The sequence below is a fragment of the Micromonospora sp. NPDC005215 genome (assembly GCF_040607915.1).
GTDB lineage: Bacteria > Actinomycetota > Actinomycetes > Mycobacteriales > Micromonosporaceae > Micromonospora.
The window spans coordinates 1-57671 of the sequence record NZ_JBEXHQ010000044.1; the positions used below are offsets into that span (position 1 = coordinate 1).

Genomic DNA, 57671 nt, shown 5'->3' on the forward strand with positions numbered 1-57671 from the left:
TGGTTCTTTTCTCTCTGGGGGGGGCCGCGGGGGCCCCCCCCCGCCGGCTGTCCGTGTCGCGCGGTGCCGGTCGGCGGCGTCGCGCGGGATTGATCGACTCCGATTCCGTGAAGTCGGCCTGTCGCCGTGCCTCCGACCCCACGATTTCCGGGAACGGGAAGACCAAACGTCGAATGTTATCGATAACACCGGCCCGGCGCGGGGCCACGAGATGAGCCTGTCACCCTCGGGGGCGCTCGCCCATGAGCCATCGCGACGGCCGGCAGCCGTGCCATAGGTCCGACCAAGGGAGCGTGGCACCCCGGTGATGTTATCGCCAACATCATTCTGGGCCGGCCCGCAGCCGCCGTCTGGCGGGCCTCTCGTGGTGGGGGAGGTGCGGTGCCTGTCGCCCTGCCCGTCAAGGGGCGTCCGGGCGGCGCCCGGTCCGGGCGAAAACCCTCGTCCCGAGTGCCCGATCGGCGGCTGACACCGGATTCGCGTGCTTTGTGGGGGTCCGCCAGCGACGCGCCCGAGTCGGCCCGGCTTCCGCGTTCCGTTACGGAGCTGTTGCGCCTAGATGTCTTGACGAGGCTGGATGTGAGCGTTAACACTATCCCCGTTAACGGTGGAGGTGAACATGAACCGTGTGGACGGAGCTGACGACCGCTACGTCGTCGGTGTCGACTTCGGCACCCTGTCCGGGCGAGCTCTGGTGGTCCGTGTCGGCGATGGTGCCGAATTGGGGACCGCGGTGCACGAGTACGGCGACGGCGTCATCAGCACGGCGCTTCCGGGAGGCCGAGCGCTGCCCCCGGACTGGGCTCTGCAGAACCCGGACGACTACCGCGACGTGCTGCGGTACGCCGTCCCGGCGGCGGTGTCCGCCGCGGGCGTGGACCCCGCCGCGGTGGTCGGCATCGGCATCGACTTCACCGCCTGCACGGTGCTGCCGACGCTCGCCGACGGCACCCCACTGTGTGAGACGCCCGAGTACCGCGACCGGCCGCACGCCTGGGTCAAGCTGTGGAAGCACCACGCCGCGCAGCCGCACGCCGACCGGATCAACGCGCTGGCCCACGAGCGGGCGGAGCCGTGGATCGGCCGGTACGGCGGGAAGATCTCCGCCGAGTGGCAGTACGCCAAGGGCCTGCAGATCCTGGAAGAGGATCCCGAGGTCTACGACCGGGCCGAGCGCTTCGTCGAGGCAGCCGACTGGATCGTCTGGCAGCTCTGCGGCACCGAGACCCGCAACGTCTGCACCGCCGGATACAAGGGCATCCTCCAGGACGGCCACTATCCGTCCGAGGGGTTCCTGACCGCGCTCAACCCCGACTTCGGCGACTTCGTGACCAAGTTGGACGGTCCGTTGCTGCCGCTGGGCGCCCGGGCCGGCGCGCTCACCGCCCAGGCCGCCGCGTGGACCGGCCTGCCGGAGGGGATCGCGGTGGCCGTCGGCAACGTCGACGCGCACGTCACCGCGGCATCCGCGCAGGCCGTGGAGCCCGGCCGACTCGTCGCGATCATGGGCACCTCGACCTGCCACGTCGTCAACGGCGCGCAGCTCGCCGAGGTGGCCGGGATGTGTGGTGTCGTGGACGGCGGCATCAGCCCCGGCGCGTGGGGTTACGAGGCCGGGCAGAGCGGTGTCGGCGACATCTTCGGCTGGTTCGTCAAGCACGCCGCCCCGGCTGGCATCGACTCGCACGAACAGCTCACCGAGTTGGCCGCGAGCCAACCGGTCGGCGCGCACGGGCTGATCGCGCTGGACTGGTGGAACGGCAACCGCTCGCTGCTTGTCAACCACGACCTCAGCGGGATGATCGTCGGAATGACCCTGGCCACCCGGCCACAGGACATCTACCGGGCGCTGCTGGAGTCCACCGCCTTCGGCACGCGGATGATCATCGAGGCGTTCGTCGAGGCCGGTGTGGCAGTGAACGACCTGGTGATCGCCGGCGGCCTCACCAACAACGCGCTGCTGATGCAGATCTACGCCGATGTGACCCGGCGACCGCTGAACATCATCGCGTCCGCGCAGGGGCCGGCGCTCGGGTCGGCGATCCATGCCGCCGTCGCCGCCGGTGAGTTCCCGTCGATCCACGAGGCGTCGCAGGCGTTGGGTCGGGTGCACGAGGCCGTCTACCGACCGGATCCGGACCGGGCGCGCGCCTACGACGCCCTGTACGCCGAGTACCGGACCCTGCACGACCACTTCGGTCGCGGCGGCAACGACGTCATGCTCCGCCTGCGGACGATCCGTAACGCGGCGGCCGAGACCGCGGCTGCCACGCAGGAGGACGCGCTGGAGGTGGTCGCATGACCGCTGTCCGCGAGCTGCGCGAGACGGTCGCCCGCCTGCACACCGAACTCACCCGGTACCGCCTGGTCGCCTGGACGGCCGGCAACGTCTCCGCGCGGGTGCCCGGCCGGAACCTCATGGTGATCAAGCCGAGCGGGGTGGGCTACGACGAGCTGTCGGCGGACACGATGGTGGTGTGTGACCTCGACGGTGTCCTCGTCGAGGGAGAGTTCGCCCCGTCCAGCGACACCGCCGCCCACGCGTACGTCTACCGGTCCATGCCCGAGGTCGGTGGGGTCGTGCACACGCACAGCTCGTACGCCACCGCCTGGGCCGCGCGGGGGGAGGCGATCCCCTGCCACCTCACCGCGCAGGCCGACGAGTTCGGTGGGGAGATTCCGGTGGGTCCGTTCGCCCTGATCGGCGGCGACGACATCGGCAAGGGCATCGTCGGCACGCTCGCCGGGCACCGCTCACCCGCGGTGCTGATGCGTAACCACGGCGTCTTCACCATCGGCCGTGACGCTCGTGCGGCGGTCAAGGCCGCCGTCATGTGCGAGGACGTGGCTCGGACGGCGCACCTGGCCCGCGCACTCGGGCAGCCGGTGCCGATCGCGCAGGCCGACATCGACGCCCTTCATGACCGCTACCAGAACGTCTACGGTCAACAACCAGTCCCACCGGCAGGTTCCTGACCCTCCACGGCCCAGCCCGACCCGCCGGTCTGCACCACCCCGAAGTAGCAGCACGCAACACCCGCGTACGCCGCTCCTTGCACATCGGCGGTTGGCGCGGTTCCCCACCACACCGAGCCAAGGAGATTCGATGCGAAAGATGCGAATGCACTCCGCTCAGTGGCGCGCTGCCACGGTCCTCGCCAGTGTGCTGCTCGTCGGCAGCATGGCGGCCTGCGGCAACAGCGACACCGGCGGCGACGGCGGCACCAAGGACGACGGCAAGATCACGATGGGCTTCTCGCAGGTCGGCGCGGAGAGCGGCTGGCGTACCGCGAACACCATCTCGATCAAGGAGTCCGCCACCGCGGCGGGCGTCGAGCTGAAGTTCGACGACGCGCAGCAGAAGCAGGAAAACCAGATCAAGGCGATCCGCAACTACATCCAGCAGAAGGTTGACGTGATCGCCTTCTCGCCGGTGGTGGAGTCCGGTTGGGACACCGTGCTCAAGGAGGCCAAGGACGCCGGCATCCCGGTCATCCTGACCGACCGCTCGGTCGACTCGGCCGACAAGTCGCTGTACAAGACGTTCCTTGGCTCGGACTTCGTCAAGGAGGGCAAGCTCGCCGGTGACTGGCTGGTCGAGCAGAAGAAGACCGCCACCGGTCCGGTGAACATCGTCGAGCTGCAGGGCAACACCGGTGCGGCGCCGGCGAACGACCGTAAGAAGGGCTTCGGCGAGGCGATCGCCGCCAACCCGAACCTGAAGATCATCGCCTCCCAGCCGGGTGACTTCACCCGCGCCGGTGGCAAGCAGGTCATGGAGCAGTTCCTCAAGGCCAACAAGCAGATCGACGTGCTGTTCGCGCACAACGACGACATGGGCCTGGGTGCGCTCGAGGCGATCACCGCCGCCGGCAAGGTGCCGGGCAAGGACATCACCATCATCACTGTCGACGCCGTGAAGGATGGTATGCAGGCCCTCGCCGACGGGAAGTTCAACTTCATCGCGGAGTGCAGCCCGCTGCTCGGCCCGCAGCTGATGGACCTGGCCAAGAAGGTCCACGCGGGTGAGACGGTGCCGGCTCGGATCGAGACCCAGGAGACCACCTTCACCCAGGCGCAGGCCAAGGAGGCTCTGCCCACCCGCAAGTACTGATCGACGTCGGGGGGCCGCCGCGCTCGCGTGGCGGCCCCGCCTCGTCGCCCCATAAACCCGAACGGACCGGGCATGACCCGCGATGACCCGCACCACGCCCGCCCGAGCCTCCCGCAGGGATGGCCGGGCGGGCGCGGTGGGAGCGCAGCGGCCCTTCCGCGTCGACAACCCCCAGAAGAGGTCTGATGGGATGACGGATAGCCGTCCGGTCCTGACGATGACCGGGATCAGCAAGTCCTTTCCCGGGGTGCGCGCACTCCACGACGTCAACTTCCGGCTTTTTCCCGGCGAGGTGCACGCCCTGATGGGCGAGAACGGCGCCGGCAAGTCGACCCTCATCAAGGTGCTGACCGGCGTCTACGACACCGACGAGGGCGCCATCACCCTGGACGGCGACCCGGTGTCCTTCACCGGGCCCATGCAGGCCACCGCGGCCGGCGTGAGCACCGTGTTCCAGGAGGTCAACCTCTGCACCAACCTTTCGGTGGCGGAGAACATCTTCATCGGTCGTGAGCCCCGGCTGCTGGGGGCCGTCCGCTGGGGTGAGGTTCGCCGTCGCGCCCGAGCCCTGCTCGACCGCCTCGACCTCGACCTCGACGTCAGCGCGCCGCTCGGCTCGTACTCGTTGGCGATCCAGCAGATGGTCGCCATCGCCCGCGCGATCGACATCCAGGCCCGGGTGCTGATCCTGGACGAGCCGACGTCCAGCCTCGACGCCGGCGAGGTCGCGCAGTTGTTCCGCATCATGCGGCAACTGCGCGACGAGGGCATCGCGATCCTGTTCGTGACCCACTTCCTCGACCAGGTCTACGAGATCGCGGACCGCATCACAGTGCTGCGCAACGGTGGGCTCGTCGGCGAGTACCTGACCGCCGAGCTGCCCCAGCTCTCCCTTGTCGAGAAGATGATCGGCAAGGAACTCGACGTCCTCGAGGGCATCGAGGAGCACTCTCGACGGGACCTGGCCGCGGTGGAGGAGGGCACCCCCCTGGTGGCGGTGTCGAACTTCGGCCGGGCGGGTGCGGTCGAGCCGTTCAGCCTCACCATCCACGCCGGCGAGGTGGTGGGCCTGGCGGGCCTGCTGGGCTCCGGGCGTACCGAGGTCGCTCGGTTGTTGTTCGGCGCCGACCGGACCGACGGCGGTCAGGTCGCTGTCGACGGCACGGCCAGCAGTCTGCGGACCCCCGCGCAGGCCATCGACCACGGCGTCGGCTTCTGTTCGGAGAACCGCCGCGCGGAGGGCATCGTCGCCGACCTGTCCGTCCGCGAGAACATCATTCTCGCCATGCAGGCGGCCCGCGGCTGGCTCCGGCCCATTCCGCGTCGTCGCCAGGACGAGTTGGTCGACAAGTACGTCAAGGCACTCAACATCCGGCCCGCGGACCCGGAGGTCCCGGTCCGCAACCTCTCCGGTGGCAACCAGCAGAAGGTGCTCCTGGCCCGGTGGCTGATCACCGAGCCACGGCTGTTGATCCTCGACGAGCCGACCCGGGGCATCGACATCGGCGCGAAGACCGAGATCCAGAAGCTCGTGACGCAGCTGTCCGACGGTGGCATGGCGGTGCTGTTCATCTCCGCCGAGTTGGAGGAGGTGCTGCGCCTCAGCCACAAGGTGGCCGTGATGCGGGACCGGCAGATGGTCGCGCAGCTCGCCAACGACGAGAGCCTCACCTCCGACCGCATCATGCAGACCATCGCGAGTGGATCCCACCGGGAGGAGGAGGCAGACCGATGAACGACACAATGAGCCGCTACCGGACGATGATCGGTCACCGGCTGTTCTGGCCCGCCGCCGTGCTGGTCGTCATGCTCGCCGCGAACACGATCTACCGGCCCGGGTTCCTGTCCGTCGAGCTCAAGGACGGGCACCTGTACGGAACGCCGATCGACATCCTGCGGCTGAGCGCACCGTTGATCCTCGTGGCGCTGGGGATGACCCTGGTCATCTCGACCGGCGGCATCGACCTGTCGGTCGGCTCGCTCTGCGCGATCAGCGGCGCGATCGCCTGCATGTACATCAGCAAGCAGCCCGACCAGAACAGCCTCGGTGTGGTGCTGACCGCCCTCGCGTTGGCGTTGGGCGTCTCGCTCGTGCTCGGCGCCTGGAACGGGGTGCTGGTGGCCGTGATCGGCATCCAGCCGATCATCGCCACGCTGATCCTGATGGTGGCCGGCCGGGGCCTCGCCCAGCTGATCACCGAGGGTCAGATCATCACCATCAACTCCGAGCCGTACCGGGCGATCGGCCTCGGCCACGCGCTGACCCTGCCGTTGGCCATCTTCATCGCTCTCGCCGCGGCCCTGCTCGTCGCCGCGTTCACCCGCCGCACCGCACTCGGCATGATCATCGAGTCGGTGGGCGGTAACGCCGTGGCGAGTCGACTCGCCGGCATCCGATCCGGCCGGGTCATCTTCCTCGCGTACGTGATCAGCGCCGCGTGCGCCGCGATCGCCGGGTTCATGATGACGGCCAACGTCTCCAGCGCCGACGGTAACGCCGCCGGCCTCTGGGTGGAGTTGGACGCCATTCTCGCTGTCGTCATCGGCGGCACGTCCCTCGCGGGCGGCCGGTTCTTCCTCAGCGGCACGATCATCGGCGCGCTGATCATCCAGACCCTGACCACCACGGTGTACGCCATGGACATCTCGCCGCAGACCGCACTGCTGTTCAAGGCGGTCGTCGTCATCGCTGTCTGCCTCATCCAGGCACCGGCCTTCCGGGCCCGGTTCGCCCGCCGCAGGCGCAGCGCGTCGCCGCCCGCCGCCATCGCCGACAAGCCGAAGGAGCAGGTGCCGGCATGACCACTGGAACGCTTACCGCCGGTCGTACCCGGTTCCGGCTGCCGAGGAAGCAGATACCGGTCCTGGCGACGCTCGCCCTGCTGCTTGTCATGTACGGCATCGGGGTGTCGCAGTACACGGCGTTCTCCAACGTGCAGGTCATCTTCAACGTCTTCATCGACAACGGCTTCCTGCTCGTGGTCGCGATCGGGATGACCTTCGTGATCCTCACCGGCGGCATCGACCTGTCGGTCGGGTCCGTCGTGGCCATGACGGCGATGGTGTCGGCCTGGCTTCTACAGGAGGGCCTGCCCGCGGCGCTGGTGCTCGTGATCGCCCTGCTCATCGGTCCGACGCTCGGCCTGCTGATGGGCTGCGCCATCCACTTCTTCGAGATCCAGCCGTTCATCGTCACGCTCGCCGGGATGTTCTTCGCCCGGGGCATGTGCACGTTCATCTCCGGCTCGTCCATCCCGATCACCGACGGGTTCTGGACCAGGATGTCGCAGGAGCGGATCGGCGACCCCCGGGGCAACTTCGTCTCGATCAGCGTGCTGATCGCGTTCGTCGTGCTCGCCGTCGCCGCGTACACGCTGGCCTACACCCGGTTGGGTCGCAACGTGTACGCCATCGGCGGCAACCCCCAGTCGGCCCTGCTGATGGGCCTGCCGGTGGGGCGGACCCGGATCGCCGTCTACACGATCAGCGGCCTGTGCTCCGCGATCGGTGGCATCCTGCTGTCCTTCTACACCCTCTCCGGCGCGCCCCTGATCGCCGTCGGCATGGAGCTGGACGTCATCGCCGCCGTCGTCATCGGGGGCACCGTGCTCACCGGGGGCGCGGGTTACGTCTTCGGAACGGTGCTGGGCGTGCTGGTCCTGGGCGTGATCCAGACCCTCATCACCTTCGATGGGAGCCTCAACTCCTGGTGGACCAAGATCGTGATCGGCGGCCTGCTCTTCGCGTTCATCCTCCTCCAGCGACTCATCGGCATTCGTTACAAGTGACAGTTCCTCTCGCGGAAGGCAACCCCATGGCACCACACAACGCACCCGAGATCTGGTTCCTCACCGGCAGCCAGGGCATGTACGGCGAGGAGACGCTCCGGCAGGTCGCCGAGCAGTCCCGTCAGATCGCGGCCGCGCTCGACGACGCGCCGCAGATTCCCGCCCGGGTGGTCTGGAAGCCCGTCCTGACCAACAGCGGTGAGATCCTGCAGGTCTGCCGGGACGCCGCCGCCCAGGGTGCCGTCGGGGTCATCGCCTGGATGCACACCTTCTCTCCGGCGAAGATGTGGATCGCCGGTCTGGACGCGTTGCAGACGCCGCTGTTGCACCTGCACACCCAGGCCAATGTCGTGCTGCCGTGGAACGACATCGACATGGACTTCATGAACCTGAACCAGGCCGCCCACGGCGACCGTGAGTTCGGGTACATCCAGACCCGTCTCGGTGTGGCCCGCAAGACGGTGGCCGGGCACGTCAGCGACCCGCGGGTGTCGGCCCGGGTCGGGGCGTGGGCGCGCGCCGCGCTCGGTTGGTCGGCGATGCGGTCGCTGCGGCTGGCCCGCTTCGGCGACAACATGCGCGACGTCGCGGTGACCGAGGGCGACAAGGTCGAGGCGGAGCTGCGGTTCGGGGTGTCGGTCAACACCTACGGCGTCAACGACCTGGTCGAGGTGGTCGGCGAGGTGACCGACGCGCAGGTGGACGAGCTGGTCAAGGAGTACGACGACACCTACCGGATCGTCGGCGACCTGCTGCCCGGGGGCGATCGGCACGACTCGTTGCGGTACGCGGCCCGCCTGGAGTTGGGCATGCGCGCGTTCCTGGACGCGGGTGGGTTCCGCGCCTTCACCACGAACTTCGAGGACCTCGGCGGCCTGCGTCAGCTGCCGGGCATCGCCGTGCAGCGGCTGATGGCCGACGGCTACGGCTTCGGTGGTGAGGGCGACTGGAAGACCTCCATCCTGGTGCACACGCTCAAGGCGATGTCGGTGGGCGTGGACGGCGGCACGTCGTTCATGGAGGACTACACCTACGACCTCACCCCCGGCGAGGAGTTGGTGCTCGGCGCCCACATGCTGGAGGTCTGTCCGACCATCGCCTCCGGCGTACCCAACGTGGAGATCCACCCCCTGAGCATCGGCGGGCGGGAGGATCCGGTCCGGCTGGTGTTCGACGCCGCGCCCGGCCCGGCGGTGGTGCTGGGGCTGGCCGACATGGGGGAGCGTTTCCGGCTGGTGGCCAACGAGATCGACGTGGTGGCGCCGCCGCACCCGTTGCGCCGGCTGCCGGTGGCCCGTGCCGTCTGGCGTCCGCGGCCCGACCTGCCCGGTTCGGCCGAGGCGTGGATCACCGCGGGGGCGCCGCACCACACGGTGCTGTCGCAGGCGGTGGGTGTGGAGGAGTTGCACGACCTCGCCGAGATGAGCCGTACCGAACTCGTCGTCATCGACGCCGACACCGAGCCCCGCCGCTTCGCCGACGAGATCCGCTGGAACCAGGCCTACTACCGGCTGGCCCGCGGCTTCTGACCCGCGCGGCCCGAAGCGTACTGAAACGGGTGGTCCATCCCTGCCTGCGGGCGGGGGTGGGCCACCCGTTCGCGTGTGCCGCAGCAGGGCCACGAGGCGGTTGTGTTACGCCTTGACTAACAGCATGTTATCGCTCACAGTCTATAGCCAAGATGGTCGATGTCGTGGCTGGCCCGGCCGCGCGCCCGTCCCACCCCGCGGTTTCGGCACCTCGGCACCGCGACGGTCGGGCGATCGGTGTTAGCGATCACATGGCCGGGCATGGTCAGCTCGGTGCCCCGCCCGGTGCCGCGGACGCCGGCCCAGACCGCACGGTTCGCGTCAGCAGAGGAGGATCATGCTTTCCATCGGTCGGGTTCCCCGGGGTGCGCCACGACGGCGCGGGTGGCTGTCGAGACTCGCCGTCGCCGCGATGACGCTGGTGGTCGGTGGCGCTGCCGCGGCGGTGGCCGCGGCGCCCGCGTCAGCGGCAACTGTCGACACCAGCGCCTGGTACGTGTTGGTGAACCGCAACAGTGGCAAGGCATTGGACGTGTACAACCAGGCGACGAACGACGGCGCCCGCATCACCCAGTGGACCCGCAACAACGGCAACCAGCAGCAGTGGCAGTTCGTCGACTCCGGAGGCGGCTACTACCGGCTCAAGTCGAGGTTGTCGGGCAAGGTGCTTGACGTCTCCGGCTTCTCGACCGCCAACGGCGCCAGCATCGTGCAGTGGGCCGACAACAACAGCACCAACCAGCAGTTCCGGTTGGCCGACTCCGACGGCGGCTACGTCCGGCCGATCAACCGCAACAGCAACAAGGTGATGGAGGTGCAGGGCGCCTCGACCGCAGACGGTGGCAACATCGTGCAGTACGACGACTGGAACGGCACCAACCAGCAGTGGCAACTCGTCCGCGTCGACGGCGGAAGCAACCCCACCACGCCGCCGCCCACCACGCCACCGCCCACCACGCCACCCCCGTCGAACGGCACGTACTCGAACCCGGTGGTCTGGCAGGACTTCGCCGACGTCGACATCATCCGGGTCGACAACGCCTACTACATGTCGGCATCCACCATGCACTACTCGCCGGGCGCGCCGGTGCTGCGCTCGTACGACCTGGTGAACTGGGAGTACGCCGGGCACTCCGTACCCCGGCTCGACTTCGGCTCGAAGTACGACATGAGCGGCGGCAACGCGTACGTCGACGGGATCTGGGCGTCGACGTTGAACTACCGGCCGAGCAACAAGACGTACTACTGGGCCGGGTGCATCGACTTCGCGCAGACCCACATCTACACCGCGTCCGCCGTCGACGGCACCTGGAGCAAGCACACCACCATCCCCAACTGCTACTACGACGCCGGGATGCTGATCGACGACAACGACACCATGTACGTGGCGTACGGCAACAGCACCATCAGCGTCGCGCAGCTGTCCGCGGACGGGAAGTCACAGGTCCGCGCCCAGCAGGTGTACACCACGCCGTCGAGCATCGGCACGCTGGAGGGCGCCCGCTTCTACAAGCGCAACGGCGCCTACTACATCTGGCTCACCCGCCCGGCCAACGGCCAGTACGTGCTGAAGTCGACGAACGGCCCGTTCGGCCCGTACGAGCAGCGCCAGGTGCTGCTCAACCTGCCCGGCCCGATCTCCGGCGGCGGCGTGCCGCACCAGGGTGGGCTCGTGCAGACCCAGAACGGCGACTGGTACTACATGTCCTTCGTCGACGCGTACCCCGGTGGTCGGATGCCGGCGATGGCCCCGATCACCTGGACCGGCGACGGCTGGCCGGTGCTGCAGACGGTAAACGGCACGTGGGGCACCTCGTACCCGAAGCCGAACCTGCCCGCGCCGCCGCGTGCGGTCAAGCCGCTCACCGGCACCGACACGTTCGCCGGCACCACCCTCGGCCCGCAGTGGGAGTGGAACCACAACCCCGACAACAGCAAGTGGTCGGTGAACAACGGGCTGAACCTGCAGACCGCCACCGTCACCGGCGACCTGTACAAGGCGCGCAACACGCTGACCCACCGGATCCAGGGCCCCACCTCGACGGCCACCATCGAGTTGGACTACTCCACGATGCGCGACGGTGATCGCACCGGCCTGGCGGTGCTGCGCAACTCGTCCGCGTGGATCGGAGTCCGGCGGGACAACGGATCCACCCGTCTGGTCATGCAGAACGGGCTCACGATGGACGGCAGCTGGAACACCACAAGCACGGGCAGTGAGGTGGCGAGCACCGCCGTCTCCGGTGGCCGGATCTGGTTGCGGGCCAACGCCGACATCCGACCCGGGTCCGGCCGGCAGGCCCGCTTCTCGTACAGCACGGACGGGGTCAACTTCACCTCGTTCGGCAATGCCCTGACCCTGGCGAACAACTGGCAGTTCTTCATGGGCTACCGGTTCGCCATCTTCAACCAGGCGACACAGGCGCTCGGCGGCGGGGTCACGGTCCGCCGATTCGACCTGACGACACCGTGACACCAGTCACACGGCGATCGGTCTGACCGGTGGCGTCGACCCGTCTGCCTACCCGGCAGACGGAGTCGGCGCCACCTCGTCATGTTCCAGTCGACCTGCTCCACGCTCTGTCCCCGAGCGTGGAGCGGGTTGGGGTGCCACCGCGGCTCGTGGCCGAACGCTTGTTGGCTGCGTACTCCGCGTGGGAAAAGCGTTGTGCGGCTTCGGTACGTTCCACAGTCCGGCCACAGCCATGCCGTATTCGAGGCGGTTGCTGGCGTAGACTAACGGCGATTCAGCGCTGGTCACCTGGGATTCAGCACCGGCGTGGTGGCTGAGCGAGGGGGATCGGGCCGGGCCGCTCCAGTCGACGTCGACGGGCCGCGGGCCGGAGACGTAGCGGGGAGAGTGAAATGGCCGTCCACGGTCCCGCGATGACAGATGTCGCTCGTCTGGCCGGTGTCTCCCACCAAACGGTGTCGCGGGTGCTCAACGGGCACCCCAACGTTCGTGAGCAGACCCGGCTTCGGGTGCGGGCGGCGATCGCCGAGCTCGGCTATCGCCCCAACGGCGCGGCTCGTGCCCTGGTGACCGGTCGATCCCAGGTCATCGGTGTGGTCGCACAGAACACGACGCTCTACGGTCCGGCGGCGATGTTGGCCGCGTTGGAGCAGACCGCCGCCGAAGAGGGTTTCGCGGTCAGTGTCGGCAGCGTACGAAACCTGGACCACCGCTCCATCTCGGCCGCCGTCGAGCGACACCTGTCGCACCGGGTCGCCGGCATCGTGGTCATCGCACCGGTGGAGTCCGCGGGTGAGGCGCTGGAACGCCTGCCCCAGGATGTCCCGCTTGTCACTGTCGACGGTGACCCGAGCCGGCCGGTGCCGTTGGTGACTGTCGACCAGGTGGCGGGCGCCCGGGCGGCGACCCAGCATCTGCTCGACGCGGGCCACCGCACCGTCTGGCACGTCTCCGGGCCGTTCGACTGGTTCGACAGCGTCGGCCGCATAGACGGTTGGCGGGAGGCGCTGCTGGCGGCCGGGGTGGACCCGCCGCCGCTGATGCCGGGGGACTGGTCCGCCGCGTCGGGTTACCAGTGCGGGCAGATGTTGGCGAGGATGCCGGAGGTCACTGCGGTCTTCACTGCCAACGACCATCTCGCGCTGGGCGTGCTGCGGGCGTTGCACGAGTTCGGCCGGCGGGTGCCGCACGACATCAGCGTGGTCGGCTTCGACGATGTGCCGGAGGCGGCGTACTTCATTCCGCCGCTGACCACCGTCCGCCCCGACTTCGACGCGGTGGCGCGGGCGAGCCTGCAGATGCTGCTGACCCAGATCGAATCGGGCATCGGCGGGGCATTGCGACAGACCATCGCCCCGGCCCTGGTCGCCCGCGGGAGCGTCGCGCCACCGCAGCGCTGACAGCCGGGCCGGCCAGAGGCTGCCGGCCGGGCCGCTGGCCACCGGCCGCCAGCGGCCACCGTCGCTCCCCGGTGCGCGGATGCTCGGCGCCGACCGCACCTCGTCGCAGTACGCACCGTCACGGTGGGTAAGACGTAGCTCAATCGGGCCGGGGCTTTTTTCATTGACCAGTGACGATGCAACTGTTGGGGAGGTATTGAACCCGGTGAAATCTCGCCGTAACATGATGGACGTCTCTGTTAACGCTAACAAGAACTGGCGTCCAGCCTCCGTCCCACCAGTCAGATCGTAGTCCCGGGCGGGCGCCACCGACAAGGAGGCTCGATGAACCGCATCACCCGAGGTCGACGCTGGGGGAGCGTACTAGCGGCCGGAGTGCTGGTCGCCGGCGCTCTGGTCGGCCTCCACGCCCCCGCGGCGCAGGCACTGGACAACGGGGTGGCACGCACTCCTCCCATGGGTTGGAATTCGTGGAACTCGTTCGGTTGCAACATCAACGAAGCCCTGATCCGGCAGTCGGCGGATGCGATAGTCAGCAGCGGGATGCGGGACCTCGGTTACCAGTACGTCGTCGTCGACGACTGTTGGTTCAACCCGAACCGGGACGGCTCCGGCAACATCCAGGGCGACCCGAGCCGATTCCCCAGCGGGATGAAGGCGCTCGGCGACTACCTGCACGCCAGGGGCCTGAAGTTCGGCCTCTACCAGGTGCCGGTCGACAAGACCTGCGCCCAGTACTTCGGCTCCTACCCCGGAGCGACCGGCAGTCGCGGGCACGAGGCGCAGGACGCCCGCCAGTTCGCCGCCTGGGGCGTCGACTTCCTCAAGTACGACTGGTGCTCGCCGGAGGGCAGCATCAGCGACCAGGTGACCACCTTCGCCCGGATGCGGGACGCCCTGGCCGCCACCGGCCGACCGATCGTCTACAGCATCAACTCGAACAGCATCCACGCCAAGACCGGCCCCCAGCGCAACTGGGGCGACGTGGCCAACATGTGGCGTACCACCGAGGACATCACCAACGCGTGGGACACCGGGCAGACCAACGGCTACCCGATGGGCATCCAGAACATCATCAACGTGACAGTTCCGCTGGCCTCGTACGCGCGGCCGGGCGGCTTCAACGACCCCGACATGATGGAAATCGGTCGCGGCGGTATGAACGACACGGAGATGCGTAGCCACTTCGCGATGTGGGCGATGATGGCGTCTCCACTGATTGCCGGCAACGACGTCCGGAACATGAACTCCGCGACGCAGACCATCCTGAAGAACGCCAACCTGATCGGGATCAACCAGGACTCGCTCGGATTGCAGGGGACGCAGGTCTCCTTCGACGGCACCCGTCGGGTGCTCGCCAAGCGGCTGGCCAACGGCGATGTCGCCGTCGCCCTGTTCAACCAGGGTGGCTCGACGACGACGATCTCGACCACGGCCGCCGCCGCCGGCAAGTCCGGAAGCTCGTTCACGCTGGTGGAGGCGTGGTCCGGTGCCACCAGCTCCAGCAGCGGCACCATCAGCGCCAGCGTTCCGGCGCACGGCACGGTGGTCTACCGGGTCAGCGGTGGCGGAACGACCCCGCCGCCGACGACCCCGCCGCCGACGACCCCGCCGCCGACGACCCCGCCGCCGACGACCCCGCCGCCGACCACGTCGAGCGCGTTCGCCAGTGCCGCCTCCGGCCGCTGCCTCGACGTTCCGGCGAGCAACACCACGAACGGCACCCAGCCGGTGATCTGGGACTGCAACGGCGCCGCCAACCAGCGCTGGACCACAAGCGGTCAGACCCTGCAGTCGCTCGGCAAGTGCCTGGACGCGCCCCTGAACGCCACGGCCGGCACCAAGGCGCAGATCTGGGACTGCAACGGCGGGGCCAACCAGCAGTGGACCATCAACACCAACGGCACGATCAGCAACGCGCAGTCCGGCCTCTGCCTCGACGTCAACAACAACGGCACGGCCAACGGCACCACGGTGCTCCTCTGGACCTGCACCGGGGCGGCGAACCAACGGTGGACGCAGCGGTAACCGACAGGGTCCGTCGACCGACCAGGTCGCGGCAGCCCACCTGATCCGACCGCCCGCCAGGTGCCCGCGGACGACACCCGTCGTCCGCGGGCACCGTCGCGTCAGCCGGCGTTCTGTCCGGGTGGTGGCACCCGTCCCCGCGTGGCCAGTTGTGTCCGGGTGGTGGTCCACCCGTCCCCGCGTGGCCCGTTCTGTCCGGGGGGTGGTCCACCCGTCCCCGCGTGGCCCGTTCTGTCCGGGTGGAGGTCCACCCGTCCCCGCGTGGCCCGTTCTGTCCGGAACATGGCCCACCCGTCCCGGCGGTGGTCCGCGTGGCGAGCGGTCGCGTCTGGCGGTGTGCCGCAGCGGCGGTTCCACGCCGTTGGCGGTCCTGGCTGGCGGCCGTCCGCGACGTCGCCGTTCGCCGCCGTGATCCCAGGTCGGGGCCGCTCCGGCCGCTGGCCTCGCGCCTCGGGACATCTCCGTTACGAGACCGTGACACCGGTATTTCGGATCAAGTGTTGACGTGCCGTATGTGAGCGCTAACACTACCCCGAAAGGTGACAGTTTTGGCCCCGGCACTCGACGGGGGAGTCCAGAGAGGAGAAGCCCGTGGGCAGGAAATTCCTGGTTGCTCTCGGCGGCGCGATGCTGACGCTGAGTATGGCGGCGTGCAGTGGCGGGGGTGCGGGCAGCAGCGGCGACAAGAGCGGCGACAAGCCTGCCGACCTGACGATCGGCGTCTCGATGCCGACCCAGACCTCGGAGCGGTGGATCGCCGACGGCAACGCGGTGAAGTCGAAGCTCGAGGCGAAGGGCTACAAGGTCGACCTCCAGTACGCCGGAGACGACATCCCCACCCAGTCGCAGCAGGTCGACCAGATGATCACCCAGGGCGCCGACGTCCTGGTCATCGCGGCGATCGACGGCACCGCCCTCAGCAGCCAGCTGCAGGCCGCCGCGGCCGCGAAGATCCCGGTCATCGCCTACGACCGGCTGATCCGCGGCAGCAAGGACGTCGACTTCTACGTCAGCTTCGACAACTACAAGGTCGGCGTCGCCCAGGGCACCGCACTGCTCGTCGGTCTCGGCCTGCTGAACAAGGACGGCTCGAAGGGCACGGCCAAGGGTCCGCTGAACGTCGAGCTCTTCGCCGGATCGCTCGACGACAACAACACCCAGTACTTCTTCGGCGGCGCGATGGACACGTTGAAGCCGTTCGTCGACGACGGCACGCTTGTCGTCAAGTCCAAGCAGACCACCCCCGAGCAGGTAGCCATCCTGCGCTGGCAGCAGGAGACCGCGCAGAAGCGGATGGAGAACCTGCTCACCTCCAGCTACAACGACGGCTCGAAGGTCGACGGTGTGCTGTCGCCGTACGACGGCATCTCCCGGGGCATCATCACCGCCCTGCAGAACGCCGGCTACGGCACCGCCGCGAAGAAGCTCCCGGTGGTGACCGGGCAGGACGCGGAGATCGCCTCGATCAAGCTGATCAACGACGGTGTGCAGAGTTCCACGGTCTTCAAGGACACCCGCCTGCTGGCCGACCAGGCCGTGAACGCCGCCGAGGCGTTCCTGCAGAAGAAGGAGCCGCAGGCCAACGACACCAAGACGTACAACAATGGTGTCAAGGTCGTCCCGGCGTACCTGCTCCCGATCGTGACGGTCTACAAGGACGACATCAAGACCGCGCTGATCGACTCCGGCTACTGGACGGCGGAAGAGGTCGCCGCCGGTCAGGCCAAGAAGTAAGCCAATCGTCGGGCCCGGCGGTCGCCGCCGGGCCCGACGTCTGGGCGTACCGTGTCCAGACCTGACGGAGGACAGTGACCATGGACGACACCATCCTCGAGATGCGTCGCATCACCAAGACCTTCCCCGGCGTGACCGCGCTGGACGACGTCACCCTCGCAGTGCGCCGCGGGGAGATCCACGCCATCTGTGGTGAGAACGGTGCCGGCAAGTCCACCCTGATGAAGGTGCTGTCCGGCGTCTACCCCTCCGGCTCGTACGACGGCGAAATCCTCTTCGACGGCAAGCCGATGCAGTTTCGTGGCATTCGGGACAGCGAGGCCAACGGCATCGTCATCATCCACCAGGAGCTTGCCCTGGTGCCGTACCTGTCGATCGCGGAGAACATCTTCCTCGGCAGCGAGCGGCGCAGCCGCCTCGGGCTGATCGACTGGAACCTCGCAAACGCCGAAGCGGCAAAGCTGCTGGCATCCGTCGGGCTGCACGAGAACCCCGTCACCCCGGTCATCCAGCTCGGCGTCGGCAAACAGCAGTTGGTGGAGATCGCCAAGGCGCTGTCGAAGAAGGTGCGTCTGCTCATCCTGGACGAGCCGACGGCCGCCCTCAACGACATCGACTCGGCCCACCTGCTCGACCTGTTGCGGGCACTCCGCGACCAGGGCATCACCTGCATCATGATCTCGCACAAGCTCAACGAGATCACCGCCATCGCCGACTCGACCACAGTCATCCGGGACGGGCGCGCGGTGGAGACCCTCGACATGAGGTCCGACGAGGTGACCCAGCAGCGGATCATTCGGGGCATGGTCGGGCGCGACCTGGACAGCTTCTACCCCGACCGCGAGTCGTCCCCCGGCGAGGAGGTCCTCCGGATCGAGGACTGGACGGTGCGGCACCCGGTGCAGGACCGGATGGTCGTCGAGAACGTCGCCCTGTCCGTCCGCGCCGGTGAGGTCGTCGGCATCGCGGGCCTGATGGGCGCGGGGCGCACCGAGCTGGCGATGAGCGTGTTCGGTCGGTCGTACGGGCGCGACATCCGGGGCCGACTCTTCGTGCGCGGTCGGGAGGTGCAGGCACGCACCGTCGCCGAGGCGATCGACAACGGCATCGCCTACGTCACCGAGGACCGCAAGAGGTACGGGCTCAACCTCATCGACGATGTCCGCCGCAACGTGTCCGCCGCCGCATTGGACCGGCTGTCCCGCCTGGGCTGGGTGAACGGCAACGAGGAGATCAAGGTTGCCGAGGAGAGCCGGCGGGAGATGAACATCCGCACGACAAGCGTCATGGCGGTGGTCGGTAAGCTCTCCGGCGGCAACCAGCAGAAGGTCGTCCTGTCGAAGTGGCTGTTCACCGACCCGGATGTGCTGATCCTGGACGAACCCACCCGGGGCATCGACGTCGGTGCCAAGTACGAGATCTACACGATCATCAACCGGCTGGTGGCCGCCGGCAAGGCGGTGATCGTCATCTCCTCGGAGCTGCCGGAGTTGCTCGGGATGTGCGACCGCATCTACACCCTCGCCGCCGGCCGGATAACCGGTGAGATGCCGGTGGCCGAGGCGACTCAGGAGAGCCTCATGGAGCTGATGACCAAGGACAAGGAGCTCGTGGCGTGACCAGCATCAAGACCCCCCCGACGGAGAGCCCGACGCCCTCGGACAGCACACCCGCCGCCGCCCTGCACAGCGGCACGAACGACCTGCGGGCGCTGGTGTTGAACAACCTGCGGCAGAGCGGGATCTACGTCGCCCTGGTCGTCATCGTCGCGTTCTTCGCGATCCTGACCGACGGGGTGTTGCTGAGCCCCGGCAACATCACCAACATCGTCCTCCAGTACTCGTACATCCTGGTCCTCGCGATCGGGATGGTCATCCTGATCATCGGCGGGCACATCGACCTGTCGGTCGGATCGGTCGTCGCGCTGACCGGAGCGGTGTCCGCCGTCCTGGTGATCCAGCAGGGCTATCCCTGGTGGGTCGGCGTCGTGGCCGCGCTCGCGGTCGGCGTCGCGGTCGGCGCATGGCACGGCTTCTGGGTGGCGTACGCCGGCATTCCGGCCTTCATCGTGACCCTGGCCGGCATGCTGCTGTTCCGGGGTCTGACCCTCCGGGTGCTCGACAACATCTCGCTGTCGCCGTTCCCGGCGGAATACCAGAAGGTGGCGGCGGGCTTCCTGAACGGGCTGCTCGGCGGGCAGGGCTATGACGCCTTCACGCTGCTGATCGGCGCCGTGGCCGTGGCCGGGTACGCGGTGAGTGGCTTCCGCACCCGCGTGGCGCGCATCCGCTACCAGCAGCCCGTCGAGTCGTTCCCGCTGTTCGTCGCCCGGGTCGTGGTGGTCGGCGCGGTCATCATGTACTTCGCGTGGCAGTTGGCGCACGCCCGCGGCCTGCCGATCGTGCTGATCATCCTGGCGGTTCTCGTGCTGGTCTACGGCCTGCTCACCCGGCGTACCGTCTTCGGTCGCCAGGTCTACGCGATCGGCGGCAACCTGTCGGCGGCGGCGCTGTCCGGGGTGAAGGTCCGTACCGTCAACTTCTGGATGTTCGTCAACATGGGCTTCCTGGCGGCGGTGGCCGGTGTCATCTACTCCTCGCGGTCGAACGGCGCTCAGCCCGCCGCCGGCAACATGTTCGAGCTGGACGCGATCGCCGCGGCCTTCATCGGCGGCGCGGCGGTCACCGGCGGGGTGGGCACCGTGGTGGGCGCGATGGTCGGCGGTCTGATCATGGCGGTGATGAGCAACGGCATGCAGCTGATGGGCGTCGACCAGTCGACCCAGTCGGTGGTGAAGGGCCTCGTCCTGCTCGTCGCGGTCGCGTTCGACGTCTACAACAAGCGCCGGGCCGGCACGGCCCGCTGACGCCTCGACAGTACGTATGCGTGCCCCTGCCCGCCCTGTGGACAGGGGCACGTGTCGGTGCGCGACATGCCAGCCACGCCGGGTCGGCCACGCGCCGCCCGTCACGCCCGGGAGGGGCTCGTCGCGCCGCTGCCGCTGCCGATGTCGTTGCCGTTGCCGTTGCCGTTGCCGTTGCCGTTGCCGTTGCCTGAGCAGCCTGGCCGGAGTCGGACCCACCTGTCTGGCGCACTGTAGAGCTGCCCCAGATATGGACCACGACCTGCGGCGGTGACTGCCTCCGGATGCCCGGGGCTGCGGTGGTGGCTGTGCCGGGGGCTGCGGTGGTGCTTGCGACTGGGGCCGCGGTGGTGCTTGGGTTGGTGTTTGTGCCAGGGCTCGCGACGGTGCCCCAGATCTGGGGCAGCTCTACAGGGAACCGAACAGGCAACCGAGGCTCGCCGCGGCGAGCGGCTTCCCGCAGCCCTGCGGCGCAGCCCAGCCCAGCGCCGGGCAGTCGCGGGGCGGGCGGGGGCGGGGCGGGGCGGGGCGGGGCGGGGCGGGGGAGATGATCCCGCCGCGCCGCGGACGGCGCAGCGGGACCACCCGGTCAGTGGCAGGTACCGGTGCCGCTGTCGTTGTAGGTCTGCCCGGCCACCGGCACGAACTGCCAGTCGTAGCTGCCGGAGTGCAGGGTGAACTTCAGGACTCCCCAGGCCGAGCTGTTGCGCGCCTCGCTGTTGGGCTGGATGGTGCCGAAGCCGTAGTGGCCCGCGCCGCCCATGCCGGCGACGAAGCTGCGCACACCCCGGCTGGTGTCGGCGCCGCCGGACGGGTTCATCGGCGCGAAGCGCTCGTACACGTGGTTGTGTCCCCACACCACGACATCGGCGTTGTAGTCGTAGAGCGCCTGGTACAGCGGACGTGTGGACGTCGACGGCGCGTGGTTGGAGCTGGACGTGAACAGCGGGTGGTGCCAGTAGGCGAGCGTGCACGGCTTGGCGCTGGCGGCCAGGTCCGCCCGCAGCCACTGCTCCTGGGTGGATCCGGCCGACATGCTGATGTTCGAGTTCAACGACACGACGTGCCAGTTGCCGAGGTCGAACGAGTAGTAGCCGCGTCCGCTCGGGCCGGCCGACGTACCGAAGTAGTTGTAGTAACCGGTAGCGCCCGACGTGTTGTAGTCGTGGTTGCCCGGCGACGGGCGGGTGCGCGTCTTGTGGCGACCCCACGTGGGCTCGTAGTAGCTGGTGAACTGCGACGCCGTCCCGCTGTCGTAGACGTTGTCGCCGGTGGTGAAGACCGTCCCGGGAATGTTGTCGAGCAGCGTCGCGGTGGCGCTGTCGCCGGAGCCGGAGTCGGCGATGTCGCCCGCCCCCACGAACACCGGGTCCCCGGACGTGGGCGGCGTGGTGGTCCCGGTGCTGACCACCAACTGCGGGGCGTCCGCCCCACTCTCGCGGGTGTCGTAGTAGGCGCCGTCGCCGCTGGTCGAGGTCGCACCGAAGCTGTACGTCCCGTTGCCGGTGACGGCGGTCGTGACGTCGACCTCGTACCAGGTGTTGCCGCTGACCGCGCCGAGGGTGCCGAGGGTGGCCCCGTCGATGGCCGGCTGGTTGCTCCAGGTGGTGCCGGTCTCCGACCACGTCGTGTTGGACATCCGGCGGAACGTGCCACCGGCGTCGCTGCCGCTGTTGCCACTGATGGTGCGCAGTCGCAGCTTGGCGCCGGTCACGGTGCCGCTGACACCGCTCACTGTGAAGCGCAGGAACGAGCGCCGTACGGGCGAGTTGTCGGCCACGATCTGCGTGGACGTGCCGTAGTTGGTGGAGGCCGCGTCGCTCTGGACGTAGGTGTCCGCGACCGGCGTGAAGGTCACGCTCGCCGCCGACGCCGGGTCGGCGCCGGTCACGACGACGGCGGCGGTCGCGGCGACGAGCACCAGCACCGCTCCCGTCGTGATCGTCGGACGGGGGAATCGAATATCCATCCAGGACTCCTCTGCTGCGGGTGTGAAGCCCAAGGAATGTAGGAAGGTCGATGAGCCGGCGGGCGACAGGCGGATGAACACGGCGTCCCGGCAGGCAAACACCTCGATGTTCGCGGCACGTTCACCCGCACCTCGTCCGGCTGCCACGCGCGGTCCGTTGTGCCCTCCGCGACGAGTACGGACGATGGCTGACCGGCAGTTGTCGACCCGAGGAGATGCTCGTGTACCTCTCGACCGTTTCCCGGCCGGTCTCCGACCCACCCGAATCCGGACCACGACGTCGACGGCTCGCCCTGGTCAGCGGCAACGTCGTCGCACTCGGCACGGTCAGCCTGATCACCGACATCTCCGCCGAGATGGTGGCCGCCGTCCTACCGCTCTATCTGGTGCTGGGCCTACAGCTCAGCCCGGTGGCCTTCGGCGTGCTCGACGGCGTCCACACCGGTGCCACCGCGCTACTGCGGGTCGTCGGTGGGTTCGCCGCCGACCGCTTCCGGCGACGCAAGCTGATCGCCGGCATCGGCTACACCCTCTCGGCGGTCGCGAAGCTCGGCCTGCTGCTCGCCGGCCGGTCGATACCGGCGATCGGCGCCGTCATCGCCGTCGACCGCCTCGGCAAGGGCGTGCGCAGCGCCCCGCGCGACGCGCTGATCACGCTCTCCACGCCGCCTGAGGCGCTGGGCCGGGCGTTCGGGGTGCACCGGGCGATGGACAGCGTCGGCGCGTTCCTGGGACCGCTCGCCGCGTTCGCGGTCCTGCTGGTCGTCGGGCAGTCGTACGACGCGGTCTTCGTCACCAGCTTCTGCGTCGCCGCGCTGGCCGTCGTCGTGCTCGTGCTGTTCGTCCGGGAACGTCCAGCCGACCAGACGACGGACGACCCGGACGACCCGACGGTCTCCGTCCGGGAGGCGTTCGGCCTGCTCCGCGCGGGACCTGCCCGCCGGCTCGTGCTGGCCGCGGCGATGCTCGGGCTGGCCACCATCGGCGACGGTTTCGTCTATCTGCTGCTGCAACGCCGCGAGGACCTCGGTCTGCGCTGGTTCCCACTGCTCGCGGTGGGGACCAGCCTGGCCTACCTGCTGCTCGCCGCCCCGCTCGGTGTGCTCGCCGACCGGATCGGCCGGCTACCGGTGGTGCTCGGCGGCTACACCGCCCTCGGCGCGACGTACCTGCTGTTGGCCGGTCCGGTCGCCGGTTGGCCGCTGATCGCGCTGACCCTGGTGCTGTACGGCGCGTTCTACGCCGCCACCGACGGTGTGCTCATCGCGCTCGCCGGACCGGTGCTGCCGGCGCGGCTGCGGACCACCGGAATCGCGCTGGTGCAGACCGGGCAGGCGCTCGCGTACCTCGTCTCCTCCGTCCTGTTCGGTCTCGGCTGGCAGGCATGGGGGCCGGAGGCGGCGATCCGCGCGGCGGCCGTCGCCGTCGCCTGCGTCCTGGTCGGCACGCTGCTCCTGCTGACCGCCCCGTCCCGTCTCGTCACCCGGAGGGTGTCCCGATGACCGTGTTGTCGACCCGAGCGAAACTCGGCGTGGTGGTCGCCTCGGCCGTGCTGCTCGGCAGCGTGGCAGCCGGCTATGTGGCAATGGCGGCGGAACCCGCCCGGACACCGCCATCCAGCAGCGGCGACCAAATGGTCACCCTGGCACCCGGCCCGCGCCTGTTGGCCCTCACCGACCGGCACCTGTCGACCGTCGCCACGGCCGACCCCACCGGGCCCCGCACCGTTTCCGGCCTGGAATGCCTGCGGGTGTACGCCGCGGCCGGCACCGGTGTCTGCCTGAAACCGGCGACCGCCTGGTCGTACCAGGTCGTCGTGCTCGACGCGGCGTTGCGCCAGACGCGGGCGGTCGACGTGCCGGGACTGCCCAACCGGGCCCGGGTCTCGGCCTCCGGCCGGATGGTCTCCTGGACGACGTTCGTCGGTGGCGACTCCTACACCGCCAGCGGCTTCTCCACCCGCACCGGGATTCTCGACACCGCCACCGGCACCACTGTGACCTCGCTGGAAGAGTTCGCGATCACGCTGGACGGCCGGAGCCACCGCAGCCCGGACGTCAACTACTGGGGCGTCACCTTCACCGCCGACGACAACCGCTTCTACGCGACCATGTCGACAGGGGGCAAGCGGTACCTCGTCCGGGGTGACGTCGCCGCCCGGACGGTCGAGACGGTGAAGGAGAACGTCGAGTGCCCGTCGCTGTCACCCGACGGGACCCGGATCGCCTTCAAGGAGGCGATCGACGCCGACCCGGCGAAGGGCTGGCGGCTGTCGGTCCTCGACCTGGCGACCATGCGGGTCACCGCGACGGCCGAGACCAGCAGCGTCGACGACCAGGCCGCCTGGCTGGACGGCCGGACACTCGCCTACACGCTGCGCCAGAGCGACGGCCAGCCCGACGTCTGGAGTGTCCCGGCCGACGGGTCCGGTACGCCGAAGCTGACGGTCCCGGGCGCGGAGTCCCCGGCACCGCTCACCTGAGGAGCTGGCTGTCGGGCGGCCAGGACACCTGACTGCCTTGGCGCGGACAGCCTCCCGTCATGTGGGATTCCACGCGGCACCCATCGCCGTTCATCGACGTTCTCAAGGCTGTTGACCATGACAAGGCTGAGCCGTCGCATATTCGTCCTCAGTGGACTGGCTGCCGCCGGCGTCGCGGTGACCCCCCGCCAGGGTGCCCGCGCCGCGGTGCCGTACCCCTTCAAACTCGGTGTGGCGTCCGGTGATCCGGCGCCCGACAGCGTGGTCCTGTGGACCCGGCTGGCACCGTCTCCGCTCAACGCCGACGGGCAGGGCGGCATGGCCAACGCCGACGTGGCCGTCGAGTGGCAGGTGTCCACCACCGACCGGTTCACCTCGCTGGTCGCCTCCGGCTCGGTGACCGCCCGCTACGCCGACGCGCACTCCGTGCACGCGATCGCCGGCGGGCTCGCCGCCGACTCCGACTACTACTACCGATTCCGGGCCCAGGGTCAGATCTCCGCGGTCGGACGGACCCGGACCGCCCCGGCGCCCAGCACCGTCGGCCGCGACCTGGTGATGGCCTTCGCCTCCTGCGCCCACTACGAGGCCGGCTACTACACCGCGTACCGGCGGATGGCCGAGGACAACCCGGGGCTGATCCTGCACCTCGGCGACTACATCTACGAGGGTGGCGTCGGCACCTCCACGGTGCGGCAGCACGTCGGCGCCGAGATCGTGTCGCTTGCCGACTACCGCCGCCGGTACGCGCTCTACAAGTCCGACCCGGACCTGCAGGCGGCGCACGCGGCGGCACCCTGGCTGGTGGTGCCGGACGACCACGAGGTGGAGAACAACTACGCCAACATGGTCCGCAACGACAGCAGCCCGACGCTGACCGCCGCGCAGTGGACCGCCCGGCGGACCGCCGCCTACCGGGCCTACTACGAGAACATGCCGCTGCGGCCGGCCTCCGCCGCCAACGGCAACAGCATCCCGCTGTACCGGCGGGTCCGGTGGGGACAACTCGCCACCTTCCACATGCTCGACACCCGGCAGTTCCGCGACGACCAGGCGTGCGGGGACGGCTGGAAGGTCTGCGGGGACGCCGACCTGGCCTCCCGGTCCCTGACCGGCGCGACCCAGGAGGCGTGGCTGCTCGACGGACTGGCCCAGCGTTACGGCACCTGGGACATCCTCGGCCAACAGGTCTTCTTCGCCCAACAACTCGACGCGAACGGGGCGGCGAGCATGGACGCCTGGGACGGCTACCGGGCCTCCCGCAGCCGGATCCAGACCGGCTGGCAGCAGCGCGGGGTACGCAACCCGCTGGTGCTCACCGGCGACGTGCACCGGTCGTGGGCCAACGACCTCAAGGCCGACTACGCCAACCCCGCCTCGGCCACCATCGGCACCGAACTGGTCTGCACCTCGATCACGTCGACAGGCAACGGCAGCGGCAGCACCACGGTCCCGAACGCGGCGGCCAACCCGCACCTGAAGTTCTACTCGGACCGGCGTGGCTACGTGCGTACCACGATCAGTCGCAGCCAGGTCCGCGCGGACTTCCGCACTGTGAACACGGTGACCGAACACGGCGCCGCGGCGGCCACGGCCCGCTCGTTCGTCATCCTCGACGGCCAACCTGGCCTGCAGGCCGGGTAGAAGGAGTCCCACCATGACCGCACTCACCGCACTGCTCGCCGCCTCCCTGCTGGTCCCGAGCCTGGCACCGGCCCCGATCGCGGTCACCGCCGAGGCGATCACCTGGACCACCGCGAACAGCGTGGCCACCGGCGACCAGGACCTGCCCGGCATCGCCACGAACCGCAACGGCCAGGTCGCCGTGGTGTGGGAGGACGACCGGGACAGCACCGCACCCGAGGACGACACCCACAGCGAGATCTACCTGCGACTGTTCCGCGACGGCACGCCCGCGTACGAGCTGAAGCTCTCCGGCGGGGGCACCAGTGGGGCCGCCTGGCGGCACATCAGCCCCGACGTGGGGCTCGACGACCGGGGCAACGCCGTGGTGGTCTGGGCCGCCGACGGCGACGGCAACGGTGTCTACAACATCCAGTACCGGGTGGTGTCGCCCAGCGGCACGGTGCTCGGCTCGGGGCAGGCCAACGCCAGCGACGCCGGGCAGCAGATCTGGCCGAAGGTGGCAGTCGACCCGGACGGCGCGCCGAGCACCGCCGGGGTCGGCTTCACAGTGGTCTGGGAGGACGTCCAGGGGACCGCTCCGGCCACCGTCAAGGCCGCCGGCTACACCGCGGCCACCACCAAGGTGTACGAGGTGACCGCCTCGCAGAGCACTGGTACGCACCACCGCCCCGACGTGGCGGTGTCCGCGACCGGTGAGGCGCTGGTGGTCTGGGACGAGGACGCCGACGCGAACGGCTCGTACAACATCGGGTTGACCCGCCTGGCCCGGTCCAACGGCGCGGTGGTGCTGTCGCGGCGGACCGCCAACGCGCAGAGCGGCGGGCAGCAGCAGCGGCCCTCGGTCGCGGCGAACTTCGCCGGGGACTTCACCGTCGGGTGGGAATCCGACCACACCGGCACCCGAGGTGTCTGGGCGCGGTCGTTCACCTCGGCCGGTACCGCCCGGCACGAGGAGGTCCAGGTCTCCGCCGGGGCCGGGGCCGTCGCGCCCGGCGTCGGCATCGACGACCAGGACAACGTGGTGGTGGGCTGGACGGTGTCGGGCACCAACCCGGACGTCTGGGCGCGTGGCCTCAACCCGGACGGCACGCCCACCGGCCGGCTGGCGGCCCAGGCGCTGAGCCAGACCACGACGGGCCGCCAGGAGCAGTTGGCCATCGCCACGTCTCCCTGGGGCGAGGTGAGCCTGTGCTACACCGACGACAACGACGGAAACGCCTTCGACCAGGTGCTCCTCGGCTTGGGCGCGACGAACTCGACCTGGCTGATGTCCGCCGATGAGCTGCGTCGCCTGAAGGCGCGGGCGGGCACCACGGCGCACTGAGCCGACCGGGCCCGTTCAGCTGGCGTGGTCGGGCCCGCCGCCGGTCCTGGCCACCCCGTCGTCCCCGCCGACGGACGACGGGGTGGCCACGGCGCGCAGGGTGACCGACTGGTCGGCGTGGTCGACAGCGAACAACGTCCCGGCCGGGAAGGCCGCCAACGTCTCGGGCGGCAACTGGATGGTGCCGTCGCCGGCCACCACGGCGAAGTCCTGGCCGTTACGCCCCTCGGCACCGACCCGGCCGTCCCGGATGGTGACGGCGCGGCCCAGCCGGGCGCCCACCTCGCCGTCATGGGTCACCACGACCACTGTGGTGCCCCGCTGCGCGTTGACGGTGGCCAGCGCCGTGAGCACCTCGTCCCGACCGGACGCGTCGAGCTGGCTGGTCGGCTCGTCGACAAGCAGCAGCCCGGGCCCGGCCGCGAGCCCCTGCGCCAGAGCGGCCCGCTGACGCTGCCCCGGAGTCAGGTCGCCCACCCGGCGCGTGCCGGCACCGCCGAGGCCCACGAGTTCCAGGATCGCCTCCGGTGGGTCGAGCCGGCGCCCGGCGACGCGTGCCGCGGGTCGCTGCGCCAACCAGACGTTGCGCGACAGCGACACGTACGGCAGCAGGTTGCGCTCGGCACCCTGGAGCACCGTGCCGACCGTGGCCCCGCGAAGAGCCGCCAGGCCCTTGGCCGAGAGCCGGGACAGCTCGTGGTCGCCCACGTACACGCGCCCGGCGGACGGTTGCATGAGCCCGCCGAGGATCGCCACCAGCGTGGACTTTCCCGAGCCGGACGGCCCCACCAGCGCCAACATCTCGCCCGGCGAGATCCGCAGGTCCACGCCGGAGAGCGCGACGACGTCACCGGCACCGGTGGGGTAGATGTGGATGAGCCGGTGACAGGTGACGGCCACACCCCCGGCCGGTCGGGTGGCGGTCATCGGCTGCTCCGGCGGCGTACCGAGGCGGCGACGACCCGGCCGAGCACGACCGCGGTGAGGGCGAACAACGCGATGGTGGGCACCGTGAACAACAGCAGACGGCCGACGTCCGGCCAGTCGGGCAACGGGACCGGCGAGCGGCCGTCACTGAACAGGCGCTGCCCGCCCCGGGTGAGCAGCCAGATCACCAGCGTGACGAGACCGCCCGACAACGCGGCGACCGCGACCGGCCACCCGTAGCCGCCACGCACGGCCCGGGGCGGCAACCCCTGCCGACGCAGCGCCACCAACATGACCACCCGGGTACGCTGCTCGGCCGCCGCCATCGCGATCAGGCCGGCCGCTCCGATCAGCACCCCGGCCAGCGCGGCGAACAGGTTGAAGCGCAGGGCCAGCGCGGCACCCTGTCGATCGAAATCCTGTCGTACACCGGCGGTCGTCCGGTCGGCCTTGATGACCAGACCCTGGGCGCGAAGCCGATCGAGGACGTCGGCGGGAGCGGAGCGCGTCAACCAGACCTCCTCGTTGCCGTTCTGGCTGGCGACGGCAAGGCGATCCGCGTACTCCAGGTCGACGACCAGACCCGCTCCACCAAATCGCGGCAGCCGGTCGGCCAGGCCGAGCACCGAGACCGTGGTCGGTGTCCCGTCGACCCCGTCGTACGGGTGAGAAGCGCCGAGCAGTGTCCCCGTCCCTCGGGTCAGGTAGCCGGGGAGCGGGAACGGCGCGTCGACAACACTGATGCCGGCCGGCGTCGATCGCCGGTTCTCGTCAACGGTGAGGACCAGCGCCGTGGTCGTCCCGCTCGCGCGGGTGGTGCTCGTGTCGGACAGCCGCCACCGCTTCAGGTCGGCGAACTGCGCGCCGGTCAGCACCACCGTCTCGCGTCCGCCGTCCTCGTCGCTGCTGCGTAACTCCTCGAAGTGGACCTCCAGTTGGCGGGAGACCACCGGAGCCACGATCTCAATCTTGATGAGGCGGCATTCCTGCGCGCACTCGGGCACCTGGAGGGGGTAAGCCTTGCGGACGGGCTTGACGTCCTCGCGGGAAAGGACCACCCGGGTGCCGTTGGCGCTGGCGACAGTGACCGCGAGGCGAACCCGGTTCCCGGCGAAGGCCTCGGCGTCGAAGCTGGCGGAGAGGACCATGTCGAGCAGTTGCCCCCGGAAGTACACCGGCTCCCCGGGCGCGGCCGGGTGGATCTTTCGCGCGATGTCCGCCAGGGACACGCCGTAGGACGGATGCGACGCGGCCACCGTCGCCAGCCGGTCGGAGTCCACAGCGAGCAGCGGTGTGCCGGCCTCGGAGGAGGCGGTCGTCACCACCGCGGCCATCGCGAAGCGACCCTCGGGATCAGCCGTCCGCACGGCCTTCAACAGGTGCGATCGGGACGTCGCGTCGACCTGGACCACGCGCGGCGCGCCGACCTCGACAACTGCCCGATCGGTGTAGGCGGCCGACGCGACCTCGCTCGTCGCGGCGGTGAAGGCGAGCATCGCGATGACCACGGTGAGTAGCGCGATCAGGGGCCGGAAGCGTGGTTGTCGGGCCACCTGCACCAGGGCGAGACCGTTGGCTGTCCGGCCGCGCGCCAGGAGCGCCGCGCCCGCCGCCGCGCCGATGATCATCGCGACCCGCGCCAGCAGCACACCCGCGGCGAGCGCCCCGGCGACCGGTGCCACCAGGGCCAGCCCGCTGGGCGATCCGCCGGAGCGCAACTGCACCACGGCGGCCACGGCGACGGACACCGCGACGATGTCACCGATGGTCGCCCGCCAGCCGCGGGTCCGTGCCGGGACCCGACGCAGCAGGTCGACGACCGACCCGGACAACATCCGAAGCTGGGCGAGCAGCACCGCGGCGAGCGCGCCGACCGCGCCGACGGCGGCGAAGCCGAGCACTGTGGCGTCCACTGTGACGTCCGCCCGGGCCGGAAGGGTGTGCGCGGCGAGCAGTGCGGCGGCGGCGATGCCGCCCAGGCAGCCGAGGGGGATGGCGATCAACACGGGTACCGCGTGCTCACCGATCGCCAGCGCCCACAGCCGTCGGCGCTGCACCCCGCGGAGCAGGAGCAGGCCCTGCTCCGGTCGGCGCTGGTCCGCCGCCGAACTGACCGCGACGAAGAGGACCAGCCAGCAGAGCAGGACGAGCAGCCCGGCGCCCAGCGTCACGCCGTCGGCCAGCTGCCCACGTTGCAGGGCCACCCGGTCAAGCAGCAGGGACAGGCTGGTGCCGCCCCCGAGGCCCGCGCGGCTCCCGTCCCGCGTCACCACCGCGACCGCCGCCCGCAGGTCCGCCGCGGACCGGGTGTCGAGCAGGTGCTCGGTGACGTAGAGGTCGGCCGTCGACCGGTACAGGATCGCGTCGTCGTCGGTCAGGGGCGCGGCCTCGGCGGTGAAGATGGCGTCCTCCGCGCTGCCCACGGCCGGCGTGCTGGTCGGACCCGCCGCGGCGGGCCGAATGTACTCCGCGCCCAGCCAGAACGGATCGGTCACCTCCAGCGGTTGGTAGACGCCGACCACCCGCACCGGCACCACGCCGAACGTGAACTGGTCGCCGCCGACGACACCGAGACGCGCGGCGGTCGGCGTGCTGACCATGACCTCGGGGAGTTGCCCCCGTGGGGTGGCCCGGGGGCAGGCGCCGGCCACGGTGACCCGCTCGCAGACCCCCGCTCGGAAGACCAGGCTCGAGGTCACCGTCCCGGCCGGGCCGGCGGCGACGCCACTACTCTGAGCACCGAGGACGACCTCGAACCCGGCCGGCGTCAGCTGCCGGACCTTGCCGGCGAACGGGGTCCGTGCGGGGTCACCGGGCATCCCCGGATATTCGACGGGGTCGGCGAGCCGCAGCCGAAGCTCGTTCGGCGTTGCCCTGGACACCTCGTAGCGGGCCAGGGCCTGGCCGGCGGCGGCGACGTAGCTCGGCGCGGCCGCGGCGGCGGCACTCGCGAGCACGGTGAGCAGAAGCACTGCCAAGGCTTGTGCCCGGCGGGCCGCGATCGCTCCCCAGATGACTGTCAACATTGGTGCCGAGGGTATCGACCGGGCCCGCCGCCCGCCGTCCCGTGCGAATGGGATCGGAACCTGCCGGGGTTTCTCAGTCGCGGATAATCTCCGCCCGCCCCTCGACGAGGTGCAGTTCCGCCTCGCAGGCGGCGGCCACCTCCGGGTCGTGGGTGGCGAACACGACAGCCGCGCCCCGCCGCGCCTCGTCGTGCAACAGGTCCAGAACCCGCTGCCGGTTGCCCGCGTCCAGCTCGCTTGTCACCTCGTCGGCCAGCAGCACACCTCCGCGCAGGGCCAGGCCCCGGGCGACGGCCGTCCGCTGTTGTTGGCCACCGGACAACTCTTCGACGAGTTGGTCGGCCTGGCCGGCGAGGCCCAGCAGAGCCAGCATCGCGCCGGTCTGCCGGCGGGCCTCCGGTGGTGTCACACCGTCGGCCACGAGCGCCACCTGAAGATTCTCGGCCGCCGTGAGGATCGGGGCCAGGCCGTTGTCCTGAGGGATCAGCACGATCCGGTGCTCGACCGCGTGATCACGGTCGCGCAGCGGCTGCCCGTCGACGGTCACCGACCCGTCCCGGGGCCGCAACAGCCCCGCCATCGCGTTGAGCAGTGTCGTCTTGCCCGCGCCCGACGACCCGGTCAACGCCAGGACCCGACCCGGTCGGACCGTCACCGAGATCTCCCGGAGGACGGCCGGCGCGTCGCCGTAGCCGACTGACGCCCCGTGCATGCGCAGCATGTGCCACCGCCCTCTTCCGGCACCCAAGGATCCGCAGACTGCCACGGCGGGCGGGACCCGCACAATCCCGTGGATGGCGGTGCACCACCGGGTCGGGGGCCAGAGCCCAGCTCCGACGGAATCAGCCGAAGAGCAGGTCCAGGTGGGCGTCCAGCGCGCTCAGCGCCTGCTCGGCGGTGTACTGCCCACCCAGCAGGTAGACGCCGAGCCCTTCCATGAGCGCCAGCAGGCCGGCCGCGGCGGCGTCGTCGTGCCGGTCGGGCAGGACACCGGCGATGAACCCGGTGAGCTGCCGGGTGCCCTCGCGGAGGCTCGGCGCGGCGGCCGGACGCACCGCCGTGTAGGCGAGGAACGCGAGCGCCACCCGCCCGTCGTCGCGGGTCCCCTCGTCCAGGGGCAGCAGTGCGGCGACCATCGTCCGCAGCAGCAGCCGGGGCGGCGGGTCCACACCCAGTCGTGCCAGCGCCTCGGTGACCCGGATCTGGTTGCGTTCCCGCACCACGCTCAACGCGAACGCCATCATCTCGTCCTTGGTCCGGAAGTAGTGCTGGACCATGCCGGCGGACACGCCGGCCTCGGCGGCGACATGGCGGAGGCTGACCGCCTCCAGGCCCTGATCCGCGGCGACCCGCATCAGCGCGTCCGCGATGAGGGTGCGTCGCTCCTGGTGATCGACCTTCTTGGGCATGGCCTCGATCGTTTCACAGTGGGTGATCCGGGCAGTCCGCCGGCGGCGGCGGCGGTTACCGGCCGGCGGTGGTGCTCGCGGGGGCGCCCCGCGCGCTGCGCAGGAGGCCGTCCGGGTCGTCGGCGTACAGTCGCAGCTCGTCCATGGGCAGGGACCCGGTCTTCGCCAGATCGAAGGTCAGCGGCCGGCGCAGCAGGACGTCGATGCTGGTCTGGCTGCCGACCGAGATGGACACCACCCGGCGCTCACCCTCCTGCTCGACCTGCACCGACCTGCTCGACGGCAGCGAGCGGTAACGCTTGCGCAGCGCCTCGACGTCCGTCCAGGGGATCCAGATGTCGATGCCCGAGCTGAGGCGTACGCGCAGGCCCCGGTCGCCCACCAGATGGGGGTGGATCGTCATGCTGGCGAAGAGCCCGATCATCCAGAGCAGACCCCAGATGCCGAGGCCGAGCACGATCCAGCGGGCCGGCCGCCACGGCACGACGTGGGTGACGACGACATCGAAGATGGGGATCTCCACGACCGACAGGCCGATGAAGATGCCCAGGATCGGCTTGACCACGCCGAGGTAGCCGAACGGTTCGTCGCCGGGCCCCAGTGGCAGGGGGCGGCGCCGGGCCCAGACGTACAGGCTGCGCCATGTCGCGGCCTCGGCCTCGGCCGCCCGGCGCAGCAGTGGGCCCACTCGCGCCCTGCTCGGTGCCTTCGTGTCGGTCATTGTCGTCCTTCTCGGTAGCGGGCCGACGGTCAGTGGACGGTGATGGTTCCGGCGCCACCGTCCACTGTGACGAGCTGCCCGGTGGAGATCGTCCGGGTGGCGTCCGGGACGCAGATGACGGCGGGAATGCCGTACTCCCGGGCCACCGTCGGGCCGTGCGCCATGATCGCGCCGGTCTCGGTGACCAACGCCGCGGCGGTGAGGAACAGCGGGGTCCAGCCCGGGTCTGTGGTCGCGGAGACCAGGACGTCGCCGGGCTCGACGTGGGCGGTGGCCGGGTCGTGGACGACCCGGGCGGGTCCGGTCACCCGGCCCGCCGACGCGCCCACGCCGATCAGCGTCCCGTCGCCGGCGGGGACCGCCGGCAGGACGGTCTCGACGTCGGTGCCGTCGGATAGCAGCGCCACCGGCACGCGTCGGCGGCGCAGCTCCCGGCGGTGCGTCGCCCGTCGGGAGGTGACAGTCGCGCGCGGGTCAACACCCTGGTGTACGGCGGCGTGCGCCTCGTCGAGGGTCAGGAACATGATGTCGTCGGGCTGGTCCAGCAGCCCGGAGTCGTGCAGGTCGGCGCCGACGAGCAGCAGTTGGCGGCGCGTCTCGCGCAGTGGGTACAGCCCGGCGAACTTGCCGGCCTCGCGCAGGCCGGCAAGTGACCGCGCCCGGCGCAGCAGGAATCCGGCGATGCTGCCCCGCACCGGCCGCCGACGGCGGGCGCGCCCGACCAGTTCCTCCAACGCCGCCTCCGCTGCCGCGCTGGCCCGCTGGAAGCGCTGGTCGGGGCCCTGCGCCGGATCGGTGACCCGCAGGTAGTTGGCGACCGCGGCGAAGACCGGGGTGGGGTCCTCCGCCCAGCGCGGCACGCCGAGGTCGACCTCGGCGACGCCCCGGTGACCGTAGGCGTCCAGGAAGGCGGCCATGCCGATGTCGGGCAGCGTTCCGTGGAGGTGGCGCGTGGCCAACTCGGTAGGCGGGGTGTCGAGCAGGAGTTGACGATGGTCGCCCGCGCCCTGGGCGAGCCGCCAGAGGGCCAGGTCCATCTCGATGGTGACGTTGTGCGGCATCCCGCCCAGCACGGTGTGGATCTCGTCAGGGCCGGCGATTCCCTTGAGCAGCGCGGCCGGCAGCGCCGAGGCGAGCACGCCCGCGACGATCGGCCACATGATCGCGTCGGCGCTGTCGTCGGTGTCCCGCGCCTGCACGAAGCTCAGCCGATCGGCCGCGGTCCGCAGGTCGGCGGGGGCGGCCGATCGCACTCTGAGCTGCTCGATCGCCTCGAACATCCGGATCCGTGCGGTCTCGGGACGGGTCAGCGCCCGCAGGATCCCCACCAGGGCGCGGCCGGCCGTCCGCAGCGACGCGGCGCCCCGCGCCCGGCCGCGCGTGCTGCGGCCAGCGGTCGAGGCGAACCGGGGGTCCGCCAGCACGTGCCGCATCACCGCCTGGGCGCGCGGGCCGAAGTCGACAGCCAGGAGCTTCACCAGTCGCCGGCGGGCCGACCGGTCCCGCGCCAGGTCGGTCAGGTCGCCGTAGAGCCGGCCGCCGATGTCGACGATCTCGACCCGTACGCCGAGCGCGGCGAGCATCGCGGCGATCTGCGTCCGCAGTGTCGACATGCCCATCGGTGTGACCGGTCGCAGCATGCCCTGGACGTGACCGAACTCCAGGTAGACGCGGGGGAGGGGCTTTCCGCTCTCCGGTGGGAGGGGGAACAGGGTGGTGATCGGCCGTGACTGCAGAAGCCACCTGACGCCGTCCGCGTCGATCGCCCACTCCACGTCCTGGGGGCAGCCGAAGTGGGCCTGCAACCGGTCGCCCGTGGCGCGGAGGTCGGCCAGGTGTGCGGACGTCAGGCAGCCCGTGGCGGCTCGCTCGACGCCGTCGAGGACGTAGTGGTCCACGCTCGCCGCGCCGTCCACCACTGTCGTGCCCAGACCTGCGGCGGCGTCGACCGCCATCTCGTCGCGACGGCCGGTCAGCGGGTTCGCGGTGAACAGCACTCCGGCCACGGTGGGCGTGATCATGCGTTGCACGATGACGGCCATCCGTACCGTCTGGTGATCGATCTGGCGGGCGTCGCGGTAGGCGGTCGCGCGGTCGGTGTGCAGTGCGGTCCAGCAGGTCGTGATCGCGGCGATCAGGTCGTCGGTGCCCGTGACGTTGAGGATGGTGTCCTGCTGCCCGGCGAAGCTCGCGTCCGGCAGGTCCTCGGCGGTGGCGCTGGAGCGCACCGCGACGGGGCCCGCGCCGAGCCGCTCGTACGCGGCGACGACCTCGGCCGTGGGGATGACGCCGAGTCGGTGCGCCTCGGTGGTGAGGCAGAAGCCCTCGGGCACCCGTTCGCCGTGCCTGATCAGCTCGCCCAGCCCGGCCGCCTTGCCGCCGACCAGGTCAACCATGTCGGCGGTCGCCTCGGACAACGCGATGACCTGCATCGGAGCCTTCTCTCTTTGCAATGCAATCGTATTGCATACACCGTAACGCCTTTACGATGCAACTGCAATGTGACGCTGGCGGAGGTGTGACCCGGCACCGAGGCGTTGCCGGCGTCTGCCATCCTCAGGACGGTGACGACCGGCCGCCCGACCACACCGCGCTCCCACCGTCGCGCCCGCAGCCGTAACATCCGCGTCCTCATCGCGCTCGTCGCGGCGGCGGCGATCCTCGGCATCGCGCTTGTCGTCGTGCCGATGCTGCGACCGGCGGGGCCGCGCCCGCACTTCCAGCTGCCGGTCGCCTGCGGCGAGACGTGGCAACTGAGCACCTACCCCGGTCACGACGACTACGACGTCGACCTGTTCCCCACCGAGGGTGAGGCGTGGGGGCGGCCGGTGCTCGCGTCCTACGGCGGCACGGTCACCGAGGCGGGCATCAACGGGTCGGTGGGTGGCCGTACCCCGGACAACCCGGAAGGCCCCCGCGGGCGTGGCGGCGGTTACTGGGTGAAGATCGACCACGGCGGCACGTGGGAGACGCAGTACCTGCACATGCTCGAACCGCCACTGGTCACGGTCGGGCAGCGGGTTAGTCAGGGCCACCAGATCGGGCTGCTCGGCAGCACCGGCAACTCCGGCGCGCCGCACCTGCACTACGAGCAGCGGCGCGGCTGGGAGAAGGTCGAGACCCACTTCGACGGGGCGCCGTCGGGCATCACCACCGACGAACGCGAACGAATCCTCCGGCAGGTGAGCAACAACTGCCCGACCGTCTCCTGAGGACCGCGGTTTGCCCGGCCCGGCTCTGGGCACTGACTGGGGAGACAGTTCGGACGCCAGGGAGGAGCCAGCCATGGTCAAGGGTGACGTCGACACGTACCACGAGGACGGGCAGTGGAAGAACAAGGCGGAGGGCAACGAGCGGGCCAGCAGTACGCATGACGTGAAGGCCGACGCGCAGGCCCAGGGCCGTGAGATGGCGGCCGACCGTGGCGTCGAACACGTGGTGAAGAAGCAGGACGGCACGATCGGGGAGAAGAACACCTACCCCCGCAGCCGCGACCCCCGCGACATCGAGGGCTGACCGCCACCCGCCGGGCCTGCGCTGGCCTCGTCGAGTCGAGTCGACGAGGCCAGCGCAGGCCCGTGCCGCACTGACCGTGGCTGCCGTGGTGGTCGCGCCCTCCTCGGCTGCCACCGAGCCATGGGCGACGCGTCAGTTGTCGGTCAGGCCGGCACCACGTACGGGAAGCTGGTGGCGCGGGCGGCCTTGGTGACCTCCGGGGTGAGGCCGGACGTGGTGCCCGTGTTGAGCACCAGGGAGAACATCACCTCGGGTGCGTTGTCGGCCATGCTGCGCCCGTTGCGGACCGCGAAACCGTAGTTGGCCGCCGTGCCGACCTGGTAGGACAGCAGGTCGGGATAGAGCTGTCGGGCGACACTCCACCCGTACGCCTGCGGGTCGGGGGCGGCGCCGTTGGCGGCGATGACGCCTGCGACGGCGCTGGCGATCTCCTCGCCGTCCTCGGAGAGGTCCTTGCTGGGGTGCCGGAAGTTGGCGGGGTTGGAGAAGTCGGTGTCGTGGGGCCAGAACAGCGGCCACATCATGGGGTGGCCGGCGCGGTTGATCTGTCGCCACCCGCCGGCGTCGGTGGCCAGCATCGTGCGGCACCACACGCCGATGTCGGTGCCGTCGCGCAGCAGTGGCTCGTCGTGGGAGACCTCGAGGACGATCGACTCGACGGTCGTGCCGGCGAAGCTGTTCTTGGCCTGGTCCATCCGCCACGCCGAGCGGTCCACCCGGGCGCCGTCCTTGAGCGCGCCGTTGATGGTGGCGAGTTCGTCGAGGTCGACGTAGAACGGGTCGGTGATCCGCCCGGCCCAGACCCGGACGTTGCCGCCGGTCGACACCTCGCCGGTGTGTCCCTCGGCGATGGGGGTGCCCATCGCGGCGTCGTCGCGGGCATCCTCGCCGGGGAGCTCGTACAACTGGAGGGTCTGCTTCCCGTCGCCGTCCGGCTCGCCGAAGGCGAATCGGTAGGTCAGCCCCTCCATCTCCGCGCCGTTGAAGTGGATTTTGATTTCGTAGCGTGCCTCGGCGTGGAAGCCGCGCTTGATGTCCGCCTTCGTGACCGAGCTGTTGACGTCCATGACGAAGACCGTGGTGCGGTCGCCGTTGAAGACGTACAGGTCGTCGATGTAGAGCTGGCCGCCCTGCGCGGCGAGGGGGGTGTCGAGATGGTGCGACATGAGCTGACTCCCGAAATGCCGGATTCTGGATATATCCGAACATAGTGGGCGTCAGACTGCTCTCTCCCTGCCTTCGGGCTAATTCGGCCTCACCCCCCGGGCCGCGGAGGGGTCAGGGTGAAGGGCCGCCCGACGCTGCGTCAGCGGGCGGCCCTTCGCTCGTGCTGAACGTCCCTAGACGCGGGACCACTTCTGGTTCGCGGCCCCGAGGCAGTCCCACAGGTGCAGCTTGCCGCCGTTGTTGGGGTTGGCGTCCCGCACGTCCACGCACTTGTTGGCGTTGAGATTGACCAGGTCGCCAGCGGCGTTGAGGGTGAAGCGCTGCGCGGTGTTGCCGTTGCAGCTGACCAGGTTGACCTCGGTGCCGTTCGCCGTGCCGGCCCAGGCGGGATCCATGCACTTGCCCATCGCGCGGACCGTCCCGTCGGAGGCGAAGGTCCAGGCCTGGGCCGCTGTGGTGTTGCAGTCCCAGATCTGCAACTTGGCGCCCTCGACCGGGTTGGCGCTGGGAATGTCGATGCACCGCCCGCTCTGCGCGCCCCGGATCCGGCTGGTGCCGGGTGCCGGCTCGCCGCCGCCGGAGGTGTAGCTGGACACCCGGACATAGTCGACGAGCATCTGCTGCGGGAACTGCGTGGAACCGTCCGGGTAACCGGGCCAGTTGCCGCCCACCGCCACGTTGAGGATCATGAAGAAGGGGTGGTCGAACACCCAGCGGTTGCCGCCGAGCCGCGCGGGATCGACCCGGTGGTACTGGACCCCGTCCAGGTACCACGTGATCACGTTCGGCTCCCAGTCCACCCGGTAGGTGTGGAAGCCGTCGGCGAGCGGCGCCCCGATGTTGCGGCTGCCGGTGATGCCGCCGCCGCCGGAGTAGCCGGGCCCGTGCACGGTGCCGTACACGGTGTTGGGCTCCCGGCCGATGTTCTCCATGATGTCGATCTCGCCGGCGTCGGGCCATCCGCCGCCGGTGCCGAGCATCCAGAACGCCGGCCAGATGCCCTGGCCGCGCGGGATCTTGATCCGGGCCTCGAATCGGCCGTAGGTCTGGGTGAAGGTGGCCGCCGACAGCAGCCGCGCCGACGTGTACTCGCAGCGCCCGTAGTGGCACTGGTAGTTGGCGGGATTGTCCCGGCGGGCCGTGATGACCAGGTTGCCCTGGCCGTCGTGGACGGCGTTGCTTGTGCTGTTCGTGTAGTACTGCCGCTCGTTGTTGCCCCAACCGCTGCCGCCGGTGTCGAAGCGCCACTTGTTCTGGTCGACGGGGGTGCCGGCCGACGAGTTGAACTCGTCCTGCCAGCTGATGGAGCCGATGGCGGCCTCGGCTCGGTCGGGATGCGCGGGGACGAGCGCCGCGGTGGTCGCGACGAGGGCGACCGCCAGGAGTACGAGGGGACGAGACCGGGTGCGGGCTGTGAACACGGGAGGCTCCTCAGCGGGGGAGTGGTGGAGGCTGCGCGGCGAAGAGGACGGAGAGCGCTCTCCGTAGGGAAGCATGTCGATATCATGTCTTTCTGTCAAGAGTGTTTCCAATACACCCGCATCGCCCTTCGCGCCGTGCACACCGAGCGCGGACGAGTGTTACGCGAAAGCGGTCGAATCGACCCTTCCTATTGCCGTGGGGCGTCCACCCGGGACAGGATGACGAGGCGTGCGGGAAACCTCCTCGTAACCTGCGCGCTGCTGGTCTCTGTCACAAGGAAGTGGGAGTCAGTCATGAGCGACGCGTCGACGGCGCTGGGTGTGCGCCTCTACCCGGACCTGGTCGAGCGAGGTGGTCTGGCCCCCGCGCTCATCGAAACCGCTGCCCGACACGGGCTCGATCTCGGCCGGGTCACCGCCCCCGAGCAGGGGCGGAGCCGATTCACCTGCGCCGAACTGCACTCCGACCAGGGCGTGGTCTGCGTGAAGCTGGGATCGCAGGCCCGATACTTCATGATCGACCTGCGGGTGTCGGGCGAGGTGCTGGCGCGCGGCGACGTGATGGACCTGGTGCAGGTCGCCACTGTGGCTGCGGCCTGGCAGGCCGGGCTGACGGTCGCCGAGCTCACCGCCCAGTTCCCGTTCATGGAGGAGATCGGGCACCGCCCCGCGCCCGTGGCCCAGGTCAGCTGACGCGCCGCCCCGGAACGGGTCAACAGCGCAACCGCGGTGGCAGTGGCGCCTCGACGCCGACCCCACGGTCCAGGTAGGTCGACTGGACGAAGGCGACGAAGCGTTCCGCGTCGGTCGCGGTGGACGCCAGCCCGAAGGAGACGCGGACCGCGCCGCCCGTCGGCAGGCGCAGCGCGGCCAGGTACTTGTCGATCGTGTCGACCCGCGCCAACAGCCGCCGCCGCACCGAGTCCCGGCTGATGCCGAACGCGCCCTCGCCCGCGCCCGGGTTGCAGAAGCAGCCGGTACGCAGGGCGAAGCCGGCCGCCGCCGACTCCCGCGCGACAAGCCGCTCATCGACCAGGGTGCCGTCCGGGTCGCGGAGGTTGAACGTCACAGTGCCGCCGCGGCCCGCGCCCGTCGTCGGCCCGTACACCTGGACCAGGGGTTGGCCGCTGGCGTGCCGCAGCGTGGCCAGCCGCGCCAGCAGCCACTCGGTGAGCAGACCGACCCGGGAGTGCACGAGGTCCACGCCGATCGAGTCCAGCCACCGCAGGCCGAACTCCACGTCCGGGATGCTCAGGAAGTTCAGGGTGCCGTCCTCGAACGCCGACTCGTCGTCCATCGACCGGTGCCAGTCACCCTGCACGCTGACCGCCCGGATCGTGCCACCGGCGAACCACGGCCGGCGCAGCCGGGCCAGCGCGTCGCGGCGGGCCAGCAACGCGCCGACCCCGGTCGGGTAGCCGAAGAGCTTGTACCAGCTCAGGCACACGAACTCCGGCCGGACGACGCTGAGGTCCAGCCGATTCGTCGGCGCGAAGGCGGCAGCGTCGAGCAGCACGTCGTAGCCGCGCTGGTGGGCCAACTCCACCCAGCCCAGCGGGTGCTGCACGCCGGAGAAGTTGCTCTGTGCCGGATAGGCGAACAGCCCTCGCCGACCTCGACCCCACCGCCTGCCACGGCCGGCGTCGAGCACCGTGGCCAGGTCCGACTCGGCGACCCGCAACTCCGGTCCGCTCAGCGGCACGTAGCGCACTGCCGCGCCGGCCGTCCGGGCGTACTCGCGGATGCCGTTCACCGAGTTGTGGTTGTCCCAGGTCAGCACGAGCGGAGCGGCGCGGCCGAAGTCGTACGCCTCACCGACCAGCCGGCAGGCGCCGCTGGCGTTCGGGGTGAAGACCACCGTGTACTCGGACGGGTCCGCGCGGAAGAAGTCGAGCACCGCGCGTCGTGCCGACTCCACAAGGGAACCGGCCGCCGCGCTGCTCGGGTTCTCCGAGTGCGGGTTGCCGTACAGGCCGGCGAGCAGCCGATCGTGATGTTCGCGTACCTGGGCCTGGGCCACGACCCCGGCCCCGGCGTAGTCGAGGTACACCTGCCCGGCGGTGTCCAGGTGCCGGTATTCGGTGGCGCGCAGCTCGTCGAGCCGGCCGGTGGCGGCGTAGCCCGGCAGCGCCGTGGGGGAGGCGTGCGGGATCGGCTCAGGACGCACGACGGAAGTCCCGTCGGACCAGCACCGCCCAGGCGGCGCCGAGGAAGAGCAGCGTGAAGCCGCCGAGCACCAGCCAGTTCACCCAGACCGGCCGGGAGAAGCTGTCGCCGTACGTGGCCAGCAGCGGCGGGCCGAGCGGGGAGCCGCCCTCGCGCCAGAGTCGTTCCACCCCGGCGGTGTGCCCCAGACCCTCGAACGCCCAGCGGTTCGACATCGCGAAGCTGAGCCACTGGCCGCCGACCGCCATGGCCGGCACCGGCAGGATCGCACCGACGAAGAGCACCTGCGGAAAGCAGAGCATCGGCAGCATGAGCGTCGCCTGGGCCGCGTCGGAGACCGCCGCCGAGCACAGCAGACCGAGGGTGAGCGCTGCCGCCGAGGCGAGCAGCAGGGTCGCGTACAGGGCCGCGAAGTCGGTGCCGTCGACCGGCGGCAGCCGGTCGATGCCGCGCAACACCCCGAGCAGGGCCAAATCCACCAGGGCCAGCAGCGGCAGCAGCACGGCGACCTTACCCATCAGGTACGGCAGCAGCCGGACACCGGCCAGCCGCTCCCGGCGCAGGATCGGTAGCTCGGTGCAGATCTGGAGTAACCCGTAGGTCAGCCCGAAGAAGAAGCCGCCGAACGCGATCCAGAACAGGATCATCACGGTCACTGTCGGGCTCGGCCGGGTGGGCGCGAACGCCCCCGGTCGGAACAGCAGTGCGAACATGCCGAGCACCATCAACGGCGACCCGAGCAGGATCGCCAGGGTCAGCCGACTGCGGACGACGATCTCCGCGTTGCGCGCGGTGAGGACGGCCCACTGGCGCAGTCGGCCGACCCGCCGGGGCGCTGGCAGGGCGCTGTCACCGTCGCCGATCGCACCGGCCGGCGGGCTGGCGTCGCGCTGCGCGGCGAAGCGATCGGGCCACTCGGCCGGATGCGCCGCCTCGTCGAGCCGCAGGTGCACCTCGACGAGGGACCGCAGGTCGAAGAACTCCCGGGCGGCGGCGGGCGTGCCGGTGAACGCCAGACGGCCCTGACGGGTCAGCACGACGACCCGGTCGCAGCGGTCCACGTCGGTGATCTGGTGGGTGGTGAGCACGACGGTGGTCCCGGAGTCGGCGAGCGTACGCAGCACCCGGAGCAACTCCACGGCGATCGCCGGGTCCAACCCCGAGGTGGGCTCGTCCAGGAAGAACACGCCGGGCCGGGTGAGCAGCTCGACGGCGATGCTGGCGCGTTTGCGCTCACCGCCGCTGAGCAGGCCCACCGGTGTGGCGGCCTGTTCGGTCAGGCGCAGTTCGGCGAGCACCTCCGCGACTCGGCGGCTGACCTCGGCCGGCCCGATGCCGGGTGCCAGGCGCAACCGGGCGGCGTAACGCAGGGTGCGGGCCAGTGGCAGCTCGCGGTGGATGATGTCGTCCTGCGGGACGAAACCGATAGCGCCCGCCGGGGCGGTGCCGTCGTAGGTCACGGCATCCCCTGTCGGTCGCCGTACCCCGGCCAGCAGCTCCAGCAGGCTGGTCTTACCGGCGCCGCTGGCGCCGATGATCGCGACCAGTTCGCCCGGGGCGATGGCCAGCGAGATGTCGTCCAGGATCTGGCGACCACCCCGGACGATGTGGCCCAGACCACTGGCGGCGATGCCGACGCCGGTACGTGCAGGAGAGGTCGTCTGCTCGGTCGTCATGTCGAGTGCTCGATCCGGTCGGGGAGTGGTCCGCCTGAATATCGTGCCTCGCCGATGTTACTGATCAGCCGGCGCAGTGCGCCCGGAGTGGACGGTCAACGACCGTCGTCCGTTCAGCCGGTGGTGGTCTGCGCCTCCGCCGGCACCTGGAGGAGATCCAGGCAGTTGCGCCACAGCGTCTCCAGCTGGCTCGGATCGTTCAGCAACTTCGCGAGCGGGACCCGGCCCTCGATCTGCGCGACGATCGATCGGGCGGCCTCCCGGCTGTCGACCCCCGGGCCCGCCAGGCCGCGAGGTCGAGACCGAGAACTGGGGTCGCGGCGGCCTTTCGGTCGAACAGTTCCGCAAGCAGCAGGTGCCCGAGTAGGCCGAGGATGCCCGCCGAGGTGACGGGCAGGATCCGCACCGGTGCGGATCCTGCCGGTCGGCGGCGCTGATCAATTCGTGCGACCGTTGGCGGGTGATCAACACGGGGTTGGTCGCTCGGAAGGAGACTGTCTCGTGGATCTGCCCGACGACCTGCTCACATTGCTGCGCGAGCCGAGCACCTGCTTTGTCACCACGCTGATGCCCGACGGCTCACCACAGCTCACCCAGACCTGGGTGGACACCGACGGCACGTACATTTTGATCAACACGGTGGAAACCCACCAGAAGACGCGGAACGTCCGGCGGGACCCGCGGGTGGCGGTGGCGATCTCCGACCCGCAGAAGCCGGGCCGCTACCACGAGGTTCGGGGGCGGGTGGTGCAGACCAGCACCGAGGGCGCCGCCGAACACATCGACCAGTTGGCGCGGCGCTACCTCGGTGGGCCCTACCCGTGGTTCGGTGGCCGTGACCAGGCCCGGATCATCCTGACCATCGAGCCCGACCGGGTGCGTTCCATGGGCTGACGGCGATCGCCGTCACCGTCGGAACCCGGCTAGGCCGCCGGGGCCTCGACGAAGAACTGCCGCAGAGCGTCGGCGACCAGGGTGGGCGCCGTCCTGGTCACGAAGTGCGACTGACCCGCCCAGACGACGTAGCGGGCCGCCGGAATCGTCCGCGCGAGGGCGTTCATCGTCGTGGGCATCGGCTCCCAGGTGTCCGCGCCGGCCAGCAGGAGAGTCGGCACGGTGATCGAAGACCACCGGGTGATGTCAGTGCTGTCCCCGGCGAGGGCCTCGAGATCGTGCAGCCAGCCGGTCGCCGCACGCCGCGTCTCGACCGGGTCGGGCGTCCGGTCGCCCGCCGAGGCGGCCAGCGCGGCGACGATCTCCGCCGGGACCCGGGTCACGTCGTTCAGCGCAGCTGCCATCGCGGCGGCGTCGTCGCGCTCGAAGGCGGCGCGGTACCGGGCCAGCAGGGGTGCGACCTCCGCTCCGGCCGCGAAGAGCGGGGGTTCGAAGATGGCGAGCGACCGGATGCCGCGTGGATCGGCCGAGGCGGTGTGCAACGCCAGTGTCGCTCCGTAGGAGGCGCCGACGACATGGACCGTCCTGCCGGTGGGCTGCCGTGCCGCCTCGATGACCGCGAGCAGGTCGGCGGTCTCGTCGCGGAAGGACTTGGGGCCGGGCGGGACGTCGCTGGGACCGTATCCGCGCCGGGCCGGCAGCCACACCTCGTGGTCGCGGGCGAGCTGGTCCGCGACGGTGGCCCAGGAGTGCAGCCCACCACCCGAGCCGTGCACGAGGACGACGGGGTCGCCGGCACCCAGGCGCCGGACCGCCAGGCGCGCCCCGTCGGAGGACTCGACGTACTGATCGTGAGTGCTCACTGCTGCTCCTGTTGTCCGGTCGGCCAGTTGCTCAGCGTCGTGTGGACCGCGTCGAGGATCGAGTGCCACGACGCGTCGACGGCGCGGGGATGCCCGAAGCCGTCGACGGCTTCGAGACTCGCGAAGCCGTGCAGGGTGCTGCGGACGAATCGCATCGCGTCGGTCAGCGCCGGCTCGTCGAGCCCGTAGCCGCGCAACATCGCGTAGCTCAGGTCGATCAGGCGCAGATGCCCGGCCGAACCCGTGCCGACCTCGGGCGGAAGCGGAAGCTGCGTCGCGGCGTACTGCCCGGGGTGCGCCACGGCGAACGCGCGCCAGGCGTCGGCGAACCCGACGAGAGCCCGGTGGCCCGCTCGCCCGGCCACGGCGAGCGCGAGTTCGTCCGCGAACGCGACAGCCGCCCGGACCGCGACCTGCTCGATCAACGCGTCGCGACTGCGGACGTGCACGTAGAGCGCGGCGTCCGAGACGCCGAAGTGCCGGGCGACGGCCGCGACGGTCATCCGGGACAGACCGACCGCGTCCGCCAGTTCGGCCGCGGCGGCCGAGACGCGCGCGCTTGTCAGTCCCTGCCGTGGCATACCGAACCTTTGTTCCGCTAGGAAAGAACTTAGGAGCCCTAAGATAGCACTGCGGTCCGCCTGGTCCACCGACCCGGGGCATGAACTGCCCAGTCGGGGGAAGACCGGCTCTTTCGTCGCCGAACAGGAGATCTCCGGATGCGAGCCGTCGTCTACGCCGACGTCCGAACCGTCGCCGTGCGGGAGGTGCCCGACGCGACGCTGGAGGCGGAGACCGACGCCCTCGTGCGGATCACCTCCACCGCGCTGTGCGGCACCGACCTGCACATGTACGACGGACGGACCGGTGCCAACCCCGGGCTGGTGCTCGGCCACGAACCACTGGGCGTGGTGCAGGAGGTGGGCCGGGCGGTGCAGACCGTCCGGCCGGGCACCCGGGTGGTGATCCCCACGCACCTGTTCTGCGGTACGTGTGTGATGTGCGCCCGGGGGCTCTCGGCGGCCTGTCTGCGGGTGCGGGCGGAGGGGCCGGGCGCGGCGTACGGCTACGCCGGGATGGGCCCCTATCGGGGTGCCCAGGCCGACCTGCTGCGCGTGCCCTGGGCCGACGCCAACTGCGTACCCGTGCCCGGTGAGCCGGGGGACGGGTACGAGGACGATTTCGTGCTGCTGGCCGACGCGTTCGTCACGGGGTGGCACGCCGCCGCCACGCTTGCCGGGGTCGAGCCCGGTGACACGGTGGCCGTCTTCGGCGCCGGCACCATCGGCCTGCTCGGCGCCTACGCGGCGCTGCTTCGGGGTGCCCGGGTCGTCTACTGCGTCGACGGCGTCGAGGCTCGGCTCGACAAGGCTGGGGAGATTGGTGCCGTACCTATCGATTTCCGCCGGGGGGACCCGGTCGAGCAGATCCGCGCCGACCGGGCCCGGGTGGGGCTGCCGCTCGGCGAGGAGAAGTTGGGCGGGGTCGACAAGGTGATCGACGCGGTCGGGTTCCAGGCCCGCGACCGGGAGCACCCGGACCGGGAGCGTCCGGACCAGGTCATCGCCGACGCGGCCCGGCTGGTCAATCCCACCGGCGCGATAGCGGTCGCGGGCGTGTATCCGGAGCAGGACCCGCGTCCCGGACCCGGCGCGGACGTCCACGAGGATCTCGTCGCACCGTGGGGGACGCTGTTCGCCAAGGGCGTCGCCGTCCGGTTCGGCCGTACCCACGACCGCCGCTACACGGTGCTGCTACGCGACCTGGTCGTCGCCGGTCGTGCCCGGCCCAGCGTCGTCGTGACCCACCACGGCAGCCTGACCGACGCGCCGGAGTTGTACCGCCGCTTCGACCGGCGGGAGGACGGGGTGATCAAGGTGGTGCTGCGCCCGGGTTGACCGGTCGGCACCGGGGCGCGGGCCGGGGCGGACGGCCTCGATCCGCCCTTAAGGGACGTTAAGCCACGGATCCGTCTCCTGGTGGCGGGCCTGACGCGACGATCATTGTCGATCCGACCCGTCGGTAGAGGTGTGGGTCACACCGTCGGCCGAGAGTCGTCGTGCCGTCCCGGGCGGGGTGCCGGCGTCGCGGCCCCATCAAGATCATTCGATGATGGCGGGCGGGCGGCGTAGCATTCCGCTCCCGGTCCGACGCGGATCATGCCTGGTGGCGGGCCTGTCAAGGAGGACCGGAGCCGATCGCGGCGTCGCCCTCCATTTGACAACGTTGCCACCGGCAGGCCAAGGTGCCGTGAGGGGCTCCCGAGGTGGATGTGACAGGCGAAAACTATCGTCCGTCGATATTGCCGGATTGTTACATTTTCAACAGTCCCTCGCCTTGCGGATGGCCCTCCGGCCGCAATACGTTGCCGTCAACAACAAAACCAAGTGAAGGTTCAACCTTCCGGAGGCAACCGATGACGTTGGCGAGGTGGTACGAGCGATGAGCGACGTGCCGATCCTCCTTGAGATGCGCTCCATCACCAAGGAGTTCCCCGGAGTCAAGGCCCTCTCCGACGTCAACCTGGTGGTTCGCGCCGGTGAGATCCATGCCATCTGCGGCGAGAACGGTGCGGGCAAGTCCACGCTGATGAAGGTCCTCAGCGGGGTCTACCCGTACGGCAGCTACGACGGCCAGATCGTCTACCAGGGGTCGGAGAGCAAGTTCTCCGACATCCGGGCCAGCGAGAACGCCGGAATCGTGATCATCCACCAGGAGCTCGCGCTCATTCCCGGCATGTCGATCGCCGAGAACATCTTCCTCGGCAACGAACCGCGCAAGCGGGGCGCGATCGACTGGAAGGCCGCGAACCGGATGGCGCTGGACCTGATGGCCCGGGTCGGCCTCCAGGAGGACCCGGACACCCTGATCAAGGACATCGGTGTCGGCAAGCAGCAGCTCGTGGAGATCGCCAAGGCGTTCGCCAAGGACGTGAAGCTGCTCATCCTGGACGAGCCGACGGCCGCGCTGAACGAGGCGGACTCCCGGCACCTGCTGGACCTGCTGCGCGGCTTCCGCTCCCGCGGCATCACCTCGATCATGATCTCGCACAAGCTCAACGAGATCGAGGCGATCGCCGACCAGATCACCATCCTGCGCGACGGCCGGACCGTGGAGACCCTCAACGTCAAGGCGGACGGGGTCGACGAGGACCGGATCGTGCGGGGCATGGTCGGCCGTGAGCTGAGCAGTCGGTTCCCGGACCACACCCCGAAGATCGGCGAGGTCTTCTTCGAGGTCCGCGACTGGAACGTCCGGCACCCGATCTCCGCCGACCGGCAGGTCTGCAAGAACGAGAGCTTCGTGGTGCGCCGCGGCGAGATCGTCGGCTTCGCCGGCCTGATGGGCGCGGGCCGTACGGAGCTGGCGATGAGTGTCTTCGGCCGCTCCTACGGGGTGTTCGAGTCGGGCACCATCATCAAGGACGGCAAGGAGATCGTCCTGAAGTCGGTCGCGGACGCGATCGACAACGGGCTCGCGTACGTCAGCGAGGACCGCAAGGCGATCGGCCTCAATCTGCTCGACGACATCAAGTCGTCGACGGTGGCCGCCAAGCTGTCCAAGATCAGGCACCGCGGCGTCCTGAGCGAGGTCGAGGAGTACCAGGCGGCCGAGGCGTACCGCAAGGAGTTGCGGACCAAGGCCCCGACGGTCGACGAGAGCGTCTCGAAGCTCTCCGGCGGCAACCAGCAGAAGGTCGTCCTGGCGAAGTGGATGTTCACCGACCCGGACCTGCTGATCCTCGACGAGCCCACGCGCGGCATCGACGTGGGCGCCAAGTACGAGATCTACGGCATCATCCAGCGGCTCGCCGACCAGGGGAAGGGCGTCGTCGTCATCTCCTCGGAGTTGCCTGAGTTGATCGGGCTCTGCGACCGCATCTACACGGTGTTCGAAGGTGCCATCACGGGCGAGATCGCCCGGGCGGACGCCACCCCGGAAAACCTCATGAAGCAGATGACCTCGACGAAGAAGTTGGCCACCCGATGAGCCGTATCAAGGACCTTCAGAAGAATCTGTTTGGAGGTACGACCTCCAACGCGCGCCAGTTCGGGATGATTTTCACCCTGGTGGCGATCGTCCTGATCTTCCAGGTCTGGACCGATGGGCTGACGCTGCGCTCGGACAACCTGATCGCGCTGTTCCAGCAGAACTCGTACATCCTGATCCTGGCCATCGGCATGCTCATGGTGATCGTCGCCGGGCACATCGACCTGTCGGTCGGCTCGGTCGCGGCCTTCACCGGCATCCTGGTCGCCAAGTCGATGACCGAGTGGGACCTACCCTGGCCCGCCGCCATCGTGTTCGGCCTCGCCATCGGCGCGGCGATCGGCGCGTGGCAGGGGTTCTGGGTGGCCTACATCGGGGTGCCGGCGTTCATCGTCACCCTGGCCGGCATGCTGCTGTTCCGCGGTGGCAACCAGTTCATCGGTAACGCGCAGAGCATTCCGGTGCCGGAGGGCTTCCGGGAGATCGGCTCCGGCTTCCTGCCCGAGTTCGGGCCAAACCTCGGCTACAACAACGCGACGCTGCTGCTCGGTCTGGCCGCGGCGGTGGCGGTGGTGTGGCGCGAGATCCGGGCCCGCAACACCCGTCGGGCGATGGACGCCGACCCGGCGCCGATGTGGGTCTCGATCCTGCGGATGGCCATCATGGTCGGGGTCATCGCCTTCGCCTCGCTGCGCTTCGCCAGCGGTCGCGTCGGCACCAGCTTCCCGATCTCCGGCATCATCCTGCTGCTGCTGGTCATCGCGTACTCCTTCTACACCCGTAACACGGCCGGTGGCCGGCACATCTACGCGGTGGGCGGCAACGCCAGGGCGGCCGAGCTGTCCGGCGTGAAGCTCAAGCGGGTCAACTTCTTCGTCATGATGAACATGTCCGTCCTGGCCGCGCTGGCCGGCATGATCTTCGTGGCCCGTTCGGCGGCCTCCGGACCGCAGGACGGCAACGGCTGGGAGCTGGACGCCATCGCCGCGGTCTTCATCGGTGGCGCGGCGGTCGCCGGCGGTATCGGCACCATCAGCGGCTCGATCGTCGGTGGTCTCGTCATGGCCGTGCTCAACAACGGCCTCCAGCTGCAGGGCGTGGGCACCGACAAGGTCCAGATCATCAAGGGCCTGGTCCTGCTGCTGGCCGTCGCGATCGACGTCTACAACAAGAGCCAGGGGCGCTTCTCCATCATCGGGAGCCTGATGCGGCCGTTCCGCCGCGACGACTCCGTCCCACCCGCCTCACCGCCGGACGCGGAGCGCGAGCCCGCCAAGGCAGCGGTGTCCGGCTGACGGTCACCGACCTCACCACCCCGTTACACATCCAGAAAGGCAAGTCCTCACATGCGTAAATTCTTCGGCACGTCGGTGGTCGCCATCAGCGCCGCCGCCATGCTGGCCCTCGCCGGTTGCGGCTCCGGCCGTGACGGCGACTCCGCCACCGGCGGCGAGGCCGCCAAGGGCTTCCCGGCCAACTCCCTGATCGGCGTGGCCCTCCCGGCCAAGACCTCGGAGAACTGGGTCCTCGCCGGTGACCTGTTCACCAACGGCCTCAAGGAGGCCGGCTTCGAGGGCAACGTGCAGTACGCCGGCGCGTCGACCACGGTCGCCGACCAGCAGGCGCAGATCACCTCCATGGTGACCAAGGGCGCCAAGGTCATCGTCATCGGCGCGACCGACGCCGCGCAGCTGTCGACCCAGGTCGCGGCGGCCCACGCCGCCGGTGTGAAGGTCATCGCCTACGACCGGCTGATCACCAACACCCCGGACCTCGACTACTACGTCGCGTTCGACAACTTCAAGGTCGGCCAGCTCCAGGGCCAGGCCCTGCTGGACGGCATGAAGGCCAAGAAGCCGAACGGCCCGTACAACGTCGAGCTGTTCTCCGGCTCGCCGGACGACAACAACGCCGGTGTCTTCTTCAACGGCGCGATGGACGTGCTCAAGCCGGAGATCGACAAGGGCAACGTGGTCGTCGCCTCCGGTCAGAAGGAGGTCAAGCAGACCGCCATCCAGGGCTGGAAGGCCGAGGGTGCGCAGGCCCGCATGGACCAGCTGCTGACCTCGACGTACGGCAGCAAGGAGCTGGACGGCGTCCTCTCCCCGAACGACACGCTGGCCCGCGCCATCCTGACCTCGGTCAAGGGTGCCGGCAAGCCGACCCCGATCGTCACCGGCCAGGACTCCGAGGTGGAGTCGGTCAAGTCGATCGTCAAGGGCGAGCAGTACATGACGATCAACAAGGACACCCGCAACCTGGTGAAGGAGACCATCAACATGGTCAAGGCTCTCCAGGCCGGTGACAAGCCGCAGGTGAACGACACCAAGTCGTACAACAACGGCAGCAAGGTCGTCGACACGTTCCTGCTCCCGCCGGTCGCCGTCACCAAGGCGAACGTGGTCGAGGCGTACGCCTCGGACCCGAAGCTCGCGCCGCTCACCAAGTAATCACCGCACGGTAGATAGCAACGCCGATGGGTCCCGGATCTCCTCTTCCGGGACCCATCGTCGTCCTGACGGCCCCGCACCACCCGGCACCGACCCGGAAGGAGGTCTGACCGTGGCAACACCCGTCCGGTCCAGGCCAGCCGGCGTCGGCCGCCACACCGAATCCCCGCTGCCGTCGGTCCCCGGTGCCAGCCAGGAGGAGATCCGGCGGCAGAATCTCGGCGCGGTGCTGCGCTACGTCCACGTGCACGGGCCGACGTCCCGGGCCGAACTGACCAGCCGGCTCGGCCTCAACCGAAGCACCATCGGCGCCCTCGCGGCCGACCTGGTCGCCAGCGGCCTGGTCACCGAGGAGGCGCCGACCACCGCCCGCCGCGCCGGCCGGCCCTCACTGGTGGTCAGTCCCCGCTTCGACCGGGTCTACGCGCATGCGTTGAGCATCGACGCGGACCGGCTACGTGCCGCCCGGATCGGCCTCGGTGGGCAGATCCTCGATCGGCGGGAGGTCCCGCGACCCAGTGGCCTGTCGGCGGTCGACGCCGTCGGGCCCCTCGCCGACCTGGTCCGGGACATGGAACGGTCGGTGCCCACCGACGGGCTGCTGGTCGGCGGCGCCGCCGCGGTCACCGACACCACCCGTGACCCGGACGGCCGGATCCGGATCGCCAGCATCGACGAGACGCTCGGCGTCGCACTGGAGGCGGAGTTCGGCGGCCGTCCCGGTTTCGTGGCCGGTGACCTGGCCGACATCGCCGGGCTGGCCGAGCACGTCCGGGGCGTGGCGGTGGGCATCGACGACGTCGTCTACCTGCACGGCGACCTGGGTATCAGCGCCGGCCTCATCGTCGGTGGCCGACTGGTGATCGGCCACCGCGGTCACAGCGGCAAAGTCGGCCACATGGTCGTCAACCCCAACGGCCTGCCCTGCGGCTGCGGCTCACGTGGCTGCTGGGAGACCGAGATCTCCGAGGCCGCGTTACTGCGGCACGCGGGCCGCGATCCGAGCGACCGCGCCGCGGTGGCCGAGGTGCTGCGCGCGGCGGCGGACGGCGACCGAACCGCCCGCGCCGCCGTCGAGCAGGTCGCCGGGTGGCTCGGCTTCGGTGTGGCCAACCTGGTCAACGTGGTCAACCCGGACGCCGTGGTGTTCGGCGGGTCGCTTCGTGACATCTTCACCGCCGGAGCGGACGTCGTCCGCGAGCGGTTGGACACCATGCCGCTGCCGGCCTCCCGCGAGCACCTGCGGCTGCATGCGGCGGCACTCGGCCGCGACGCCGTCCTGATCGGCGCCGCCGAGTTGGCCTTCGACAAACTCCTGGCCGACCCGCTCAACGTCGGCGTCGCGGGCCAGGCCGCGACCAGCGAGCCCGGGTAGCCACCCCGGCGCCCGGTGCCGGGGCGCGTCCTGACCCGCTCGACGAATGCGCCCCGGTGGTCGATCCGCCGGGGGCGCGGTCCGTCAGCCTGCCGGCCGTAGCACCCGGCCGGGGCCGGCGGCGTTGTCGGCGGCGGCCTGGCTGCGCTGCGCCCCGGTGACGCAGACGTCGTCGCCGATGAACGCCTCGCGCCAGACGTACCCGGCGACGCAGGTGTGCGGGCCGTACGGTCCGCTGACCCAGCGGCTCGCGGCGACCGCGTTGTCCGCCAGCACCTGGGAGCGGGTCGTGCCGCTGACGCAGACGTAGTCGGACTGGTCGGCGTCGCGCCAGACGTACCCGCTGACGCAGGTGTTGGGGCCGGAGACCAGGCGGGCCGGGTTACGCCGGGACGCGGCGGCGGCGTTGTCGGCGGCGGCCTGGCTGCGCTGCGCCCCGGTGACGCAGACGTCGTCCCCGGCGTACGCCTCGCGCCACACGTAGCCGGCGACGCAGGTGTGCGGGCCGTACGGGCCGTTCACCCAGCGGCTCGGCGCGGCGGCGTTGTCCGCCCACACCTGGCTGCGGGTCGCACCGGTGACACAGACGAGGTCGCCGGCGCGGGCCTCGCGCCAGACGTACCCCTGGAGGCAGCGGTTGACCACGTCGGTGGTCACTGTCACCGATGCGGCGTTGCCGGAGAGCCAGTTCACGCCGATCTGCACGCCGTTGGCGTTGAGCGACTGGGCCGGGCCGCCGCCGGGCCCGGTGCGCAGCAGGGTGGGAGTGCCGTCGCGGACCTCGTGCAGCAGCACCGTGTCGGCGGGGATGGCGGCGCTCCAGCCGGTCTTCCGGCGGAACTCGACGGTGTAGTAGTGGAACAGGTCTGCCGGGTCGAACGGGATGCGGATCAGCTGCGGGCCACTCGCGGCGGGCACCTCCAGCGGGGCCAGGGTGAGGGCGCGCGAGCCGACGCCGTCGGCGGCCATTGTGAAGATCCGGTTCTTCGGCAGCCAGCCCAGCTCGTCGCGGTGCGGCCCGTTGAGCCCGACCGCGCTGGTGCCGTAGTTCGCGGTGTTGAGCGCGTAGATGTGCATGGCGCTCATCTCGTCCCACGGGTCGTCGTACTCGCCCGGTTGGGACCACGGCGCGTTCTGGTAGGTCGTGTCGTTGGAGAACGAGTGGCCCAGGTTGTAGCCGTGCAGCATCTCGTGCGCGGCGAAGCCGACGTTCCAGGCGCCCGGGTCGAGCAGCACCCGGCCGCCGGCCGCGCCGGAATCCACCCAGTCGTTGAGCATGACCGCGATCCGGTTGCCGGCCGGCACCGCGTAGCCGGCGGTCGCCGCCGTGTCCACGCAGCGCTGGATCCGGGTCCAGCGGTCGATCGACTGGAACTGCGCCAACGTGTACGGCATCGTGTACCAGCCCCGCACCACCGAGCCGGCCAGCGACACCCGCCCGCCGGACTGGTCGGCGAGGTAGTCCGCCACGCCACCGGTGCCGACCCCGGCCGCGGTGAGGAAGTTGGCGAAGTGCGACGGCGGTTGTGGCTCCGCCGGCTTGTCGCTGAACTTGCACAGCAGCACCGACCAGGAGGTCGCGTTGCGGATGGGGCTGGCCGTCGCCGGGGCGGCCGGCAACGCCACAGCGCCCAACGTGGCGCAGGCGAGCGCCACGGCTGACGCGGCGACCCGACGGAGGATTCTAAACTTCACGCGTACGCTCCCATCTCCGCGACCCGGCCAACCCGGGCCCCGAGTCCACATCGGAGCACTGTGGGTAAGCGAATCAGCGCGTTGAGTCGCGTTGGCGACGGGCCGGAATCCGACTTCGCCGTCCGGAGGTCCTGGCTCGCGCTGACCGTCGAAGGGCCTGCGCTGACGGGTGCTCGCCGAGGCCCCTGCCCCCGACGAACACCCGTCGCCCGGCTACGCGATCCGGCGGATCCGGCGCACGGCGAGATAGAGCAGGAGCAGGGCCAGGGCGACGAAGATGCCCGTCTCGATCCCCTGGAACAGCCAGAACCGGTCCGCCGGCTGGTACAGCTGCCAGTTGTACGCCCCCGGTTCGATGCCGAGTTCAGCACCGCAGACCCGACCCTCCGGCCCCCTGCCGCCCGGCGGACACTGGATCCGACCGCCCTCCGCGATCATCGTGCCGTCGGGGTTCCGGACGCCCTGGGCGAGGATCCAGTCGCCCCGGCTGATCTCCGGCGGTCCTTCCCCCTCGATCGAGAAGGTCTGGGTGCGGGCCGGCTGGTAGTGCCGTCGGGCCAGCAGCTCCACCGCTGCCCGGACGCCGATGTAACCGGCGAGGGTGATGCCCATGGCGGGCAGCATCCGCTTCCAGACGGTGCCGGCGAAGACGCCAAGCGCCACGGCGAACACTGTGTACCCGATCGGGACGATGCCCTGCAGATCGAAGACGATCATGCCGAACCGGCCCTCGTGCGCGGCCTTGGTGAGCGGGTCGACCCACCAGGACATGCCCAGCCCGTAGACCGTCGCGAGGATCAGGACGCCCGCGCCCACCAGCCCGAACTTCACAAGGGCCCAGCGGGTGCGGCCGACGCCCTGGGTCCAGACGAAGCGGTGGGTGCCCTGTTCCACCTCGCGCGCGACAAGCGGGGCACCCCAGAAGAGGCCGACCAGCGCCGGCAGGGTGATCAGCAGTACGGCCACCAGACTGAGGTTGCCGTACTGGTTGCCGAAGCGCCGAAAGCCCGCCTCGCAGGTCTCCCGGGTTGTCTGCGCCACGTCGGCGCGGGCGAGTTGGCTGGTGCAGTCCGTCAGCCCGAGGTCGGCGAAGGTGTGCCGCATCGCCAGGCCGATCGGCACCAGCAGCGCGGCGAGCGCCGCGAGCCCCAGCAGGGTGTAGAGCGCCTGCTTGCGGTGTTGCCGCCAGGTCAACCAGATCATGCCGCCACTCCCCACTCGCTGTGCCTGGTCTGCGTGGTGCCGTCGGCCAGGTAGGCCAGCACGACGTCCTCGAGGCTGACCTCGCGGACCGTCCAGGCCGGGTCGGTGACCGGGCCGTCGGTGCGGACCAGCAGCGTGGACTGCCGGTCGGTGTGGCTGGCCCGGATCACGGCGGCGACGCCCCCGACGACGCCGCCGTCGTGCCGGGGGCCGACCAGTTGGCGGTGCTCGGTGACCAGGTCGTCGACGGCGCCGGTGAGCTGCACCTGGGCGGAGTTGAGCACGATCAGGTAGTCGCAGACCCGTTCCAGGTCGGCCAGTAGGTGCGAGGAGAGCAGGACGGTGGTGCCGGACTCCGCGACGCTGCCCATCAGCGACTGGAGAAACTCCCGCCGGGCGAGGGGGTCGAGGCTGGCGACCGGCTCGTCGAGCAGCAGCAGCCGCGGTCGCTTGGCCAGGGCGAGCGCGAGCGCGACCTGCGCCCGCTGACCGCCGGAGAGCTTGCCGACCGGCCGGTCCGGTGGGATGCCGAGCTGGGCCAACCGCTGGCGGGCCAGCGTCGCGTCCCACCGCTTGTTCAGCTTGCCGCCGGCGATGACCAGCTCGGCGGCGGTGAAGTCCCGGTAGAGCGGGGTGTCCTGGGCGACGAAGCCGATGTCGGCCAACCCCTCCGTGTCGCCGTAGGGAGATCTACCGAAGACGCGCACCGCGCCCCCGTCTGGCTTGAGCAGGCCGACGGCCAGGTGCAGCAGCGTGCTCTTGCCCGCGCCGTTCGGCCCGACCAGCGCGGCGATCCGGCCGGCCGGCAGCTGTAGCGAACAGTCGCGCAACGCCCAGGTGCTGCCGTACCGCTTGCCCAGCCGGTCGGCCTCCAAGATCATGTCCATCCTCTGTCCTCTCGATCCGGCTGCGCCAGCGGCTTCGTGGCGGAGCAGCCCTTGCTTCGGTGCCTGGTGGTTCGCTCGCTGCGCACGCTCAGGCGGGCTCCTTCTGCGGGGCGTCGTCGGCGAGGGTGGCTCGCAGCGTGGTCTCCACCAGGGCGATGACGTCCTCGGCCGAGAGGCCCGCGGCCTGCGCGCGGTGCAACCAGGCGACCAGGTCCTCGCGGAGCTCGGCCTGGTTGGGCAGGGATGCGCCGGCCAGGGTGCGCTGGACGAACGTGCCCACCCCGGGTCGGCCACCGACCAGACCCTCGATCTCCAGCTCCCGGTACGCCTTCAGCACCGTGTTCGGGTTGATCGCCAGTGACTGCGCGACGTCCCGGACCTTCGGCAACTGGTCGCCCGGAGTCAGCAGACCGACGCGCAGCGACTGCTTCACCTGCTGCACGAGCTGCATGTAGGTGTTCACCTTCGACCGGCTGTCCAACACGAACTCGATCACTCGTGATGATCCTTCCTGTTGTCCTACGACAGTAGGACTAATAGACAGCTTCATCGGCGCTCCCGCTCCTGTCAAGTGCGCGGCGCGTCGCGGTGCATCCGGCGCGTCGGGCTCGGTGGCACCGGCGGGCCAGCGGTTGGCACCAACGGGTCAGCCCACCGGGAAGGGACCGGCAACCAATTCGCGCCGACGGGGAGGTGTTCGATGGTCACCAACGAACTGGCGACGTCGACAGCGACTCCACTACAGGTGGCTCGCTCCCGGGGGCGGGTACGCGGGCGGCTGATCCTGCTCGGCCCGGCGTTCGTCGCCGCCGTCGCCTACGTCGACCCCGGCAACTTCGCCACCAACTCCGCCGCCGGTGCCCGCTACGGCTACCTGCTGGTCTGGGTCGTGGTGGTGGCCAACCTGATGGCGATGCTGGTGCAGACCCTCACC

General features: G+C 70.2%; 44 protein-coding genes (1 of these 44 running past the window's edge). 27 read left to right on the forward strand and 17 right to left on the reverse strand.

Translation table 11 applies throughout. The features are described from left to right. The first annotated feature begins 619 nt into the window (after positions 1–619). From araB to mmsB (ABZU25_RS26635), 13 genes are all read left to right on the forward strand, one after another. The gene (gene araB, locus ABZU25_RS26575) at positions 620–2302 is read left to right on the forward strand and encodes a ribulokinase (RefSeq protein ID WP_355032091.1); all 1683 of its coding nucleotides are present in this window, start codon (positions 620–622) and stop codon (positions 2300–2302) included. Continuing rightward, positions 2299–2976: an L-ribulose-5-phosphate 4-epimerase gene (locus ABZU25_RS26580; RefSeq protein WP_355032092.1), complete on the forward strand. Its 678-nt coding sequence runs from the start codon at positions 2299–2301 to the stop codon at positions 2974–2976. The genes araB and ABZU25_RS26580 overlap by 4 nt, the downstream gene beginning before the upstream one ends. Before the next feature lie 130 nt (positions 2977–3106). After that, a complete protein-coding gene (locus tag ABZU25_RS26585) occupies positions 3107–4114 on the forward strand; it encodes an ABC transporter substrate-binding protein (RefSeq protein ID WP_355032093.1) in 1008 nt (335 codons plus the stop codon). Between the two features lie 190 nt (positions 4115–4304). Then, positions 4305–5849: a sugar ABC transporter ATP-binding protein gene (locus ABZU25_RS26590; RefSeq protein ID WP_355032094.1), complete on the forward strand. Its 1545-nt coding sequence runs from the start codon at positions 4305–4307 to the stop codon at positions 5847–5849. Continuing rightward, positions 5846–6916, forward strand: a complete 1071-nt coding sequence (locus ABZU25_RS26595) for an ABC transporter permease (protein WP_355032095.1) — start codon at positions 5846–5848, stop codon at positions 6914–6916. The genes ABZU25_RS26590 and ABZU25_RS26595 overlap by 4 nt, the downstream gene beginning before the upstream one ends. After that, positions 6913–7902 (forward strand): galactofuranose ABC transporter, permease protein YjfF, encoded by a 990-nt coding sequence (yjfF, locus tag ABZU25_RS26600; protein ID WP_355032096.1) that lies wholly within the window; start codon positions 6913–6915, stop codon positions 7900–7902. The genes ABZU25_RS26595 and yjfF overlap by 4 nt, the downstream gene beginning before the upstream one ends. 26 nt (positions 7903–7928) lie before the next feature. Then, on the forward strand, positions 7929–9431 hold the full coding sequence (gene araA, locus ABZU25_RS26605) for an L-arabinose isomerase (protein WP_355032097.1): 1503 nt from the start codon (positions 7929–7931) through the stop codon (positions 9429–9431). Positions 9432–9768: 337 nt separating this feature from the next. After that, a complete protein-coding gene (locus tag ABZU25_RS26610; protein ID WP_355032098.1) occupies positions 9769–11904 on the forward strand; it encodes a family 43 glycosylhydrolase in 2136 nt (711 codons plus the stop codon). 413 nt (positions 11905–12317) lie between these two features. Then, positions 12318–13304 carry a LacI family DNA-binding transcriptional regulator gene (locus tag ABZU25_RS26615; protein WP_355032099.1) on the forward strand — a complete coding sequence of 329 codons (987 nt, stop codon included), beginning with the start codon at positions 12318–12320 and terminating at the stop codon, positions 13302–13304. Positions 13305–13628: 324 nt separating this feature from the next. Further along, positions 13629–15332 carry a ricin-type beta-trefoil lectin domain protein gene (locus ABZU25_RS26620; RefSeq protein ID WP_355032100.1) on the forward strand — a complete coding sequence of 568 codons (1704 nt, stop codon included), beginning with the start codon at positions 13629–13631 and terminating at the stop codon, positions 15330–15332. A 591-nt stretch (positions 15333–15923) separates the two neighbouring features. Next, a complete protein-coding gene (chvE, locus tag ABZU25_RS26625) occupies positions 15924–17066 on the forward strand; it encodes a multiple monosaccharide ABC transporter substrate-binding protein (RefSeq protein WP_355032101.1) in 1143 nt (380 codons plus the stop codon). Between the two features lie 80 nt (positions 17067–17146). Beyond that, a complete protein-coding gene (gene mmsA / locus ABZU25_RS26630) occupies positions 17147–18685 on the forward strand; it encodes a multiple monosaccharide ABC transporter ATP-binding protein (protein ID WP_355032102.1) in 1539 nt (512 codons plus the stop codon). Next, positions 18682–19932, forward strand: coding sequence for a multiple monosaccharide ABC transporter permease (gene mmsB, locus ABZU25_RS26635; RefSeq protein WP_355032103.1), 1251 nt, complete (start codon positions 18682–18684; stop codon positions 19930–19932). The genes mmsA (ABZU25_RS26630) and mmsB (ABZU25_RS26635) overlap by 4 nt, the downstream gene beginning before the upstream one ends. Positions 19933–20518: 586 nt before the next feature. Here the strand turns inward: mmsB (ABZU25_RS26635) and ABZU25_RS26640 are convergent. Next, entirely contained in the window at positions 20519–21898 is a 1380-nt protein-coding gene (locus ABZU25_RS26640) for a DNRLRE domain-containing protein (protein WP_355032104.1), read from the reverse strand. A 221-nt stretch (positions 21899–22119) separates the two neighbouring features. On the opposite strand from ABZU25_RS26640, the gene ABZU25_RS26645 reads away from it, so the two are divergent. The 4 genes from ABZU25_RS26645 (at position 22120) to ABZU25_RS26660 (ending at position 27351) form a co-directional block, all read left to right on the forward strand. Beyond that, complete coding sequence (locus ABZU25_RS26645; protein WP_355032105.1) at positions 22120–23400, forward strand: MFS transporter; 1281 nt, start codon at positions 22120–22122, stop codon at positions 23398–23400. Further along, positions 23397–24380 carry a hypothetical protein gene (locus ABZU25_RS26650; RefSeq protein WP_355032106.1) on the forward strand — a complete coding sequence of 328 codons (984 nt, stop codon included), beginning with the start codon at positions 23397–23399 and terminating at the stop codon, positions 24378–24380. Before ABZU25_RS26645 ends, ABZU25_RS26650 begins: the two co-directional genes overlap by 4 nt. 117 nt (positions 24381–24497) lie before the next feature. Then, positions 24498–26024, forward strand: coding sequence for an alkaline phosphatase D family protein (locus ABZU25_RS26655; protein ID WP_355032107.1), 1527 nt, complete (start codon positions 24498–24500; stop codon positions 26022–26024). Positions 26025–26037: 13 nt separating this feature from the next. After that, a complete protein-coding gene (locus ABZU25_RS26660) occupies positions 26038–27351 on the forward strand; it encodes a hypothetical protein (protein ID WP_355032108.1) in 1314 nt (437 codons plus the stop codon). A 15-nt stretch (positions 27352–27366) separates the two neighbouring features. On the opposite strand, the gene ABZU25_RS26665 is transcribed toward ABZU25_RS26660, so the two are convergent. From ABZU25_RS26665 to ABZU25_RS26690, 6 genes are all read right to left on the reverse strand, one after another. Continuing rightward, positions 27367–28278: an ATP-binding cassette domain-containing protein gene (locus ABZU25_RS26665; RefSeq protein WP_355032109.1), complete on the reverse strand. Its 912-nt coding sequence runs from the start codon at positions 28276–28278 to the stop codon at positions 27367–27369. Beyond that, positions 28275–31304, reverse strand: a complete 3030-nt coding sequence (locus tag ABZU25_RS26670) for an FtsX-like permease family protein (protein ID WP_355032110.1) — start codon at positions 31302–31304, stop codon at positions 28275–28277. Before ABZU25_RS26670 ends, ABZU25_RS26665 begins: the two co-directional genes overlap by 4 nt. Before the next feature lie 73 nt (positions 31305–31377). Continuing rightward, a complete protein-coding gene (locus tag ABZU25_RS26675) occupies positions 31378–32016 on the reverse strand; it encodes an ATP-binding cassette domain-containing protein (RefSeq protein WP_355032138.1) in 639 nt (212 codons plus the stop codon). A gap of 130 nt (positions 32017–32146) precedes the next feature. Continuing rightward, positions 32147–32713 carry a TetR family transcriptional regulator C-terminal domain-containing protein gene (locus ABZU25_RS26680; RefSeq protein ID WP_355032111.1) on the reverse strand — a complete coding sequence of 189 codons (567 nt, stop codon included), beginning with the start codon at positions 32711–32713 and terminating at the stop codon, positions 32147–32149. Positions 32714–32768: 55 nt separating this feature from the next. After that, a complete protein-coding gene (locus ABZU25_RS26685; protein ID WP_355032112.1) occupies positions 32769–33434 on the reverse strand; it encodes a hypothetical protein in 666 nt (221 codons plus the stop codon). A 29-nt stretch (positions 33435–33463) separates the two neighbouring features. Then, the gene (locus tag ABZU25_RS26690) at positions 33464–35866 is read right to left on the reverse strand and encodes a PEP/pyruvate-binding domain-containing protein (RefSeq protein WP_355032113.1); all 2403 of its coding nucleotides are present in this window, start codon (positions 35864–35866) and stop codon (positions 33464–33466) included. 132 nt (positions 35867–35998) lie between these two features. On the opposite strand from ABZU25_RS26690, the gene ABZU25_RS26695 reads away from it, so the two are divergent. Beyond that, positions 35999–36646 carry a M23 family metallopeptidase gene (locus ABZU25_RS26695; protein ID WP_355032114.1) on the forward strand — a complete coding sequence of 216 codons (648 nt, stop codon included), beginning with the start codon at positions 35999–36001 and terminating at the stop codon, positions 36644–36646. A 73-nt stretch (positions 36647–36719) separates the two neighbouring features. Beyond that, positions 36720–36950 (forward strand): DUF2188 domain-containing protein, encoded by a 231-nt coding sequence (locus ABZU25_RS26700; RefSeq protein ID WP_184183641.1) that lies wholly within the window; start codon positions 36720–36722, stop codon positions 36948–36950. Between the two features lie 143 nt (positions 36951–37093). Here the strand turns inward: ABZU25_RS26700 and ABZU25_RS26705 are convergent, their stop codons facing one another. Together ABZU25_RS26705 and ABZU25_RS26710 are read right to left on the reverse strand one after the other, a co-directional pair. Beyond that, positions 37094–38116: a DUF4331 family protein gene (locus ABZU25_RS26705; RefSeq protein ID WP_355032115.1), complete on the reverse strand. Its 1023-nt coding sequence runs from the start codon at positions 38114–38116 to the stop codon at positions 37094–37096. A gap of 174 nt (positions 38117–38290) precedes the next feature. Next, on the reverse strand, positions 38291–39538 hold the full coding sequence (locus ABZU25_RS26710; protein ID WP_355032116.1) for a family 16 glycosylhydrolase: 1248 nt from the start codon (positions 39536–39538) through the stop codon (positions 38291–38293). A 294-nt stretch (positions 39539–39832) separates the two neighbouring features. Between ABZU25_RS26710 and ABZU25_RS26715 the strand changes: the two genes are divergently transcribed. After that, positions 39833–40231: a hypothetical protein gene (locus ABZU25_RS26715; protein WP_355032117.1), complete on the forward strand. Its 399-nt coding sequence runs from the start codon at positions 39833–39835 to the stop codon at positions 40229–40231. A gap of 19 nt (positions 40232–40250) precedes the next feature. Here ABZU25_RS26715 and ABZU25_RS26720 read toward each other — a convergent pair whose 3' ends face one another. Both ABZU25_RS26720 and ABZU25_RS26725 read right to left on the reverse strand, forming a co-directional pair. Next, on the reverse strand, positions 40251–41705 hold the full coding sequence (locus ABZU25_RS26720; RefSeq protein WP_355032118.1) for an aminotransferase class V-fold PLP-dependent enzyme: 1455 nt from the start codon (positions 41703–41705) through the stop codon (positions 40251–40253). Next, complete coding sequence (locus tag ABZU25_RS26725; protein WP_355032119.1) at positions 41695–43380, reverse strand: ATP-binding cassette domain-containing protein; 1686 nt, start codon at positions 43378–43380, stop codon at positions 41695–41697. The genes ABZU25_RS26720 and ABZU25_RS26725 overlap by 11 nt, the downstream gene beginning before the upstream one ends. Before the next feature lie 501 nt (positions 43381–43881). Between ABZU25_RS26725 and ABZU25_RS26730 the strand changes: the two genes are divergently transcribed. Further along, a complete protein-coding gene (locus ABZU25_RS26730; protein WP_355032120.1) occupies positions 43882–44274 on the forward strand; it encodes a PPOX class F420-dependent oxidoreductase in 393 nt (130 codons plus the stop codon). Positions 44275–44303: 29 nt separating this feature from the next. Here ABZU25_RS26730 and ABZU25_RS26735 read toward each other — a convergent pair whose 3' ends face one another. Together ABZU25_RS26735 and ABZU25_RS26740 are read right to left on the reverse strand one after the other, a co-directional pair. Next, positions 44304–45137, reverse strand: a complete 834-nt coding sequence (locus tag ABZU25_RS26735) for an alpha/beta fold hydrolase (protein ID WP_355032121.1) — start codon at positions 45135–45137, stop codon at positions 44304–44306. Beyond that, entirely contained in the window at positions 45134–45718 is a 585-nt protein-coding gene (locus ABZU25_RS26740; RefSeq protein ID WP_355032122.1) for a WHG domain-containing protein, read from the reverse strand. The genes ABZU25_RS26735 and ABZU25_RS26740 overlap by 4 nt, the downstream gene beginning before the upstream one ends. Positions 45719–45856: 138 nt before the next feature. Between ABZU25_RS26740 and ABZU25_RS26745 the strand changes: the two genes are divergently transcribed. From ABZU25_RS26745 to ABZU25_RS26765, 5 genes are all read left to right on the forward strand, one after another. Then, a complete protein-coding gene (locus ABZU25_RS26745) occupies positions 45857–47035 on the forward strand; it encodes a glutathione-independent formaldehyde dehydrogenase (protein WP_355032123.1) in 1179 nt (392 codons plus the stop codon). Positions 47036–47579: 544 nt separating this feature from the next. Beyond that, the gene (mmsA, locus tag ABZU25_RS26750; protein WP_355032124.1) at positions 47580–49127 is read left to right on the forward strand and encodes a multiple monosaccharide ABC transporter ATP-binding protein; all 1548 of its coding nucleotides are present in this window, start codon (positions 47580–47582) and stop codon (positions 49125–49127) included. After that, a complete protein-coding gene (mmsB, locus tag ABZU25_RS26755; RefSeq protein WP_355032125.1) occupies positions 49124–50422 on the forward strand; it encodes a multiple monosaccharide ABC transporter permease in 1299 nt (432 codons plus the stop codon). Before mmsA (ABZU25_RS26750) ends, mmsB (ABZU25_RS26755) begins: the two co-directional genes overlap by 4 nt. Before the next feature lie 51 nt (positions 50423–50473). Beyond that, positions 50474–51577 carry a sugar-binding protein gene (locus ABZU25_RS26760; protein WP_355032126.1) on the forward strand — a complete coding sequence of 368 codons (1104 nt, stop codon included), beginning with the start codon at positions 50474–50476 and terminating at the stop codon, positions 51575–51577. Positions 51578–51689: 112 nt separating this feature from the next. Beyond that, complete coding sequence (locus tag ABZU25_RS26765; protein WP_355032127.1) at positions 51690–52952, forward strand: ROK family transcriptional regulator; 1263 nt, start codon at positions 51690–51692, stop codon at positions 52950–52952. Between the two features lie 84 nt (positions 52953–53036). Here ABZU25_RS26765 and ABZU25_RS26770 read toward each other — a convergent pair whose 3' ends face one another. The 4 genes from ABZU25_RS26770 to ABZU25_RS26785 form a co-directional block, all read right to left on the reverse strand. Further along, positions 53037–54647, reverse strand: a complete 1611-nt coding sequence (locus ABZU25_RS26770; RefSeq protein ID WP_355032128.1) for a hypothetical protein — start codon at positions 54645–54647, stop codon at positions 53037–53039. A gap of 213 nt (positions 54648–54860) precedes the next feature. After that, on the reverse strand, positions 54861–55850 hold the full coding sequence (locus ABZU25_RS26775) for a transporter (RefSeq protein WP_355032129.1): 990 nt from the start codon (positions 55848–55850) through the stop codon (positions 54861–54863). Beyond that, positions 55847–56737, reverse strand: a complete 891-nt coding sequence (locus ABZU25_RS26780) for an ABC transporter ATP-binding protein (RefSeq protein ID WP_355032130.1) — start codon at positions 56735–56737, stop codon at positions 55847–55849. Before ABZU25_RS26780 ends, ABZU25_RS26775 begins: the two co-directional genes overlap by 4 nt. Positions 56738–56825: 88 nt before the next feature. Beyond that, the gene (locus ABZU25_RS26785) at positions 56826–57233 is read right to left on the reverse strand and encodes a GntR family transcriptional regulator (protein WP_355032131.1); all 408 of its coding nucleotides are present in this window, start codon (positions 57231–57233) and stop codon (positions 56826–56828) included. A 204-nt stretch (positions 57234–57437) separates the two neighbouring features. Between ABZU25_RS26785 and ABZU25_RS26790 the strand changes: the two genes are divergently transcribed. Continuing rightward, positions 57438–57671, forward strand: partial view of an Nramp family divalent metal transporter gene (locus tag ABZU25_RS26790; protein WP_355032132.1) — the start only. It continues 1035 nt past the right edge of the window; the window shows 234 of its 1269 coding nt (coding positions 1–234); the start codon lies at positions 57438–57440; the stop codon falls past the right edge of the window.

What these genes read in the sequence shown, in the direction of transcription:
- araB (WP_355032091.1), top strand. Translation starts at nt 620, where the DNA reads ATGAACCGTGTGGACGGAGCTGACGACCGCTACGTCGTCGGTGTCGAC.
- ABZU25_RS26580 (WP_355032092.1), top strand. Translation starts at nt 2,299, where the DNA reads ATGACCGCTGTCCGCGAGCTGCGCGAGACGGTCGCCCGCCTGCACACC.
- ABZU25_RS26585 (WP_355032093.1), top strand. Translation starts at nt 3,107, where the DNA reads ATGCGAAAGATGCGAATGCACTCCGCTCAGTGGCGCGCTGCCACGGTC.
- ABZU25_RS26590 (WP_355032094.1), top strand. Translation starts at nt 4,305, where the DNA reads ATGACGGATAGCCGTCCGGTCCTGACGATGACCGGGATCAGCAAGTCC.
- ABZU25_RS26595 (WP_355032095.1), top strand. Translation starts at nt 5,846, where the DNA reads ATGAACGACACAATGAGCCGCTACCGGACGATGATCGGTCACCGGCTG.
- yjfF (WP_355032096.1), top strand. Translation starts at nt 6,913, where the DNA reads ATGACCACTGGAACGCTTACCGCCGGTCGTACCCGGTTCCGGCTGCCG.
- araA (WP_355032097.1), top strand. Translation starts at nt 7,929, where the DNA reads ATGGCACCACACAACGCACCCGAGATCTGGTTCCTCACCGGCAGCCAG.
- ABZU25_RS26610 (WP_355032098.1), top strand. Translation starts at nt 9,769, where the DNA reads ATGCTTTCCATCGGTCGGGTTCCCCGGGGTGCGCCACGACGGCGCGGG.
- ABZU25_RS26615 (WP_355032099.1), top strand. Translation starts at nt 12,318, where the DNA reads ATGACAGATGTCGCTCGTCTGGCCGGTGTCTCCCACCAAACGGTGTCG.
- ABZU25_RS26620 (WP_355032100.1), top strand. Translation starts at nt 13,629, where the DNA reads ATGAACCGCATCACCCGAGGTCGACGCTGGGGGAGCGTACTAGCGGCC.
- mmsA (WP_355032102.1), top strand. Translation starts at nt 17,147, where the DNA reads ATGGACGACACCATCCTCGAGATGCGTCGCATCACCAAGACCTTCCCC.
- ABZU25_RS26640 (WP_355032104.1), bottom strand. Translation starts at nt 21,898, where the DNA reads ATGGATATTCGATTCCCCCGTCCGACGATCACGACGGGAGCGGTGCTG.
- ABZU25_RS26650 (WP_355032106.1), top strand. Translation starts at nt 23,397, where the DNA reads ATGACCGTGTTGTCGACCCGAGCGAAACTCGGCGTGGTGGTCGCCTCG.
- ABZU25_RS26655 (WP_355032107.1), top strand. Translation starts at nt 24,498, where the DNA reads ATGACAAGGCTGAGCCGTCGCATATTCGTCCTCAGTGGACTGGCTGCC.
- ABZU25_RS26660 (WP_355032108.1), top strand. Translation starts at nt 26,038, where the DNA reads ATGACCGCACTCACCGCACTGCTCGCCGCCTCCCTGCTGGTCCCGAGC.
- ABZU25_RS26665 (WP_355032109.1), bottom strand. Translation starts at nt 28,278, where the DNA reads ATGACCGCCACCCGACCGGCCGGGGGTGTGGCCGTCACCTGTCACCGG.
- ABZU25_RS26670 (WP_355032110.1), bottom strand. Translation starts at nt 31,304, where the DNA reads ATGTTGACAGTCATCTGGGGAGCGATCGCGGCCCGCCGGGCACAAGCC.
- ABZU25_RS26675 (WP_355032138.1), bottom strand. Translation starts at nt 32,016, where the DNA reads ATGCACGGGGCGTCAGTCGGCTACGGCGACGCGCCGGCCGTCCTCCGG.
- ABZU25_RS26680 (WP_355032111.1), bottom strand. Translation starts at nt 32,713, where the DNA reads ATGCCCAAGAAGGTCGATCACCAGGAGCGACGCACCCTCATCGCGGAC.
- ABZU25_RS26685 (WP_355032112.1), bottom strand. Translation starts at nt 33,434, where the DNA reads ATGACCGACACGAAGGCACCGAGCAGGGCGCGAGTGGGCCCACTGCTG.
- ABZU25_RS26690 (WP_355032113.1), bottom strand. Translation starts at nt 35,866, where the DNA reads ATGCAGGTCATCGCGTTGTCCGAGGCGACCGCCGACATGGTTGACCTG.
- ABZU25_RS26700 (WP_184183641.1), top strand. Translation starts at nt 36,720, where the DNA reads ATGGTCAAGGGTGACGTCGACACGTACCACGAGGACGGGCAGTGGAAG.
- ABZU25_RS26705 (WP_355032115.1), bottom strand. Translation starts at nt 38,116, where the DNA reads ATGTCGCACCATCTCGACACCCCCCTCGCCGCGCAGGGCGGCCAGCTC.
- ABZU25_RS26715 (WP_355032117.1), top strand. Translation starts at nt 39,833, where the DNA reads ATGAGCGACGCGTCGACGGCGCTGGGTGTGCGCCTCTACCCGGACCTG.
- ABZU25_RS26725 (WP_355032119.1), bottom strand. Translation starts at nt 43,380, where the DNA reads ATGACGACCGAGCAGACGACCTCTCCTGCACGTACCGGCGTCGGCATC.
- ABZU25_RS26740 (WP_355032122.1), bottom strand. Translation starts at nt 45,718, where the DNA reads ATGCCACGGCAGGGACTGACAAGCGCGCGCGTCTCGGCCGCCGCGGCC.
- ABZU25_RS26745 (WP_355032123.1), top strand. Translation starts at nt 45,857, where the DNA reads ATGCGAGCCGTCGTCTACGCCGACGTCCGAACCGTCGCCGTGCGGGAG.
- mmsA (WP_355032124.1), top strand. Translation starts at nt 47,580, where the DNA reads ATGAGCGACGTGCCGATCCTCCTTGAGATGCGCTCCATCACCAAGGAG.
- mmsB (WP_355032125.1), top strand. Translation starts at nt 49,124, where the DNA reads ATGAGCCGTATCAAGGACCTTCAGAAGAATCTGTTTGGAGGTACGACC.
- ABZU25_RS26760 (WP_355032126.1), top strand. Translation starts at nt 50,474, where the DNA reads ATGCGTAAATTCTTCGGCACGTCGGTGGTCGCCATCAGCGCCGCCGCC.
- ABZU25_RS26775 (WP_355032129.1), bottom strand. Translation starts at nt 55,850, where the DNA reads ATGATCTGGTTGACCTGGCGGCAACACCGCAAGCAGGCGCTCTACACC.
- ABZU25_RS26780 (WP_355032130.1), bottom strand. Translation starts at nt 56,737, where the DNA reads ATGGACATGATCTTGGAGGCCGACCGGCTGGGCAAGCGGTACGGCAGC.